Here is a 49,774-nt window from a genome sequence, read left to right on the forward strand (position 1 = left end):
CGAACGTCACGCTCGTGCCGCTTCCGCCCTATTCACCCCAGCTCAACCCGATGGAGCGGGTCTGGCTTTACCTGCGCGACCGGTTTCTCTCCCTGTGCCTTCTCGAGGACTACGACGCCATCGTCGACGCCTGCTGCACTGCCTAGAACGGCGTCGCCGAAGACGCCGAACGCATCCGGTCCCTCTGCCTCTACCCGTGGATCAGAAAGGTCATCAGTTAAGCGCGCTGGTATTAGATAGGATGACAGCATCATAGGGCGTGTGTCCCACTTTGTGTCACACCCGACCGCTCAGCCGCTTACCCTATGATTTAGAAAGAAATGGAGGCGAGTGCCGGAATCGAACCGGCGTGGACGGATTTGCAATCCGCTGCGTCACCACTCCGCCAACTCGCCAAGCCGTCGCAGCTTCTAAACTTCTCGGATTGAGACTGCAAGGGTTATCAAATGCCTGTTCTGTTCATTTCCGCGTCCCGATGAACAGCATGCGCGAATTACCTGCCGGCCCTCGCCTGCATGTTTTCGGCTCATGTCCCTCCACGCATGACCTCTGTCGCTGGCAGTTTCATCCACATCTCAAGTCGACCAACGACGCAGCAGGATCGCGCCCTCGTTTGAAGCCCGCCATGTCCGGCGCGACAGCTTAAATCGCCAGCGCCGTCACCGGCCACATCCGCTTCACCAATGGCGGCCTCCGGCCGAACGGTCAGGAGTTTATCGCCAGCAGCCCTTTCAGCCCGGTATTGTCGACCATGGCGTCCACCAGTAGGCGCTCCAGCCCGGCGTTCACGACTTCGAGATCCTTCAGCCGACTCCTCCACGTCTGGCGCGAGGCGTCCGACATGCCATGCTTGCAAAATAACTCCGCGGCCTTCGCCCCGGCCGCGTTCTCCTGCAGGATCTCGACAATCTGTTATTCCTTACAAAGTCATTTGCGCATCGTCTGTTCTTCTTTTCGCTTCGAACGCGACGAGAACAACCCTCCTTTTGAATGGCCCGGTTTTTGTGACCAGGTAAATTGGGGTCTTTCAACCCGCCGGTTCACATTGGTAGCCCTGTTACGATCATTCGTGGACTTGGAAAGGTGCCGTCAGGTCTCTTCCGAAAAGCGGCGTCCGGACCCGAGGCGTGAGGCAGGACGGATCTCAGACGGGGTTCTGGGCGCCGGCGAAGAACATGAGTTGGCCGTCGGCGTCGTAGATCGGCCTGATCCGCAGCCTGTTCATGAAGGTCGAGCCATCCTTGCGGTAGTTCAGGATGTCGATTGTGAAACGGGTCTGGGCGCGCAGGCCGTGTCGGATGGCCTGGACCGCGTCCTGGCTGGTTTCCGGGCCCTGCAGGAACCGGCAATTGCGGCCGGTCGCCTCTTCGGGAGTGTAGCCGGTCTGCGCCTCGAACTCCTCGCTTACGAAGATCATCGGGTTGTCGGGCAAGGAGGGATCGGAGAACACGACACTCATTTCGGTTTCATCCGCTTCGAGCAGATCCCTGAGGGCGCGTTCGTCCATGTTTCTTTTGCTTGACTGCATTTTGCTTTCCATCTGCGGGGTTTCGGGAACGACCGCGCCCTGGCTGCGCGCGGCGTTCGCATGATCGACCAACGAAGACGTGTAAATCAAATCGTGCGGCATTCCCAGCCCGATGACGCCTGGTTTCGTCCCGCCGACCGGCATTTCCATCGCGTTGGACAGGATGGGCATGGCGGCGCCCCGTCTCGATTGGTGCGTGGTGTCAGTTTCTCTTTGTGAGTGGGTGAGATAGTTGCTACAAACTCACGAAAAGAGCAGGACTGTTGAAGAAAGTGCCGATATTCAAGGGAACTATCGCAAGACCGGCCTTCAAGACTTGCGGTGTTGTTGTGGCGTCGCTTCTGCTTGCCGGATGTGCCGCGGACAGCGATCGGCTCGCCTCGGCCAATTCCGCGCCGTCGTCGTTGCGGCTGGCCGACAGTGCGGCGGCGCAGGGCGATCACGAGACGGCGGCGACGCTTTACCGGCGAGAGTTCACGGCGAACCCCGACTCGATCGATGCGCTGGTGGGGCTGGGGCAAAGCTACCGCAATCTAGGCCAGACCCGGCGCGGGGAGCAGGCATTGCGCGAGGCGCTGTCGCGGCGCGCAGACGATCCGGAGATCATGCTGGAACTGGCGCGCACGCAGTTGGCCGATGGGCGCGCCGAGGAGGCGTTGACGACGCTGCAGCGCGCGGAGGAAGAGGCGCCGCGTGACCTGCGCGTCATCACCGCGCGCGGGATCGCGTTGGATCAGCTTGGCCGCCATGCCGAGGCGCAGGTGGAATATCGCAAGGGCCTGAAGATCGACCCGACCGATTTCGCGCTGCTCAGCAATCTGGCGCTGTCGCGTGGCTTGTCGGGTGAACCCGGCGCCGGGATCGAGATCCTGAAGGAGTTGGTGCGTGACAGTCAGGCGACGGCCCGCACGCGCGGCAACCTTGCGCTGCTTTACGGTCTGGCCGGGCGCGAACGCGAGGCACGCGCAACGCTGTCCGTCGATCTGGACGACGCGAAGATCGAAGAGAACATCGCCTATTACCGCAATCTGCGCGAGATGCTCCAAGCGGGTCGCGCGATTGGAAGCGCCGCGGGCGGCCGCGACTGAGCCATGTTCCGGACGATCCTCCCAAGGCTTGGCGCCAATGCGAAAGACGCCGCCGCAATACGGCAGCGCCTTGTAAATTTTCGGGCGCACAAACGCCCGGCGCAGTGATCAGCCTTGGCGGGCCTTGAACTTGCGATGGGTCTTGTTGATCACGTAGACGCGGCCTTTGCGGCGCACGACACGACAATCGCGGTGCCGGTTCTTGAGCGAACGCAGCGAGTTACGAACCTTCATCGGTCGTCTCCTATCTGTGCGGCGCGGGCCAGCGCCTCGGGTTTCGGGCGTCCCGCGACACGCGCGCGACAGTGAATTCATGGTGGGCGATACTAGGTTCGAACTAGTGACCCCTTCGATGTCAACGAAGTGCTCTACCGCTGAGCTAATCGCCCCTGAATACCTTGTGCCGGCGGAACCCCGGATTCCGAGATCGACCGTGCCATGCGCAGGTGGAGCGCGTATAAAAGGAGTCGTGGAGGGGATCAAGGGCTTTTAGATGCAAGTTTTCGGTCTATTATATAGGTTAGAGGGGGACAGCGCATGCCGACAGCCGCCTACCACCTGACGCTGCCGGACCGGCGCACCACATCGGTTGTGTTCGCATCACCGCATAGCGGGCGGGCGTACTCGAATGCCTTCCTGCACCGCATCGCGCTGGACGAGCGATCCGTGCGGTCGTCGGAAGATGCGTTCGTCGACCAGATCTTCGCGTCGGCGCCCCAAGCCGGGGCACCTTTGATTTGCGCCGGCACGCCGCGCGCCTATGTCGATCTCAACCGCAGCGACGAGGAGCTCGATCCGGCGCTGATCGAGGGGGTGGCGCGACAGGCGCACAATCCGCGCATTGCCTCGGGGCTCGGCGTGATACCGCGGGTGGTTGCCAACGGGCGGGCGATCTATTCCGGCAAGCTGAGCCTGATCGAGGCGCGCAACCGAATCGATACCGTCTGGCGTCCCTATCATGCCGCGCTGCAGGCCGCCCTCGACGAGGCCCACATGATGTTCGGCGAGGCGATCTTGGTGGATTGTCATTCGATGCCGCACGAGGCGATGGATTCGGTCGCGCAGCGCGGGCTTCGCCGGCCCGAGATCGTGCTGGGCGACCGGTTCGGCGCCTCGGCCGATGCGGCGGTGGTGGACCGCATCGAGGCGGCGTTCATCCGCGCGGGGCTGGTCGTCACGCGCAACACGCCCTTTGCCGGGGCCTACATTACGCAGACCTACGGGCGCCCCGGGCGACGGCGGCATGCCGTGCAGGTCGAGATCGACCGTGCGCTTTACATGGACGAGCGGCTCGTGCGTCCGAACCGCAATTTCGAGCGGTTCCTCGACCTGATGCGCGGGGTGGTGCAAGAGATCACCGAGATCGGGCGCGCCGAGGCAATGCCGCTGGCGGCCGAATGATCCGCTGGTCTAGCGCAGCGCGCGCCCCTTGACGATCGCCGCGGCCCCGAAGCGCGCGCGGATGCGGTCGGTCGCGCGTTCCGCCTCGGCGCGTTGCGCCGCCTGCGGGTCGAGAAGATCGACAGACCGGTCGGCGCCCGCCTCGGGGACCAGATCCGACACCCCCACGCCGATCAGCCGGTAGGACGCCCCGCGTGGCACTTGGTCGAGCAGCGCGCGCGCACCGCGATAAAGCGTGTCGGTCATCTGCGTGGCGTCGCGCAGGCTATGGCGGCGGGTCAGCAGCGTGTGATCCGCGCGCTTGAGCTTCAGCGTGACCACCCGCCCGGCCAGCGCCTTGGCCTTGGCGCGGTCGGCCACCTTTTCCGACAGCCGCCAGATATGCCCGTCGAGCAGGTCGGCGTCGGCGGTATCTACTGAAAATGTCGTCTCGTTCGAGATCGACTTGACAGGGGCGTTGGCCGAGACGCGGCGCCGGTCCTGCCCACGCGCGAGATGCCACAGCCGGTCGCCCATGCCGCCGAAGCGTGCGCACAGATCGCGCCGCTCCCATCTCCGCAGATCGGCGAAGGTGTGGATACCGGCGGCGTTGAGCGCGCGCAGCGTTGACTGCCCCACGCCCCAGATCAGGCTGACGGGCCTGTCGTGCAGGAAGCCTGCGGTCTCGGCGGCGCCGATCACGGCGAATCCGTGCGGCTTGTCGAGGTCAGAGGCGATCTTGGCCAGAAACTTGTTGTGGCTCAGCCCGATGGAGCCGGTGAGCCCCAGTTCGTCACGCATGCGCCGCACCAGACGGGCCAGCATCACCGCCGGCGGCGCGCCGTGCAGCTTTGCGGTGCCCGAAAGATCGAGAAACGCCTCGTCGAGCGACAGCGGCTCGATCGCCGGGGTTAGGTCGCGCATCATGTCGCGAATGGCGCGCGAGGCCTCGGCATAGACCGCCATGCGCGGCGGCACGACCACGGCCTCGGGGCACAGCTTCAGCGCCTGGAACATCGGCATCGCCGAGCGCACGCCGCGGATGCGCGCGATGTAGCACGCGGTCGACACCACGCCGCGCCGCCCGCCGCCGATGATCACCGGCTTGTCGGCCAGATCGGGATTGTCGCGCTTCTCGACGCTGGCATAGAAGGCGTCGCAATCCATGTGCGCGATCGACAGGTCCCAAAGTTCCGGATGCGCCACGAGGCGCGGCCCGCTACAGGCGGGACAGCGGGTCCCTGCGTCGAATTGTGTCAGGCAGTCACGGCAAAGCGTTGGCATGGGGCGCGCGGTCCATCGCGGATGGGTGCATATTACAGCCGGATGATAGCGCTTGTCCATGCGCCGCGGACGTCGTAACGACATCCGCGAAGCGACAGCAAGGCCCGGCGCATGACCCATCAATTCGAGATCCGCGTATATTACGAGGATACCGACATGGGCGGGATCGTCTATCACGCCAATTATCTCAAGTTCATCGAGCGTGCCCGCAGCGCGTGGGTGCGCGATCTTGGCCTCGACCAGAACGCGATGCGCAGCCGCGACGGTTTGATCTTTGCCGTGCGGCGCATCGAGGCGGATTACCTGGGCCCGGCGCGTTTCGACGACACGCTCGCCGTCGAGACCCGCACGCTGCAGGTCACCGGCGCGCGCCTTGTGCTGGAACAGACGGTATCGCGCGCCGTGGAAAAACTCTTTCAGGCGACGGTCACGGTGGTGTGCCTGACAGAGGCCGGGCAGCCGGCGCGGCTTCCGGCGAACATCCGCCTGCGGCTTCACTGACCTGCCAACGCCATCTGGCGTCACGCCGCGGATCTGTTGGCGTTCGGCATGGAAATGGGATATTGTCAACGTAATAAGGTCGGCGAACCGGCCAGGCATAAAAAGAGCAGGCAGATGGAAGCAGAAACCCTGGCAATGGCACAGAAGATTGATTTCTCCATGTGGGCGCTTTTCGCGCAATCCACCTTCGTGGTGAAACTGGTGATCCTCGTCCTGATCGTGGCGTCTTTCTGGGCCTGGGCGATCATCATCCAGAAACACCTTTCGTTCCGCACCGCGCGCCGCGAAGCGGACGTGTTCGATCAGCGGTTCTGGTCGGGCGAACCTCTAGATGGTCTCTTCGAAGAGATCGGGCCAGAGCCCGAGGGCCGGTCCGAACGCGTCTTCGCGGCCGGAATGCTGGAATGGCGGCGCAGTCACCGCAGTGATGGCGCGCTCATCCCCGGCGCCACCTCGCGCATCGACCGCAGCATGGACGTGGCCATCGCGCGCGAGTCCCACAGCCTGCAGAACGGGTTGCAGGTGCTGGCGACGGTCGGGTCGACCTCGCCGTTCATCGGCCTTTTCGGCACCGTCTGGGGCATCATGCATGCCTTCATCAACATCGCCGAGCAGCAGAACACCAATCTCGCCGTCGTCGCCCCCGGCATCGCCGAGGCGCTTCTGGCGACGGGTCTGGGGCTTCTCGCCGCGATCCCGGCGGTGATCTTCTACAACAAGCTGAGCGCGGACAGCGACAAGATCGCCGCGGGGTACGAGGCCTTCGCCGACGAGTTCTCGACCATCCTCAGCCGCCAGTTGGACAGCTAGACCATGGGCGCACAGGTCGCAGGGAACTCGGGCGGCGCGGGGCGGCGCGGACGCAGGCGGCGGTGCGCGCGCCCGATGTCCGAGATCAACGTCACCCCCTTCGTGGACGTGATGCTGGTGCTGCTGATAATCTTCATGGTCGCGGCGCCGCTGATGGTCGTGGGCGTGCCCGTGGAGCTACCGCGGTCCGCCGCCAATTCGCTGCCGGGCCAGGACGAGGAACCACTGACCGTCACGATTACGGCCCAAGGCGTGGTGATGATCCAGACCACCGAGGTGCCGCGCGACACCCTGATCGCGCGCCTTCGGGCCATCGCGGCCGAGCGCGAAAGCCCGCGCGTCTTCCTGCGCGCGGACGGGGCGGTGCCCTATTCCGACGTGATGCAGGTCATGGGCGCGCTCAATCGCGGGGGCTTCGGCAATATCGGGCTGGTGACGGAGGCCGGCGGCCCGGATCTTGACGGGCAGGGCGGCTAGGGGCGACGCGTGAATACCGGGCAGATCATATCGGGGGCGGGTCATCTGGCCCTGATCGGCTGGGCCCTGATCGGCGGCAGTTTCCAGTCCGCGCCTCCGCCCTTCGAGGTGATGCAAGCGACCACCGTCTCGGAAGAGGACTTCGCTGCGATCATGGACCGCGCCGCCTCTCCCGAGGCCGTGGCGAATGTCGACACGCCGGAGCCGCCAGCGCAGGGCGAGGCCGCGCCGCAGGTGACTTCCGGGGCCGACACGCCCCCTGCGGCCGATACCCCGGATGCGAGCGCCGCCGCCCCCGCGGATGCCGCACCGGATGTGCCGCAGGCCACCCCGCCGGCGCAGGCCGAGGTCGCGGATACGCCGCCGGTGATGCAGACACCGCAAGACGATTTGGCGGCATTGGTCCCCGAGGTCTCGCAGCGTCCGCAACCGCGCTCGGCGCCGCGTGTCGCGCCCGAGCCGGCACCCGCGCCGGAGCCCGACGCGCGCATCGATGACGTGACGCAGCCCGAGGTGATGCCCGATGAAGGCGCCGACTCCCCGCAAGAGCCGTCCGAGGCCACGGCCCCGGAAGAGGCCGCGCCGGAAATCGTGACCGAGGCCGAAGAGCCCGCGCGCGCCGCACCACCCGCCTCGTTGCGTCCGCGGGCGCGGCCCGAAATGTCCGAGACCGTGGCGCGGGCTGACCCGGAACCACCGCCAGAGCCGCGGGCCGCGCAGCAACCCGAGCCCGAGCCTCCGACTTCCGACCGGGGCGCAATCGAAGACACGCTCGCAGCGATCCTTGGCGAGGGGCAGGATAGCTCCGAGCGCCCGAGCGGACCCCCGCTGACCGGCGGAGAACGCGACGCGCTGCGTGTCGCCGTACAGCGCTGCTGGAACGTGGGCAGCCTGAGCACCGAGGCGCTGCGCACCACGGTCGTGGTCGCCGTGAGCATGGACCAGAGCGGTCGGCCCGAGATCGGGTCGATCCGCATGGTCGGGTCGACGGGCGGTGGCGACGCTGCGGCGAAACAGGCCTTTGACGCCGCGCGCCGCGCGATCATCCGCTGCGGCAATGACGGCTTCGATCTGCCGGCCGAGAAATACGACCAGTGGCGCGACATAGAGATGACATTCAATCCCGAAAGCATGAGGATCAGATGATGCGGTACTTGATCGGCCTTCTCGCGGCGCTGACGCTTGGGGCGCTGCCCGCGCTTGCGCAAAACAGCGGCCCGCTGCGTATCGAGATCACCGAGGGGGTGATCGAGCCGATGCCCTTTGCCGCGCCGGACTTCGTCGCCGACAGCGCGGCCGCGCAGGAGGTCAGCCGCGACATCACCGGCGTGATCGCGGCGGATCTCAGCGGCACCGGGCTGTTCCGCGAGATCCCGCGCGACGCCCATGTCAGCCGCATCACCAGCTTTCAAAGCCCCGTGCAATACGCCGACTGGCGCGCGATCAACGCGCAGGTGCTGATCACCGGGTCGGTGCGGCTCGACGGGTCGGATCGGCTGGTGGTGCAGTTCCGCATCCATGACGTCTTTGCGGGACGGGAACTTGGTGACGGGCTGCAATTCGTGGGCACCCGCGCGGGTTGGCGCCGGATCGCGCACAAGGTGGCCGACCAGGTCTATTCACGCATCACCGGCGAGGGCGGCTATTTCGACAGCCGCGTCGTATACGTCGCCGAAAGCGGCCCCAAGGATCAGCGCGCCAAGCGGCTGGCGATCATGGATTACGACGGCGCCAACGTCCAGTACCTCACCGACAGTTCCAGCCTCGTCCTCGCGCCGCGCTTCTCGCCCACCGGCGACCGGGTGCTTTACACAAGCTACGAAAGCGGTTTCCCGCGGATCTACGTGCTTGACGTGGCCAGCGTGGGGCGACGGGCGCTGCCGACCCTCGACGGCAACATGAGCTTCGCGCCGCGATTCGCGCCCGACGGGCGCACCATCGTCTATTCGCTGAGCCAGGGCGGCAATACCGATCTTTACCGCATGGATGTCTCGGGCGGGCAAAGCGCGCGGCTGACCTCGGCGCCGTCGATCGAGACGGCCCCCAGCTACAGCCCCGATGGCCGGCAGATCGTGTTCGAGAGCGACCGCTCGGGCGCCCCGCAGCTATACATCATGTCCGCCGGCGGGGGCGAGGCGCGGCGGATCAGTTTCGGGCAGGGGCGTTACGGCACGCCCGTCTGGTCGCCGCGCGGCGATCTTATCGCCTTCACTAAGCAGTCGGGGGGACGCTTCCATATCGGCGTGATGCGCACCGATGGCAGCGAGGAACGATTGCTGACCGCGTCATTCCTCGACGAGTCGCCGACCTGGGCGCCGAACGGGCGGGTGATCATGTTCACCCGCGAGACCCGCGGCGCGCAAGGCGAGGCGCGGCTTTACTCGGTGGATATCTCGGGGCGCAATCTCAAGCAGGTCGAGACGCGCGGCGGCGCAAGCGATCCCTCCTGGGGACCGTTGCAGAGGTGAAGGCGGCGGTGCGCGCGTTTCCTCGGCGCGCGGGCTGTGGTAGAAGACCGAGGCAGGCATCCATCACAATGAACTGGGCAGGAAAAATGGGCTTTACGAGCAAGACAGTGATCCTTTGCGCGGGGCTGGCGCTCGCCGCGTGCAGCAATCCCGACAGGTTCGAGGGTCAGGCGGGCCTCGGCGCGGGCAATGGCGGTGCCGGCGGTGCGGGGATGTCCGGATCGGCGCAGGATCCGACGTCCGGGGCGTATTTCCAGCAAGCCATCGGCGATCGTGTCCTCTTTGCCGTCGATCAGTCGACGCTGAGCAACGAGGCGCAGGCCACGCTGGACCGGCAGGCGCAATGGCTGATCTCGAATCCCGAATACGACGCCATCATTGAAGGTCACGCCGACGAGCAGGGGACGCGCGAATACAACCTCGCGCTTGGCGCGCGGCGGGCGAACGCGGCGCAGGAATACCTCGTCAGCCGCGGTGTCGCCGGCAACCGGATCGAGGTGGTCAGCTATGGCAAGGAACGCCCGCTGGAGATCTGCAGCGAAGAAAGCTGTTACCGGCAGAACCGCCGTGCCGTGACCGTGCTGACCCCGCGTGCCGGTAGCTGACATCCGGGGAGGACCCATGCGCTATCTTCTCGCCTCGATTGCCCTCCTTGTCGCCCTCGCCCCGGGTGGGGCGGTGGCGCAGGACAACCAGACGCTGGCGGACATTCGCCAGGAACTTTCCGTGCTGTCGGTCGAACTCAAGAAACTGCGGCGCGAACTGAACACCACCGGCGGCGTCAGCGCGCCCTCGGGCGACGGGTCGATCCTCGACCGCGTGAACGCGATCGAAAGCGAGGTCCAGCGCCTGACGGGCAAGACCGAAGAGCTTGAGTTCCGCATCGAGCGCGTGGTCAGTGACGGCACCAACCGCCTCGGCGATCTGGAGTTCCGGCTGTGCGAGTTGGAGCCCGGCTGCGACATCTCGAATTTCGAGCCGGGCAGCACGCTTGGCGGGGTGGCCCCGCCGCAAAGCCCGAGCGCTTCCGTTGCCGTGCCAGACGAGGACGGCGGTGACGGCCCGCAGCTGGCCGTCGGCGAGCGCGACGATTTCGAGCGCGCGCAGGCCGCGCTCGAGGCCGGCGATCACGCGGCCGCGGCCGAGCAGTTCGCAGCCTTCCGAGAGGCCTATCCGGGTAGCCCGCTGAGCACGCGCGCGGGCCTTCTGCGCGGCGAGGCACTGGATGCCGCCGGCCGCACGGCCGATGCGGCGCGCGCCTATCTCGATGCGTTCAGCGCCGCGCCGAACACCGACGACGCCCCCGAGGCGCTCTTTCGGCTCGGCCGTGCGCTTGGGCAACTGGGCCAGACCGAGGATGCTTGCGTGACCCTCGGGCAGGTGGCCGAGCGGTATCCGAACGCCGATGCGGTGGCGTCGGCGCGGTCGGAAATGGCGCGGATCGGCTGTTCGTGACGGACACGGCCTTGACGGCTCTGGACACCATCAAGCGCCATTTCGCGCCCGATCCGCCCGCCACTCTCGGCGTCGCCGTCTCCGGCGGTGGCGATTCGATGGCGTTGTTGCACCTGTTGCACGCTTGGTGCCGATCGGGTGGCCCGCAACTGCGCGCCGCCACCGTTGATCATGGCCTGCGGCGCGATGCGGCCGACGAAGCCGCGGGCGTCTCGCAGCTTTGCGCCGACCTCGGCATCCCGCACGAGACGCTGGATTGGCAGGGCTGGGACGGGTCAGGCAATCTGCCCGACCACGCGCGTCGCGCCCGCTACGCTTTGCTTGCCGAGTGGGCGAGTGGTCACGGGACCGGCGATGTCACCCTCGGCCATACCGAGGATGATTTGGCCGAGACCTTCATCATGCGGCTGGCGCGCGGGGCAGGGGTCGATGGTTTGTCGGCGATGCGCGACCGGTGGCGCCACGGCCCCGTGACCTTTCACCGCCCCTTGCTCGAGGTCAGCCGCGTCGCCTTGCGCGACGTGCTGCGCGCGCAGGGCGTCGGATGGGTCGAGGATCCGACCAATCGCGACATGACGTATGAGCGCGCGCGGGTCCGCGACGGCCTTGGCGCGCTTGCGGCGGCGGGGCTCGACACGCCGATGCTCGCGCAGACAGCGCGGCGGCTGGCCGAGGCGCGCACGGCACTGGATACTGTCGCGCGCGCGGCCGCCGATGATATCGTGCGGTTCGAGGCCGGCGATATCTTGCTGGCACGCGCCCGCCTCGCCGCGCTGCCCGACGAGGTGGCGCGGCGGGTTCTGCAGGCGTGCCTGCGCTGGATCGCCGGGGCCGACTACCCGCCGCGCGGGGCGGCCATGACGCAGTTCCTCGGGGCCGCGCGCGCGGGCGAGGCTATGACGCTGCAGGGCTGTCTGTTGCACGCAGGCGCGACAACAACGCGCATCGGACGGGAATACGCCGCCGTCAGGGATCTGCGCGCTTCGGCAGGCGAGGTCTGGGATGGCCGCTGGCGGATCGAGGGCCCCGCGCCTGTAGGTGCCGAGATCGCCGCACTGGGTCCCGACGGGTTGAAATGCTGCCCCGATTGGCGCGAAAGCGGGCTGCCGCATGCCTCGGCGCTGGCCAGCCCGGCGCTTTGGCACGCGGGGCGACTGGTCGCCGCGCCGCTTGTCGGCTGGAACAATGGTCATGCGATTTCGCTGGTCCGCGACGAACGGTTCTTCTTCGACACGTCACAATTACGTTGAAGATCGCCCGGTGATGGCTATGTTTTGATATGCATCCCCGCGCTCATTGCCCGGGGTAGAGAATTTTGGGAGAAAACTGTTGGGCAACGCAAGAAACATCGCCTTCTGGCTCGTGCTGTTCCTGTTGATCCTCGCGCTGTTCAATCTGTTCAGCGGGTCGGGCAACACGCTGCAAAGCCGCTCGGTGCCGTATTCCGAGTTCGTGGCAGCGGTCGAGGACGGGTCGGTCAGCCGCGTGACCCTCGACGGGGAAACGGTACGCTACACCGGAACGGACGGAACCGAATACACGACGATCAAGCCGTCGGATGCGCAGGTCACGCAGAAACTGATCGATCAGGGCGTGCCGGTGAATGCAGAAAGCCAAGAGCAATCCGGCTTTCAGACATTCCTCGTGTCGCTTTTGCCGTTCCTGCTGTTGATCGGGGTCTGGATCTACTTCATGAACCGCATGCAGGGCGGTGGCAAAGGCGGTGCCATGGGCTTTGGCAAGTCCAAGGCCAAGATGCTGACCGAGAAATCCGGGCGTGTGACCTTTGACGAGGTCGCAGGTATCGACGAGGCCAAGGAGGAGCTTGAGGAGATCGTCGAGTTCCTGCGAAACCCGCAGAAGTTCAGCCGCCTCGGCGGACAGATCCCCAAGGGCGCGCTGCTCGTCGGACCTCCGGGGACCGGCAAGACGTTGCTGGCGCGCGCGATTGCCGGCGAGGCCGGCGTGCCGTTCTTCACCATTTCCGGCTCGGACTTCGTCGAGATGTTCGTCGGTGTCGGCGCGAGCCGTGTGCGTGACATGTTCGAGCAGGCCAAGAAGAATGCGCCCTGCATCGTCTTCATAGACGAGATCGACGCGGTCGGCCGGTCGCGTGGCGCCGGCTATGGCGGTGGCAACGACGAGCGGGAACAGACACTCAACCAGCTTCTGGTCGAGATGGACGGTTTCGAATCCAATGAGGGCGTGATCATCGTTGCCGCCACGAACCGTAAGGACGTGCTTGACCCCGCGTTGCTGCGGCCTGGGCGCTTCGACCGGCAGATCACCGTTCCGAATCCCGACATCAAGGGGCGCGAAAAGATACTCGGCGTGCATGCGCGCAAGACCCCGCTTGGCCCCGACGTTGATCTGCGACTGATCGCGCGCGGCACGCCTGGGTTCTCCGGGGCCGATCTGGCCAACCTCGTCAACGAGGCGGCCCTGATGGCGGCGCGTGTTGGCCGCCGGTTCCTGACGCTCATGGATTTCGAGAATGCCAAGGACAAGGTCATGATGGGGTCCGAGCGCCGCAGCATGGTTCTGACCGATGAGCAGAAGGAAAAGACCGCCTATCACGAGGCCGGCCACGCCATCGTCGGTCTGCACCTGCCGAAATGCGATCCCGTCTACAAGGCGACGATCATTCCCCGCGGCGGGGCGCTCGGCATGGTGGTCAGCCTGCCCGAGATTGACCGGCTGAATTGGCACCGCGCGGAATGTCAGCAAAAGCTGACCATGACGATGGCCGGCAAGGCGGCCGAGATCATGAGATATGGCGAGGATAACGTGTCCAACGGTCCGGCTGGCGACATCCAGCAGGCCAGCGGGCTGGCGCGCGCCATGGTCATGCGGTGGGGCATGTCCGACAAGGTCGGCAATGTCGATTACGAGCAGGCGCATGAAGGCTACATGGGCAACGCCGCCGGCGGGTTCTCGATCTCTGCGCATACCAAGGAGCTGATCGAGGCCGAGGTGAAACGCATGATCGACGACGCGTATCAGAACGCCTTGAAGATCCTCACCGAAAACCGCGGCGAGTGGGAACGGCTGGCCGAGGGTCTGCTCGAATACGAGACGTTGACCGGTGAAGAGATCCAGCGGGTGATCCGCGGCGATCCGCCCGACAAGCCTGACGACGACAGCGACAGCGCGGGCGAGAAATCCAAACCGTCGGTCACGGCGATCCCCAAGACCAAGCCCAAGCCGTCCTCAGGATCGAGCGACGGAGGGCTGGAGCCCGAGCCGTCGACGTGACGACGTCCCACACGATGACGGATTGGAATCCCGGAGCCTACGCAAGGTTCCGGGATCACCGTTTGCGCCCCGCACTGGATCTGCTGAATGGCGTCGGACAGATGGGCGCGGGCGACGTGGTCGACCTTGGCTGCGGTACCGGCGCGATGGCCGAGGCGCTTCGCCAGCGCGGCGCCGGGCGCCGTGTCGTCGGGGTCGATTCGAGCCCGGCCATGCTTGCAAAAGCACGTTCCGACGGCGGGTATGACGGCCTGCAACAGGCCGATATCGTCGACTGGCAACCGCGCGACACGCCCGGTCTCATCTATTCCAACGGCGCGCTGCACTGGGTCGGCAATCACGAGGCTGTCATGCCGCGGCTTGCCCGCATGCTCAGCAAGGGCGGCACGCTGGCCGTGCAGATGCCGCATCAGAACAAGGCGCCCTCGCACCGCGTCTGGTTGACGCTGGCCGAGGAGCGATTTCCCGGGCGTGTTGACAGGATGGGCACCCCCGGCGTGATGGCCCCTGTCCGGTACGAGGATCTTCTGGCCCCGATCGGCCAGTTGCGCCTGTGGGAGACGGATTATTACCAGCGTCTCACCGCCGAGCCGGGCAGCCACCCCGTGCGCCGCTATACCGAGAGCACCTATGCGCGCCCGGTTCTCGCCGCGCTCGATCCCGACGAGAAGGCGGACATCCTCCGCCGGTACGAAGAGGTCATGCATTCGGCCTATCCGGTGCGCGCCGACGGGACGGTGCTATTCCCGTTTCGCCGGATGTTCTTTACCCTGACGGTCTGAACGTGCGTGTCGTGGCCCTTCCGGGCGAGTGTTTGAGGCAAGATGAAACTGACGAGGGGACCATGCCGGCATTGATACCGACGGCATATGAGGGAAAGATCACGTGGATCGGGCGCGTGACGGATCGCGAAAAGAGCCTCGCGTCAGAGACCTTGCAGGAGGTCGCGGTCAGCTATGCCGGGATCGCCGGCGAGGCACATGGCGGGCTGACGCGCCCCTCTTGCAGCCGCGTCGTCGCGCAATACCCCAAGGGCACGGAGATCCGCAACGTGCGGCAATTCTCGATCCTCTCGGTCGAGGAACTTGCCGAGATTGCGACCACCATGGGCGTCGCCCGGATTGATCCGGCCTGGGTCGGGGCGTCGCTGGTGATCGAGGGAATCCCCGATTTCACGCATGTCCCGCCCGCCGCGCGCCTGCAGGGGCCCGACGGTGTGACGCTGGTCGTGGACATGGAAAACCGCCCCTGCCACTTGCCGGCCAAGGTGATCGACGATCACGCGGCGGGGTTCGGCCGGCGCTTCAAGCACGCCGCGCATGGGCGCCGCGGCGTGACCGCCTGGGTCGAGCGCGAGGGCGTGCTGCGCGTCGGTGACATGCTGCGCCTGCACATCCCAGACCAGCCGGCCTGGCGCGAATTGCCGCGCGTATACGCGCGGGGTCGCTGATTCCGTCGGCGCGATATGCGCCAATCAAAGCCGCAAACCTCTGCCATGGGGATACAAAACGGTCCTATGATGAGTTCCGAATGCGATATCGAGATCGCGAGCGCGGCCGTAAATGATTTTATCCCAGAGGCCCGCGAAGAACCTGGCATTTCGAGCGATCTCTTGCCGCCTTGCAATCATGATCATGCCCGGCCTGCCGTTGAAACAGAACTCCGCGACCATCAGAATAAACAAGGACGGGCGGATCGAGGGCCTTTTGCAGGGCGCGATCGGGGCCTTGGCTCTAATTAACCGGTTGAAGGGGTCGGCATTTGCCCCGAGAACAGTCACCAGAGTTTCGGTTCAAATCGTTGGAAAACAGGGGCAAAGCCATGACAGCAGAGATAATCGACGGCAAGGCGTTCGCGACGCGGATCCGCGGGCAGGTCACACAACATGTTGATCGGCTCAAGACCGGGCACGGAGTCACGCCCGGCCTTGCCGTGGTGCTGGTCGGCGAGGACCCGGCAAGCCAGGTCTACGTGCGCTCCAAGAACAAGCAGACGGTCGAGGTGGGGATGAATTCCTACGAGCACCGGCTTGATCGCGACACCGAGGAATCGACGCTGCTAGCGTTGATCGATCAACTCAACGCCGACCCCGCGGTGCACGGGATCCTGGTCCAGATGCCGTTGCCCGATCACATGGATTCCGCGAGTGTCATCAACGCGATAGACCCTGCGAAGGATGTCGACGGGTTCCATATCTCGAATGTCGGATTGCTGGCGACGGGGCAGAAGAGCATGGTCCCCTGCACGCCGCTTGGCTGCCTGATGATGCTGCGCGACACGCTGGGCAATCTGAGTGGCCTGGACGCCGTGGTGCTGGGACGCTCGAACATCGTCGGCAAGCCGATGGCGCAGCTTTTGCTGGGCGAAAGCTGCACGGTGACCATCGCGCACAGCCGCACCAGGGACCTCGCTGAGGTGGTCAAGCGGGCAGATATTGTGGTTGCCGCGGTCGGGCGGCCCGAAATGGTGCCCGGCGACTGGATCAAGCCGGGGGCGACGGTGATCGACGTGGGCATCAACCGGATGGAGCGCGACGGCAAGACCAGGCTGATCGGCGATGTCGATTTCCAGTCGGTTCAAGAGGTTGCGGGCGCCGTGACCCCGGTTCCGGGCGGCGTGGGACCGATGACCATCGCCTGTCTGCTGGCCAACACGGTGACCGCCTGTTGTCGCGCCAACGGGCTGCCCGAGCCCGAGGGGCTGACGGCCTGACCTGTACAGAAACGGCCGCGGTTTTTCACAAACGCGGCCATTGGCGTGCGGAGCCTGCAAGGATTTGGAAACCATTGCGTGCGATGTCTCCCCTGTCCGAGAAGAAGGCCCGCACATGTCCGACTTTACCACGCCCGCAACCAGCCCGCCGATCCCCGAGATCAGCATCGCGGAATTGTGCGCTCATCTGCGCGGCTATCTCGAGGAGGTGCGCCTCGGTGGCCAGCAGGTGATCGTCACGCGGCACGGGCGGCCGCTGGCGGGGATCGTCACCACGCTCGAGGCGCGCAGCCTGTGGCGCGTCGCGCATGAGCGCGAGGTCTATGCCGAGTGGCGCATGATGCGCCATCTCGACGAGGACCGCCGCCTGCGCATGGCCGTGATCCGCGAGGCGCAGGCGGATTGCCGGGCGGAGTACGAGAAGCGCGTGCGTAGCCGCTGACGCGTTTACAGAGGCGAAACCGCGCGTCAGGATCCGCGCATGGACATGCGAGGGGGATGGCATGGTGGCAAGAGCGGTCTGGTTGCTGAGCGGCGCAATGGCCCTGTCGATTTCGGGATGCGGACCGACGCCGGATATGCCGGCGCAGGGCGCGCGCATCCCGGCCGAGTTTCCACCCGCCGGGTACGCGGGGCGGCAATACGTGGACAGCAACGGCTGCGTGTTCATCCGCGCCGGACGGTCGGGCGCTGTGACATGGGTGCCGCGCGTGTCGCGCACCGGCACGCCGATCTGCGGCGCCGAACCGAGCCTGCCCCGCGGGGCGTAAGGGCCGCGCGGGTCGGGGTCAGCCCCGACGGCCGATCCGCCGCGCCATGTCGAGCATCCGGCAGGAAAAGCCCCATTCGTTGTCGTACCAGCCGAACACCCGCAGCAACCCGCCCGACGAGACCGAGCTTTGCGGCCCGCTGACGATCAGGCTTTCGGGGCGGCCGCGCAGGTCGGACGAGACCACCGGGTCGTCTGTCCAGCCCAGCCAGTGATGCCTGCGCGCCGCAGATTGCAGCATCTCGTTCACCGAGGCCACGCTGACCGGTTCTCGCGTCTGCACCGTCAGGTCGATGCAAGAGACGCTGGCCGTCGGCACCCGGATCGCGCGCGCCTCGATCCGGTCCTTCAGGGCCGGCAGCACGAGCCCGGTCTGGTGTTGCGCGCTGGTCGTGGTGGGCACCATGGAAAGCGCCGCCGCGCGGCTGCGTTCGAGCGCCTTGCGCGGCTTGTCGACCGTCGGCTGGCTGCCGGTATAGCAGTGCACCGTGGTCATCTGGCCGCTGACGATGCCGAAGGCGTCGTCGAGCAGCCGCGCCAGCGGCGCGAGGGCATTGGTGGTGCAGGAGGCGTTCGAAATGATCCGCTGACCGGCGAGATCGCCGTCATTGGCGCCGATCACCAGCGTGGTGTCCGCCTCGTCCGAGGGCCCCGACACGAGCACCGCGCGCGCCCCGGCCGCCAGCCCGCGCTCGGCGATCGCGCGGGTGCCGGCCATGCCGGTGCAATCGAGCACGACATCGACATCCCCGAGGTCGAGGGTGCTGAGATCCTCGGCGGCGTGAAACGGGATGGCGCGCTCGTCGACGGTCAGCACGCCTTCATCGACGGTCACATCGCCCGGCCAGGGCCCGAACACGCTGTCATACTGGAAGAGGTAGGCGCAGGTCGCCAGAGATTCGATCTCGTTGATCGCGACAAGCTCTATCCCGGCGCTGTCGCGCATCAGGATCCTCAGGAGCGTGCGGCCGATCCGGCCGAAGCCGTTGATGACGATGCGGACGGGATGGTTCGACATGCTGCGCTCCGGCCTCCGGGGTTCCGTGCCGCGCACTCTGCCTCAGGCGCCCGCGATTGGCCAGAGCAAGCGGCTTGCGGGCTGCGCGCGCCACCCCATATCACGCATGACAGCGTTGACAGGCACATGTGAGGACGAGGATGGGATATCTGCGCACCGCGATACTGATGGCCGCGATGACGGCGCTGTTCCTGGGGATCGGCGCGCTGCTGGCCGGCATCGGCGGCATGGTGATCGCACTGGTGATCGCGGTGGCGATGAACGCGTTCACCTGGTGGAATTCCGACAAGATGGTGCTGCGGATGCATGGCGCGCAGCCGGCCTCGGGGCGGATGGGCGACGATCTGCGCCGGATGGTGCATGACATGGCCGATCGCGCGGGCATGCCGCGCCCGAAGGTCTACGTGATCGACAACGCCCAGCCCAATGCCTTTGCCACCGGGCGCAACCCGCAGAATGCGGCCGTTGCCGCCACCAGCGGCCTGCTGCAAAGCCTGAGCCGCGAGGAAATCGCCGCCGTTATGGCGCATGAGCTGGCGCATATCCGCAACCACGACACGACGATCATGACGATCACCGCGACCTTCGCCGGGGCGATTTCCATGCTCGCCAATTTCGCGCTGTTCTTCGGCGGCAACCGCAACAATCCGCTCGGGCTGATCGGCACGCTGGCGCTGATGATCCTTGCGCCGCTGGGGGCGGCGCTGGTGCAGATGGCGATCAGCCGGGGGCGGGAATACGCCGCCGACCGTGCCGGGGCCGAGATCTGCGGCAACCCCTTGTGGCTGGCCTCGGCGCTGGAGAAGATCTCGGGGATGGCGGCGCGGATCGACAACGACACCGCAGAGCGCAACCCGGCGACGGCGCACATGTTCATCGTCAATCCGTTGCACGCGCACAAGCGCGATCGGCTGTTTTCCACCCACCCCGCCGCCGAGAACCGCATCCGCGCGCTGCGCGAGATGGCCGGCCGGTCCGCGCGGCCGGGTCCGTGGGCCTGAGCGGACGCGCATCGGGGCCGCGGTCCCGATCGCGTCGGGACGCTGCCAGACGGCGCGAATATCCGGATCGTTTCGCCGTCAGAAAGGCTGCGCCCCGGATTTTTTACGCGTTCTTAAAGAAGACCCCGTACATCTGAATCCATCGGTCCAGATCGCACCCTTGGTGCAATCATGACGCGTCGCGATGCCGGAATGACGGCAAACCAGATCCGAGGGATTCACATGACACGCCACCCCCGCAACGATGACAGAAATCAAACCGCCAGCGTCGAGGAGACGACGGCACGGGCCACCGTCGCCAGCGAGGCGGAGCGCCGCGCGCATGTCGGCAAATGGATCGCGCGCATGCAGAAGACCGGCGCGGCGATGCTGGGGACGGCGGTGCTTGTCCTGCCGGTCGTCGCCGGGGCGCAGACGGCGGGCGACGGCCTGGTCAACGCGGCCGGCATCGATGGGGTCCAGAAGGTCCAGGTGCTTGACGATGGCAGCGTGCGGCTGACCCTCGACAACGGGCGCATCATGAATGTCGCCGCCGATGACGTCGTGATCGGCGCCGCGGGCGAGGTTCAGGTCTCGGCGCAGGTGGCCGAGATCGTGGGCGACGCTGCGGCAAGCGGCGCCGGCGGCGGGGGCGGCGGAGCGGGCGGCGTGATCGCCGCCGGGGCCGCGGCCGGCGTCGCCGGGCTCGCGGGCGCCGGCGGCGGCGGTGGCGACGGCGGCGGGNGGCGGAGCGGGCGGCGTGATCGCCGCCGGGGCCGCGGCCGGCGTCGCCGGGCTCGCGGGCGCCGGCGGCGGCGGTGGCGACGGCGGCGGGTCGTCCGAACCCGCGCCGGTCGTGCTCAACGCCTCCGACGTCGCCGGTTCCAGCATGCTTTCGGACCTCTTCGGACGCAACCCGGATCCGGAGGCGGACCGGGTCACCGTGACGATCGGCTCGGGCGACGGTGCGGAAGAGGTCGAGGCGACACGCGACGGCGACGGCAACTGGTCGCTGCCCCCGGATTTCACAGCCCGCGACGGCGAGCTTTCGTTCAGCTTCACGGCGGAAAAGGACACGCTTGACGAGGAGGGCCAGCCGGTTCTCGACGATGACGAGAACCCCGTCAGCGAGGAGGTCGATTCCGGCTCGACCACGGTTGTCATCGACACCACCGCGCCGGATATCGGCATCGATGGCAACATTGCCGGGGACGACGTCCTCAATATCACGGAGCAGGGCGCGGGCATCACCATCACCGGCACGACAACGGCCGAAGACGGGCAGCAGGTCACCGTCACGCTGGCCGGAGAAATCTACACCGCCACCGTTAATGACGAGGCGTGGTCCGTGGAGATCCCGCCGGGCGATCTGGCGGCATTGCCGGATGGCCACGCGGTCACCGTCGAGGCGATGGTCGCGGATGCTGCAGGCAACCCTGCCGACACCCCGGCGACCGCCAGCTTCGTCATTGATGTCACCGCGCCGACACTCGCGATCGATCCCGTGTCCGGCGACGACCAGATCGGCCTCGCCGATCTGGAGGGCGATCTCGAGATCACCGGCATCACCGATGCCGAGGCGGGACAGGCGGTGACGCTGACGTTCGACGGACAAGAGTTTACCGGGGCGGTCGCCGCAGATGGTCATGGCGGACAGGTCTGGTCGGTCACCGTGCCGCAATCGGCCGTCGCAGCGGTCCAGACCGGGGCGGGTGCGGACGGGCTGGCGACTGTCGAAGTCAGCGCCACGGTCGCGGATGCGGCCGAGAATCCGGCGGAGCAGCCGGCGACAAAATCCCTTGCGGCCGATTTCAACGGCCCGTCGATCGGCATCGCGCCGATCACGGGCGACAATGTCATCAATGCCGATGAAAGCGAAACCGACGTCACGATCTCCGGCACGACGAACAATGTCGGCGGCGGGCAGGAGGTGACAGTCTTCGTGGATGGCATTAAGCTGACATCCGATACGGATACCGATGGCACATGGTCGGTCACGCTGCCGCAGGCCGATGCCCTTGGACTTGGCGACGCGGCCAGCGTTGCGGTCACCGCCGATGTGGTCGATTCCGACGGCGTGGTCGCGCCGCAGGCCGGCACGACGCTGACAACGGATTTCACGGCGCCCATGATCGCCATCGACACGCCGATCGCAGGCGATACGCTCAACATCGAGGAACGCGACGCCGGATTCGACATCACCGGCACGACCGATGCCGAGGACGGGCAGGCGGTCACCGTCACCGTGGCCGGTGAAACCTACAGCGCCTCGGCAACCGGCGGCGCGTGGTCGGTCACTGTCCCGTCGGGCGATCTTGCGGGATTGAGCGATGACGACACCGTCACCGTCGAGGCAACGATCGAGGATGCCGCGGGCAACCCGGCAGAGCCGGCGACGACCACGTTCGATACCGATTTCACGGCGCCGACCATCAGCGTGAGCGATCTTGCCGGGCTGACGGCCGGCGACGAACTGACCGCCGGCGATCTCGTGGACGCCTCGGGTGATCCGCTGACCGGTCCGCTGACGGTCAACGGCACCTCGGACGCCATCGGGCAAGAGGTGACCGTGACCATCGGTACGCTCGAAGCGACCAGCACTGTCTTGGATGATGGCTTCGGCAACGGAATCTGGAGCGTTGATATCGACGCCGAGCAGCTTGGCAACGAATTGTCGGGCCAGACCACCACGACCATCAGCGCGACAGTTGAGGACGCCGCGGGCAATTCCGGTACCGGAAGCCTCGACCTCGATGTCGATCTCACCTTGCCGGAGATCACTATCGACGCGCCCGCCGACGCGGCGGTGCTTGGTCTCGACGCATTCGAGGATGGACTGGATGTATCGGGCACGACCACCGGGGTGCCGGATGGCCAGGAGGTGACGATCGAGATTCGCGACAGCACCGACAGCGTTGTGGCCACCACCACAGCGACCGTCGCAAGCGACGCCTGGAGCGCCAGTTTCGACGCCACCGATATCGCCGGGCTCGGCGACGAGGCCGGGTTTACCCTGAATGCCAAGGTCAACGATGGTGACTTCCCTGTCGATGCGACCGCCGATATCGAGCTGAGCACCGATTTCGCGCCGGAAATCACGGTTGGAGAAATCGGCGAGGAGGGCGTACTGATCCTCGACGATATCGACCCGAACAACGTGTCGGTGTCCGGCACCACGCGCGGGGTCGAGGCCGGGCAGGCGGTGACCGTGACCCTTCGCGACGATGCGGGCGTCAGTATCTTTACCAGCAGTTCCGCCACGGTGCAGGGCGACGGAACTTGGACGCTCACCCTGCCTTCGGAAAGCGTCGACGATCTTTCTGCGGGGGAGGCCTATGACGCGCAGGCCGATGTCAGCAATCAAGACGGCCGCCCGGCGCCGCAGGCGCAGGAGCAGGTGGTCGCGTATGAGGCCGCGCAAACCTATCTGGTCGAGACGTCAGCCAGTGGGACTCAGGTCACGATGCAGATCATGCTCGACCCGAGGACCGAACTGCCAAATGACGGGGGGTTTGCCCTGGGAGAAACCCTGTCATTCGACCCCACCGAGATCACCTACCTTTCTGGTCCTGCGCCGATTGCCGTTTCTGGGGCTTTTCTTGTTGTGAATGAAGATAATGCAGCGACCGGAGACGTTGGATTCACCGCCGCCGGAATACTCCCGTCGGGCTTTGATCCAAGCGAAGACTTCCTGCTGCAATTCGCAATCGACCAACAAACCAATGACGCCGTCATCCAGCTTGATATCGTCTCGACCGAAGGCGGGAATTACAGCAGCCTGTTCGGCACCGCTGCCCCCGACAGCATCGCGGCGAACAACGTGGACACGCTGATCCGCGGGCGGGGCGGGGATGATGCCATCGACATGTCTGGCGCCGGGGTCAACACGGTGCAGATCGAAGCCGATCCCGCCGCGAACGGTTTTGACACCGTCACGGGGTTCAGCATCGGCGGGCCGCTGCCTGACCGGCTGGGCTTTGCCGGGCTGAACAACGCGGATCTGCGGGGCGATGGCAGCGAGTTTCATCTGCTCGCGGGCGGTGACGCTGTCGGGGCCAATACCGGGCTGATCGTGTTCACGACCGCGATGAACGACCTGAGCGAAGGGTCCGTACAAGCCGCCATTCAAGGGCTTTCGGGGCCGGCCGAAGGCGACGTGCTGTATTTCCTCGCCACGGATGGCAGCGATGCGCAGCTCTATGAAGTGCAAGTGCAGGATGGCGCCGACACCGTCACGGACCTTGCGCGTTTCGAGGGGCTCGGCGATCTGACATCGATGACGGACGCCAACATTCTCGGCTTCGACACAAGTTCGATGATCACGTGACGCGTCAATCGTCTTCTTCCGGGCACGGGGCGTCTTGCTGGTTCCTGCGGGGCCGAGCACCCCTCACCTGCAACAGCCCGACACGATCGGAGATGTCAAATGACCATCATGGGAGAGGGCAGTGAAGGACTCGCGCGCGGTATTGTGCCTGTGCGCCTGGATCGTCATGCTCGTCGTTTCTGGCGGCGCTTTTCGTCGTGGGAGTTTGCGCGCGCACACCGCCTCGTACCGATCGTACTCGGCGAGCACGAACATGTTGCGGCAACTTTGCCGATTGTTTTCGCGGCCGAAGGCGCGGGGCCCTGGCCCGTCGCCTTGACGCGTCTGGACGTGCAGGGCGCCTGCGCTCTGGTGTCTTCCGGCGGCCAGTGGCGCGGCAGCTACGTGCCGTCGATCCTGCGGGTGCATCCGTTCACGGCGCAGCGCGACGAGACCGACGATACCACGCTGCTTGTGGACGAGGCGAGCGGCCTTGTCACCGATACCGAGGAAGACGAGCCGTTCTTCGAGGGCAACGGTGAGCCAGCCGCGGGGTTACGCCAAGTCATGGCGTTTTTTCATGAACGGGGCGTTGCAGAGAACCGCACGCGCATCGCGATGTCGGAACTGTGCACACGCGCGCTATTGATACCCCTCCAGCCGCGCGACGTCCCGCCGCGGATGGATGTGCAGGGGCTGTTCGTCCCGGATCGCGCACGGATCGAGGCGCTGGGTCGCACCGACCTGGGCGTGCTCCACCGCTGCGGGGCCCTGGCCCTGGTGCAGGTGCAAGGGGTGTCGATGCATCATCTGCCGGTCCTCGCCGCGGCCGAGGCGCAGCTTGATCCAACGGCGCAGCAGGCCCCTTCGGACACCGGTGCCGGCACCGTCACGGCAGGCGGCGATACGCTTCTCTCCGGGTTCCTCGATGCGCTGGCGCAGTCCCGAGACCGCGATACCGATTTTGACACTCCCTCGGTAAATGAAATTGGCGAAGATATTAACCAATTCTACACGTCTCCGAGCGAGCATTGAAGGAAGCTGCGTCGAGGGCCACTGGCGCGCCACCTGGACGGCCAGATATGGGAAATACAGACCTGATGACATCCGCGCGCAGAGATATCGCCAGAGCGCTCCTGCCAAAATTGCGGCGCATGTCCGGGGCGATGCTGCTGGCCAGCGGGGCCGCGCTGGCACTTGCCGCCTGTGCGCCATCCCCCGACCTCGACGCGCTCGAGGCCAGCTTCGATGCGCCGCCGGAAGAGCGCGAACTGCGCGTCTCGACCCATGTCTCGCAAACTGGTTTCGGACGGACCGTGGCGCGCGCGGTCGCTGAAAATCCCAGGTTTTATGCGTCGAACGCCGATGTCCGCGCGGCGCGGGCCCGCGAGGATGGCGAGGCGGGCGGGTTTCTGCCGCGCGTTTCGCTCGGCGTGACCCTGGGCGGCGGTCTGATCGGCGGTGGCAACGCGATCAGCCCGATCCTGGAACTCATGCAGTTGATCTATGACGGCGGGGCGACGGCAAGCCGTCAGATCGCCGCGCGCGCCCGGGTTTTCGAAAGCCGCGGCGCGCGGCTCGAGGTTGCCGCAGCACTTTCCCTGGAGGCCGTCGAGGCGTGGCAGAACCTTGTTGCGGCGCGTGCGCAGGGCGATCTGTCCCGCGCGAACGAGGCCGCGCATCGCCGGCTGCTCGCACAGGTCCGCGAGAGATCGAATGCAGGTGCCGGCACGCAGTCCGACGTGCTGACCGCGCAGGCGCGGCTGGCGGACGCGGTCGCGCGCAGGGTGCAGGCCCAATCCGGGCTGGACCGGGCAGAGGCGGTATTCCGGGAGATCTTCGGTCATGGCCCCGGCAGGCTGGGCATGTTGCCGGATGCCCCGACGCTTGCGAACGTGCCCGACGGGTCGCTTATCGCGTCGAGCCCCCGTGTGCGCGCCTCCGATGCGTCGATAAAGGCCGCAGAGGCTGATCTGGCCACCACGCAAGCGGCGATCTTTCCGCAGGTAAACCTGCGCACCACCGGGCGCCGCGATGCGCGCGGTGGCGGCATCGACACGGATCTCGATCTGCTGCTCGAGTACGACAGCGGCGCGCCGGGGCAGAAGGCGGCGGCGATCCGCGAGTCCGAGGCCCGCCTTGCAGCCCTGCGCGCCGACCGCGACAGCCTTGCGCGCGAGATTCGCCGGGCGCTGGACATCGCCCGCTCCGATCAGCGCACCGGCCTTGCGCGGGTGCAGGCCGCGCGCGAGGCCGTCGCGGCCAACGAGGCGACGGTCGAGGCCGCGCGCGAGGAGTTCTCGATCGGGCGGCGCAGCCTGATCGGATTGCTCGACGCGCAACGCGACTTCTTCGAGGCCGGCGAAAGGCTGATCGTCGCGCGGCGCGAGCAGGCACTCAGCGGCTATGTCGTGCTCGCGCTGACCGGCGACATCCTCGATGCGTTCGCGATCAGCCTGCCGACGAAGGCCGACGCCGACGGCGCGCCCGCCGACCAGACCCCGGAGGAGGCCCCGGCATGACCGACGCGCGTGTTGTCAGATTCGATCCGGGCAGCGGATCCGGCGATGTCACGCAACTCGAAGCGTGCCTGTTGCACGTTGCCTCGACGCTCGACCGGCCGACGACCCTGGCCGCCCTGCATGCCGCGCAATCCGGTGCGCAAGGCAGCCTGACCGTCCGCGACGCCATCGTCGCCGCCGAGCGCGCGGGCCTTCAGGCGGCATTCGGCGCGCGCCGGCTGAAGGATTTCGACGGCACGCTCACGCCGGCGATCCTGCTGCTCGACGAGAGCCGCGCCGTGGTGCTTCACGAGGTCCTGCCCGGCGGCCGTCTCGCCATCTACGATCCCGACCTTGGCGAGGGGCTCGGCGAGGTGGCGTTCGACGCGATCCAGGCCGTTTACAGCGGCTACGCGATCCTGGTGCGGGCCGAGCACCGCGAGGATATCGCGGCGCAGGCCGGCGGACGGCAGGGCCACTGGTTCTGGTCGACCCTGGCGCAGAACAGGTGGGCCTACACGCAGGTGATCCTGGCCGCGGTCGTCGCGAATTTCCTCGGGCTTTCGACCTCGCTTTTCATCATGGTGGTCTATGACCGGGTGTTGCCGAACGAGGCGATCGAATCGCTGATCGCGCTGACCGCCGGTGTCGGGATCGCGCTGTTCTTCGACTTCCTGATCAAGAGTTTGCGCGCGGGCTTCATCGACCGCGCCGGTCAGCGCGCCGACATGGCGATGGGCCGGAGGATATTCGACCATTTGCTCGACATGCAGATGCGCGCCCGCAAGGGATCGACCGGGGCGCTTGCCAGCACCCTGCGCGAATTCGAGACGCTGCGCGAGTTCTTCACCTCCGCCACGCTGGTGGCGGTGGTGGATCTGCCGTTCATAATGCTGTTCATCGGTGTGATCTACCTGATCGGCGGGCCGTTGGCGCTGGTGCCGGCGATCGCGGTGCCGGTGGTGCTGATCGTCGGGATCGCGGTGCAACCGGTGCTGTCGCGGCTGGCAGAGAAGAGTTTTGCCGACGGCCAGTCGAAGCAGGGCGTGTTGGTGGAAACCCTCGCCGGGCTGGAGACGATCAAGGCCGCGGGTGCGCAGCGGCGGATGCGCGCCCGCTGGGAAGAGGCGATCGCGCGGCAATCGGATCATGGCCTGAAAAGTCGCGCGGTGACGCAGTTCGCGATCAACGCGACGGCTTTCACTCAGCAGGCGGCGCAGGTGATGATCGTGTTCTACGGCGTGTTCCTGATCACCGCGGGCGACGTCAGCATGGGCGCGCTGATCGCCAGTGTCATCCTGACCGGGCGCGCACTGGCGCCGCTGGCGCAACTGGCGCAGACGCTGACCCGGTACAACCAGGCGCGGACCTCGTATCGCAGCCTCGACACGCTGATGCGCGCCGAAAGCGAACGCCCAGACGGCAAGGGCTGGATCTCGCGGCCGCGCCTGACCGGCGAAATCGCCTTCGACGACGTCTCCTTCACCTATCCCGACCAGGGGATCGACGCGCTGTCGAACCTGTCCTTTACCATAAAACCGGGAGAGAAGGTGGCGATCCTCGGGCGGATCGGCTCGGGCAAGAGCACGGTCGCGCGCCTGATGCTCGGTCTTTACGAGCCGCGGGCGGGATCGGTGCGGATGGACGGCGTCGATATCCGCCAGATCGATCCCGGCGACCTGCGCCGCAATGTCGGGTCGGTGTTGCAGGATGTATGGCTGTTCACCGGCACCATCCGCGAGAACATCGCCATCGGAGCGGTGCGACCGCGCGACATCGAGATCCTCGAGGCGGCGCGCATCGCCGGCGTCGAGGGGTTCGTCAAGCGGCATCCGGCGGGCTACGACATGATGCTGGCCGAACGCGGCGAGGGTCTGTCGGGCGGGCAGAAACAGGCGATCGCGTTGGCCCGTGCGCTGGTGGGCCGGCCGCCGATCCTGCTGATGGACGAGCCGACCAGTGCAATGGATGTGCAGAACGAGGCCGAGGTGATCGCGCGGATGAAATCCGAACTGGCGGACCGCACGCTGGTGATCGTCACTCACCGGACCAGCCTGCTGGATCTCGTGGACCGGGTGATCGTGGTGGACCAGGGCAGGATCGTCGCCGACGGGCCCAAGAGCCTGCTCGACCGGCGCGGCCAGGCGCCCGCCGCCGGGGGGGGCGGTGTTGCACAGGGCGGAGGTGCCAGTGGCGCATGATCGCGACCTTGCGAAGCTGGCGCGCGAGATGCGCGGCGCCTCGCCCTTGCGAGGCTCGCTGCTGCTGGCGGTCATCCTGGTGTTCCTCGCGGCGGCCGCGGTCTGGGCGGCGCGGACGGAGCTAGACGATGTCACCCGTGCCGAGGGGCGCATCGTGCCCTCGCGCGATGTCCAGTTGATCCAGGCGACAGAGCCGGGCATCCTGCAGGCCCTGCATGTGTCCGAGGGCGAGATCGTGGATGAGGGCACCGTGCTGATGGAACTCGACGGCACCCAGATCTCGAGCGAACTGGACCAGGAGCAGCAGCGCGCCTACGGGCTGATCGCCCGTATCGAACGGCTGCAGGCGGAGATCGACGGCGCGGAACTGAGCTTTCGCGACACTCTGATCGAAAGGGCGCCGGACGTGGTGCGGTCGGAAACCGCGCTGTTTCACGGCCGGCAGGCGGAACTGGCCGACGAGATCGACATCCTCGAACGCCAGCGCAGCCAGCGCCGCCAAGAACTCGAGGAAGGCCGCGTCGATCTGCGGACCGCGCGCGACACGCTGCAGGTCCTCGCCGAGGAGCGCGCGATCATGCAGCCGCTGGTCGAGCGCGGGGTCGAGCCCGAGACGACGCTGCTGTCGCTGCGCCGTACCGAGGCGGAATGGCGCGGGCACGAGACGCGGGCCGGGGCGGCGCTTGCGCGGTTGCAGGCCGCGCTCGACGAGATCGACGATCAGGTGCGAGCCCGGCGTTCGCGCCAGCGCGCCGCGGCGCTGGCGGACCTGGCGCTGGCGACGGCGGAACTGGCGGCCTTGCGCCCGTCGCTGCCGGCCTTGCAGAGCCGCGCCGCGCGCGCGCGTCTGCGTGCGCCGGTGCGCGGCGTGGTCAACCGCATTCACCGGTCGACCCTCGGGGGCTTGGCGCGCGCGGGTGAGGACCTGATCGAGATCGTGCCACTGGACGACACGCTGCTGGTCGAGGCCTATGTGCGGCCGGCCGACATCGCCTTCATCTATCCCGGCCAGCCGGTGAAGGTGAAGATCACGGCCTATGACTTTGCCCGCTACGGCAGTCTGAACGGCGAGATCGTGCGCATAGGGGCCGATGCCGTCACCCGATCGGAGCGGGACGACGAGGAATTTTTCGTGGTCGAGATCCGGACCGAGGACAACATACTCGGGGCCGATGGCGTCGCGGTCGAGATCATGCCGGGCATGGTCACCCAGGTCGACATCCTGTCGGGGCATAAGACCGTTCTGGAATATCTCACGCAGCCCGTGATGCGGGTGAAGGAAAACGCGTTACGCGAGTGAGCGGCGTCACCGCGTGGCCGCGCACCCGTGCAGGCGCATCACACGGTGCAGGCATGCCGCCCGCGGGGCGGGAAGGCCCGCAGGCGCTGCGCGTGCGTCGTGGCCAGCAAACGCAACCGCGATGAGGTTAACCCGCGATGTCCATGTTTCCCAGCAGGATGGCGGTGAGCGACAGGTTGGCGCTGGCGGATCCGTCAAGATGCAGCTCGGGGTCGTACTGCACCGAGCGCACGGTGATGGCAGAAAGATCCGCGGCGTCGTCGATGAACACCCATTCGGGCGCCGCGTTGGGGGTGAGACCGACCGCGATGCGCAGCACGTCGAGGGCGTCTGCCGCGGTGACCTGCCCATTGCGGTCGATATCCGCGGCAATGAAATCGAGCGGCCCGGCCCCGGCATCCAGACCCACGGCCAGCCACAGGATATCGAGCGCGTCGGACGCGGTAATCGCGGGGTCGCCCGCGGTGTGGAAGCGTGTCAGCAGAAGCCGGCCCTCTGTCGAGGGCGGCAAGGTGAACCCGCCTTGCGCATCGCTTTGGGTGACAATCGGGGCCCCGTCCGTCGGAATGACGGTGACGGTGGTGTCCGCCACGCCGTTGCCGGCCCGATCGGCGATCCGCAGGCCGGTGTCGGCCTCAGGGTCCGACGGCAGGGGCGTGTCGCCGCTGCCGGGTCCCGGGCCGGTCGGCATCAGCATCCGGTCGGGTCCCTGCAAGCCCTTGGGAAATATCTCTGCCGCGGTCAGGCCCGCGCCGCCATCCGAGGCGACATGCACGCTGAAGTCCCGGTGGGACACCACCGCACCGTGGGCCGTCGTCGTCACCCCGAGCTGGGCTACGTCGCGCAGCATCGGCCAGTCCGACAGGTCCAGCCGGTCGATCCCGGGCTGGAAATCGGTGATCTGTACCAGCGCGTCCTGCATCCGGATGGCGAAAATGTCTGCGCCCGCCCCGCCGGTCAGAAAGGCGTTGTCGGGTGACGACACGAGCAGGTCATGCCCGGCGCCGCCCGTGGCCACCTGTCCCGAGACGCCCAGTTCGGCCAGCGGGACGATCACCGTGCCCAGCCCGGGGTCGCGTTGTGATCCGGCGGTCACCACGAGGGTGTCGTCGAGGACGACCGCCGACAGCGCCGTGATGTTGAAGATCCCGTCCCCCAGCCGATGCTCCAGCGTGTCGAGCCAGACCAGCCGGCCGTCCGGCGACAGCCGGAAGAGCGTCAGGCCGTGATCGCTGCCGCCGGCCACGATCAGCACCTCGTCGCCCCATTTCACGCTGGCCAGCGCCTGGACGCCGTCGAAACGGGTGTCGCGCGTGTCGATCACGTGATCTGTCGGCCGGAGGCCGCCGTCGGGCGTCACCTCCAGCACCGATAGCGACGCGCTGCCCGCGGCCGCGAGCACCGCCCAGTGGCCGAGATCGGTCTCGACGATCTCGAGCGCGGTGGGGGCCGCGATTCCCAGCCCCTGATCGGCGCCGTGGAGCGTGATCGGCGCGCCACCTGCGCGCGGCATCAGCGCGAGGTGGTCGTCCAGTGCGCTGACGGCCAGGACCTGCGCGCCCGCGCCCGCGCCGATCACCTCGAGCGCGACCGTCCCGGTCTGCCACGCACCGGCGGGCAGGGACACGGTGTCGCTGTGCAACGCCCAGGCCCGCAGGACCGTGTCGTTGCCCGCCGCGATTTCGGCCTGCACGGTCTGGTCATCCATGCTGATCCGCATGCCGATGCTGCCATCCGCGCCGATGCGGTAGCCGACGAGGTGATCCGGACCCGCGCCGACGAAGAGCACCGGACCGCCCGCGGTGTCCGCAAGCGCCAGCTTGCCGGTCAGCGCCGGTGTCACGATGTCGGAAAAGATCTTGCTATCGGTGAGGGTCAGGCCGCCGTCGGACGCCACGCGAAACGCCATGACGCCGCCGCTCGACCGGGTTGCGGCCAGAACGAATTGCCCTGCATCGGTGTGCAACACCTCTGTCGCCGTCACGCCATGCGCGAAGACGTCGCCGCCGGTCCAGGACCGGCCGCGTGAATGCAGCCACATGGCCCACCTCACCTATTCCACCACAGGCGAGGATGCGGCCGCGGGACGGCACCGATCAGGCCGGGAACATGACCAGATCGCGGCGTTCGACGATGTTTTGACTAAAATCCCGTGAGCGTCGGGGCGGGCGCGCTCAGCGGTCCTGACGGGGCACCGGAGTTGCCGGATCGGCCGTCTCTGCGCGGGATTGGTCTGCGTCGGTCTCGTAGCTGGCCCAGGGGCGGCTCGAGCCCGTGGGGGGCAGGTCCGACGGCTTGTGCAGGAGGTGCAGATGGGTCTTGGCGACGAAATGGCCGGTGATCGGCGCGGTGATGAACAGGAAGAGCGTGATCATCAGCTCGTGGAACGAGAACATGCCGAGCTCGAAGTAGAAATAAAGCATCGACGCGATCAGCACGCCGCCGACGCCGAGTGTGGTGGCTTTGGTGGGCGCATGCAGCCGCATCATCGGATCGCAAAGCTTGATCAGCCCCAGCGAACCGACCAGCCCGAAGATGCCGCCGATCACCAGAAAGACGGAAATGAAGATATCGACGATCATTGTGCTGCCCCTTATTCGATGATGTCGCCGCGCAGCAGGAAGCGCGTGTAGGACACGGTGGAGATGAAGCCGGTCATCGCGATGATCATCGACACCTCGAAATAGATCGCCGTACCCTTGAGGATCCCGAAAAGCGCCAAAAGCGCGATGGCGTTGATCACCATCGTGTCGAGCGCCACGATGCGGTCGCCGACGGTGGGTGCGAAGATGACGCGGTAGATGTTCATCAGCAGGCCGAGCCCGAAACAGGTGAAGGCGAAGGTCAGGGCATACGCGATCATTCGAAAATCTCCTTCAGCCGGGTCTCGTAGCGGGCCTTGATCTGGTCGCGTACGGCGTCCGGGTCGGGCGCGTCGAGGCAATGCACCAGCAGGCTGTGCCCGTCGGCCGAAAGATCGCTGGACACGGTGCCGGGCGTCATGGTGATGGTGCCGGCGAGAACGGTGATCGCCTCGGGGGTGCGCAGTTCCAGCGGGATGGCGATCCAGGCGGGGTGGGTGTTGGCGTTCGACTTGAACAGGATCACGTAGGCGACCTGCACATTGGCCACGCAGATGTCCCAGAGCACGATGGCGACGTATTCGGCGATGCGCAGCCCGCTGCGCAGCTTCGGGCGGTTCGGCCAGTAGGGCGAAGTGAGGATCGGGATGACCATCGCGAGGATCGTCCCCAGCAGGAGGTTGCCCAGGGTCACCGTGTTGACCAGCATCTGCCAGACCACGATCAGCAGCAGCGTGAGGAAGGGATGGGGCAGGATCGTGCGCAGCATCGTTCGTCCTTTCTCAGCCATCGCCCAGCACCGCGGCGATGTAGTTGCCAGGGGCATGGAGTTGCGCGGCCGTCGCCTCGACATAGCGCATGACGGGGCCGGCAAGGACGGCCAGCGCGATCACCGCGCCCAGCATGGCGCAGGCCGCGACCATCGGCATCGCGACCGTGCCGGACGGGGGCCGGGGGGCCGGTGCGTCGGGCGCGGGTTTCCAGAAGACCGCGCTGCCGGCCTGGGCGAAGCCCAACACCGCCACCAGCGACATGGCGAGCACCACCGACCAGATCAGCCAGACGGCCTCCATGTCCCGGACCGCGTCGAGGATCAGCAGCTTGCCGATGAAGCCCGACAGGGGCGGCATCCCCGCGGCGGCGATCGCCGCGCCGAAGAACAGCGCCGTGATCAGCCCGTGCTGGGCCATGCGTGGCCCCGGTATCAGCGCGTCGGTACCGCGGCGTTCGCGCACGAGGTCGACAACGATGAACAGCAGCGCCCCGGCGAGCGTGGAATGCAGCATGTAGTAGATCGCCGCCGCCGTCGTCGCCTCATTGAAGCCCGAAATGGCGATCAGCAGCGTGCCGAGCGATCCGATGGTGGCGAAAGCCGCAAGCCGCCCCAGCCCCGTCGCGCCCAAGATTCCGATCATGCCGACCGCCAGCGTGATCAGCGCGGCGTAAAGCAGCATCTGGTCGATCAGCCCCGCCGTGATCCCGAGATCCGGGCCGAAGACCAACGTGTACATGCGCAGGATGGCATAGGCGCCGACCTTGGTCATGATGGCGAACAGCGCCGCGACCGGGGCAGGGGCCGAGGCGTAGGTTTCCGGCAGCCAGAAATGCAGCGGCAGCAGCGCCGCCTTGATGGCGAAGACCAGGAACAGCAGCATCGCGCCGACGCGCAGCAGGGTGCTGTCCTCGGCCGGGATCTCGGCGGCGCGTTGCGCCATGTCGGCCATATTGAGGGTGCCGGTCACCGCGTAGAGCGTGCCGAGCGCGAAGAGAAACAGCGTCGAGCCGAGCAGGTTGTAGATCACGTATTGCACGCCGGCCTTCAGCCTGCGCCGCCCGCCGGCATGGATCATCAGACCGTAGGAGGCGATCAACAGCACCTCGAAGAACACGAAAAGGTTGAACGCGTCACCTGTCAGGAAGGCCCCGAAGATGCCCATCAGCTGGAACTGGTAGAGCGGGTGAAAGTTATGTCCGCGCTGGTCCCAGCCGGTGCCGATGGCGTAAAGCAGTACCAGCCCGGCCAGCACCGCCGTCAGCAGCACCATCAGCGCCGACAGCCGGTCGAGGACCAGCACGATGCCGAAGGGCGCGGGCCAGTTGCCAAGCTCGTAGAGGTCGATGGTGCCGCTTGCGGCCTGCACCGTCAGCCCGATGGTCACCGCCAGCACCGCCGCGACACCGGCCAGCGAGAACACCCGCTGAAGCCCGGGGTTCTGGCGCATCGACAGCGTCAGCACCGCGGCAAGGATCGCCGGCAGGACCACCGGCACGACAATCCAGTGGTTCATGTGCCGGTCTCCTCGTCATGGTCGTTGGCGGGGTCGATGTTCACGCGGTCCTCGCGCGCCGAAAGGTACGCGCCGAGCGCCAGCATCACCACCACCGCCGTCATCCCGAAGGAGATCACGATCGCCGTCAGCACCAGCGCCTGTGGCAGCGGATCGGCATATGTCTCGACCCCCTCGCGCAGCACCGGCGGCATGTCGAGCGTCAACCGCCCGGCGCCGAAGAGGAACAGGTTGACCGCGTAGGTCAGCAGCGAGATCCCGAGGATGACAGGAAAGCTGCGCAGCCGCAGCACGAGGTAGAGCCCTGCGGCGGTCAGCGCGCCGATCGCGGCGGCAAACAGAAGTTCCATGTCAGGGCCTCCCTGCGCTGGGGGTGTCGTCGCGGGCGGGGTTGATGTCCATCGCCGTCACGTTGACGGTCTCGCCGGTGCGGCGCGCCATCTTCGACAGGCTGTTCAGCGCCAGCATCACGGCCCCCAGCACGGTCAGGAACACGCCGACATCGAAGGCCATCGCGGTGGCCCATTCGAATTCCTCGATGGGCGGGAAATGCAGATAGCCGTAATCCGAGGTCAGGAACGGCCGACCGGCCAGCCATGACCCCACACCGGTGAGACTGGCCGTCAGCACGCCGATCCCGATGGTCGCGTGATAGGTGATGCGCTGCCGCGCCTCGGCCCAGGCAAAGCCCGAGGCCATGTATTGCATCAGGAAGGCGATGGCGACGATCAGCCCGGCGATGAACCCCCCGCCGGGCTCGTTATGGCCGCGCAGGAAGATGAAGGCGCCGACCATCAGCGCGATCGGCATCATCACGCGGGTGGCCACGACCATCATCAGCGGATGCCGGTCGCCGGCCTCGCCCTCGGGGTTGGTGTCGGGGCCCCAAGAGGCCAGCCAGCGGCCGGCCGGGCCGCGCAGCACCGTTTCCGTGAGCGCGTAGATCACCAGCGCCGCGATCCCCAGCACGATGATCTCGCCGTAAGTGTCGAAGCCGCGGAAATCCACGAGGATGACATTGACCACGTTGGTGCCGCCGCCGCCCTTGTAGGAATTGGCGAGATGGAAGGCCGAGATGCTTTCCTGCGCGAAATCGCGCACGAGGATCGCGTAGGTCAGCCCGGTGACCGCGACACCGCCCACCACGGCGATGCCCGCGTCGCGCAGGCGACGGGCCGCGCTGCTTTCGGGCGGCGTCTCGCGCGGCAGGAAATTGAGCGCGAGCAGCAGCAGGATGATCGTCACCACCTCGACCGAAAGCTGCGTCAGCGCGAGATCCGGCGCCGAGAAGTAGACGAAGCCGAGCGACACGAAGAGGCCGACGACCCCCAGAAGGATCAGCGCGAAGAACCGGTTGCGGTGAAAGACCGCCAGCCCGAGCGTGGCAAGCACCAGCAGGATCCAGCCGATCGCGGGCACCATGGTGATCGGCAGCATCTCGCGTGTCGCCGGCCGGGAGCCGCCGCCTGTCCAGGCAAACCAGCCCGCGCCGAGCACGAAGATCGCGAACACCGCGGCACTGCGGGTCAGCGCGCCGTTGTGAAGCCCGTCGGTGAAAGCGTTGGCGGCCCATGTCGCGGCCCTTGTGACCGCGTCGAACATCACCTTGGCCTCGGGGCGCGGGGTGGCATTCCACATCGCCTGGAACGGACGGTGCAGCGCCAGCACCGCCGCGCCGCCGAGCACTGCGGTCACCGACATCCACAGGGCCGGCGTGAAGCCGTGCCAGTGATAGATGTTCACGTAGGGATCCGATTGCGTGACGGCGGCGGAGGTCACCCGCACCAGCTCTCCGGCGAAGGTCATCGGCATGATCCCGATCAGCACCACCAGCACCGTCAGGAAGGCGGGTGCGGCCCACATGCCGAAACCGGGATCATGCGGATGCGCGGGATAATCGTGACGTTCGGGCCCGAGGAAGACATGCGCGATGTAGCGAAACGAATAGGCCACCGAGAAAAGCGCGCCAAGCGTCGCGACCGCGCCCATCATCCAATAGGGGCCGACCCACTGCGTATGCGCCACCTCTTCAAGCATCATCTCCTTGGACAGGAACCCGTTGAGCGGCGGGATCCCGGCCATCGACAGCGCCGCGACGGTGGCGATCGTGAAAGTGATCGGCATCAGGTGACGCAGCCCGCCCAGCCGCTTTATGTCGCGGGTATGCGCCTCGTGATCGACGATGCCCGCCGTCATGAAGAGCGCGGCCTTGAAGGTGGCGTGGTTGATGATGTGGAACACCGCGACCACCGCCGCCGCCTTGGTGCCCAGCCCCAGAAGCATGGTGATCAGCCCGAGGTGGCTGACCGTGGAGAAGGCCAGCAGCGCCTTCAGGTCGTCCTTGAACAGCGCGATCTTGGCGCCGATCAGCATGGTGATCAGCCCGGTCGAGGCGACGATCCAGAACCATTCCGGCGTGCCCGCCAGCACCGGCCAGAGCCGCGCCATCAGGAACAGCCCCGCCTTCACCATCGTCGCCGAGTGCAGGTAGGCCGAGACGGGCGTGGGGGCCGCCATCGCGTGCGGCAGCCAGAAATGGAACGGGAACTGTGCGGATTTCGTGAAACACCCGATCAGGATCAGGATCAGCGCCGGCAAGTACATCGGGCTGGCCTGGATCGCCTCTTTCTGCGTCAGGATCACGCTCAGGTCGTAGCTGCCGGCGATATTGCCGAGGATCAGCATGCCGGCGATCAGCGCCAGCCCGCCGCCGCCGGTCACGAACAGCGCCATCCGCGCGCCCTGCCGGCCTTCGGGCAGGTGTTTCCAGTAGCCGATAAGCAGGAAGGACGACAGCGATGTCAGCTCCCAGAAGACCAGCAGCAACAGGATGTTGTCCGACAGCACGATGCCGACCATCGCGCCCTGGAAAAGCAGCAGGTAGGTATAGAACTGCCCCATCGGATCGTCGGGCGACAGGTAGAACCGGGCGTAGATTATGATCAGCAGGCCGATGCCCAGGATCAGCCCCGCGAAAAGCAGGCCCAGCCCGTCGAGCATGAAATTGACGTTCAGGCCCAGCCCCGGCAGCCAGTCGAGCCCGAAGGTCAGCACCTCGCCGCGCATCACCGCGGGCGTGCAGACCAGCAGCAGCACCAGCGCAAGGATCGTCGGCAGAGCCGTGAAGGTCGCGCAGGTATTGCGGCCCGCCTGGATCATCAGCCCCGGAAGCAGCGCACCGAGGAACGGCAACGCCGCGATGATCGGCAAGAATGCTGCGGCACTGTCCATGCGTCTGCCCCCTGTTCGGTCGCCGTGGCCCCTTTTGCTGGTCGCGCCATCGGCCGGGCGCGTATCGGGCCATCGTGTTCAAACTTGTTTGACTATATTGATGCCCCGGGCCTCGGCAACCCGAATCCGCCGGATTTCGGCGATCCGGCGCGCGGGACCGCTCAGAGGCGCGGGGCGAATTCCCGCAGCACGGTCTCGTAGACGGCGCGTTTGAAGGGCACGATACGGGTTGTCAGCTCCGATGGCGGCAGCCAGCGCCACTGGGAAAACTCGGGGTGTTCGGTGTCGAGATCGATATCCGCGTCATCCCCGAGATAGCGCATCAGGAACCATTTCTGCTGCTGGCCGCGATATTTTCCCTTCCAGATCCGCGGCACGAGGTCGTGCGGCAGGTCGTAGCGCACCCAGTCGCGGGTCTCGGCCTCGACCCGGACCTTGCGCGGGGCGATGCCGGTTTCTTCCTCGAGCTCGCGCAGACCGGCGTCGCGCGGCGTCTCGCCGGGGTCGATTCCGCCTTGCGGCATCTGCCAAGCCGGGCCCTCGGTATCGATGCGCTGGCCGACGAAGACGTGGCCGTCGTGATTGACGAGCATCACGCCGACACATTTGCGGTATGGCAGGTTGGCAATCGCTTCAGGTGTCATGATCGGCCTCGATCTTTTGGTGTCGTGCTGGGCGGGGATCGGCGCGATCCTGCCGCGCGACCCACGAAAGATTCAACCCTCGGGGCCAGCAAACAATCATACCTCGCGCGGGCCGACCATGCCCATGATGTCGTAGGTCCGGCGCAGGATCGGTGCCGCGATGGCGCGCGCGCGGTCCGCGCCATCGCCGAGGATGCGGTCGATCTCGGTCACGTCCTGCATCAGCCGGGCCATCTCGGCCGAGATCGGGCCGAGCTGTTCGACCGCCAGATCGGCGAGCTGCGGCTTGAATTCCGAGAATGGCCGGCCGCCCCACTCCTGCATCACCGCGTCCACGCTCAGATCGGCGAGCGCGGCATAGATGTTCACGAGGTTGCGCGCCTCGGGGCGGTCCTTGAGCCCCTTGGCCTCTGAGGGCAGCGGCTCGGGGTCGGTCTTGGCGCGGCGGATCTTGCGCGCGATGGTGTCGGCATCGTCGGTCAGGTTGATGCGGCTCATGTCCGAGACGTCGGATTTCGACATCTTTTTCTCGCCGTCGCGCAGGCTCATGACGCGGGTGCCCGTCCCCTCGATCACCGGTTCGGGGACGGGGAAGAAATCCACCGCGAAATCGGTGTTGAACTTGATCGCGATGTTGCGGGTCAGCTCGATATGCTGCTTCTGGTCTTCGCCCACCGGCACATGCGTGGCGTGATAGGCGAGGATGTCGGCGGCCATCAGCGCGGGGTAGGCGAACAGCCCCAATGACGCGTTCTGCGCGTTCTTGCCGGCCTTGTCCTTGAACTGCGTCATCCGCTGCAGCCAGCCCATCCGCGCCACGCAGTTGAACACCCAGGCCAGCTGCGTGTGCTCGGCCACCTGGCTCTGGTTGAAGAGAATCGAGCGCGCGGGATCGAGCCCCGAGGCGAGAAACCCGGCGGCCAGCTCGCGCGTCGCGCGGCGCAGGTCTGCGGGGTCCTGCCAGACCGTGACGGCGTGCAGGTCGACCATGCAATACAGCGTCTCGACCCCGCGATCCTGCGCCTCGGCAAAGCGTTTCAGCGCGCCGAGGTAATTGCCAAGATGCAGGTTGCCCGAGGGCTGGATGCCCGAAAACACCCGCGGGGGGAAGGCCGCCCCGGTCATCTCGGTCATGTCGCGACTCCGTGGTGGATTTATCTGAACGTCTCGCTTACCCATGCCGCACTGCGCCGTCAAGGAGACCCCCAAGTGCAAGATCAGCCGCATGTCAGCCCGCTCAACCCGCTGCCGCATTTCGTCATCGTGCTGTTCCTGGTGATCGTCGGTGTCGAGGCGATGTTCCTGCTGGGCGCGCGCGGGATCATCGGCGGGCCGGGGGCCATCGGCTGGCGCGCGGGCGCGATCGAGGATTACGCGTTCAATGGCGATATCCTGCGCTGGATGCTTCAGAACGACGTCTGGCCGCTCGAGCATCTGCGCCGCGTGCTGACCTACGCCTTCGTGCATGCCAGCTTCACGCATGCGCTGTTCTCGGGCGTGCTGCTGCTGGCGATGGGGAAATTCGTGGGCGAGGTGTTCCGGCACTGGGCGGTGCTGACGGTTTTCCTGCTGAGCACGGCGGCCGGCGCGCTCGTCTACGGCCTCGTGGTGCGCGACAGCCAGTGGCTGATCGGCGCGTTTCCGGGCGTCTACGGCCTGATCGGCGCGTTCACCTACATCATCTGGCTGCGGCTGGGGCAGCTTGGCAGCAACCAGGCGCGGGCCTTCCTGCTGATCGGCGTGCTGATCGGGTTCCAACTGATTTTCGGGCTGCTCTTCGGGGGCGCCGCGACATGGGTCGCCGACGCCTCGGGCTTCGGCGCCGGGTTCCTGGCGTCCTTCGTGCTCGCGCCCGGTGGATTTGCCAGGTTGCGGGCGCGGATCCGGCACGACTGAGCCGCGCGCAATCCGGTCATTGGCCCTGCATCGCCTCTTGACTTTCGCGGCGCGGTGTCGCAAGGACGCGTTTCCCGTCATGGACCGCATGACGGGCTGATTGGATATTCACCCGTGACGGGTGCGCAGTTCGAGGTGACCCCGAGGGGTCGAAACACCCGACACGATGTCGGGGACCACAGGGCGCGGAGAGAAAAGGAAACGTCCATGTTCGCGGTTCTCAAGACCGGCGGCAAGCAGTACAAGGTGCAGTCGGGTGACATGCTCCGGGTCGAAAAGCTTGCGGCGGATGCCGGAGAGACAGTTCAATTCAACGATGTCCTGATGATCGGCGGCGATACGCCGGTGATCGGTGCGCCTTTCATCGACGGGGCGGCCGTGCAGGCCGAGGTCGTCGATCAGGTCAAGGGTGACAAGGTCATCAACTTCGTCAAGCGGCGCCGCAAGCACGGCTCGCAGCGCACGCGCGGGCACCGGCAGAAGCTGACGCTGGTGCGGGTCACCGAGATCCTCGAGAGCGGCGCGGACGCCTCGGGCGTCAAGGCCGCCATCGGCACCGTCACGGGCGGGGCGGCTGCACCGACGGATGCGGCACCGAAGGCCAAGTCGTCCAAACCCGCGGCCGCAGGCGGAGCGGACGACCTCAAGAAGCTGTCGGGCGTCGGGCCCGCGCTGGAAAAGAAGCTGCATGCCGCCGGCGTGACAAGCTTCGCGCAGATCGCGGCATGGACCGATGCGGATGTCGCCGAGATGGACGAGAAACTGTCGTTCAAGGGCCGGATCGAGCGGGAAGGCTGGATCGACCAGGCCAAAGACCTGACCAAGGGCTAAGGAGAGACGAGATGGCACACAAGAAAGCAGGCGGTTCCTCCCGCAACGGGCGCGACTCTGCGGGTCGTCGCCTTGGCGTCAAGAAATACGGCGGCGAGGCCGTGATCCCCGGCCACATCATCGTGCGTCAGCGCGGCAACAAGTTCTGGCCGGGTGCCGGCGTGGGGCAGGGCAAGGACCACACCCTTTTTGCAGTGACCGAGGGCGCCGTGAAATATCACAAGGGCCTCAAGGGCCGGACTTTCATTTCGGTCCTGCCAGTGGCGGAGGCCGCCGAGTAAGCCGTCCTTGCACAGGTCAATGACATGAGGGGGATCGGCGCCAAGGCCGGTCCCCCTCGTTGTTTCTGCGCGGTTTCATGGCCGGACCGGGAGTTCGCGGAGGTGTCACGAGACGGTGCGCAGCACGCCAAAGGTCTTGCGACGGGGCGGGGCATGCCCATGTCGATGAGACAGTGACACCGGATGTACGGGAGGAGGAGCACATGAAAATGGAAGCGATTATCGATCAACCCGTCATTGCCACGGAGCGTTTCGACCTGCGGCCGCTGCGGCGATCCGATGCCGGTCTGATCTCTTACAATGCGGGCGACGTGCGCGTGGCGCGCGAGACGTGCAACATTCCGCACCCGCTGCCGCCGGGCAGCACCGAGGCGCTGATCGCGCGCGCGCAGGCCGAGGACCGGTCAGAGGATATCTGGGCCATGGACGGCACCAAGTCCGGGCGGTCCGAGGTGATGGGCCTGCTGACGCTCAACCGCGTCGATATCGGCCGGTCCGAGATTTCCTACTGGGTGGCGCCCGCCTACTGGAATACCGGCATCGCCTCCGAGGCGGTCGAGGCGTTGCTCGCGGCCAATCCGCACGAGGCAAGCGCAATCTTCGCCTGTGTCTTTCAGGACAACGCGGCCTCGGCCCGGGTCTTGACGAATTGCGGTTTTCAGTATCTCGGGGATGCCGAAAGCCATTCGGTGGCGCGCGGCGCGACCGTCCCGACCTGGACCTACAGCAAGAAGATGACCTGAGGCGCGCGCCGCCTCTGCAAAAGGACGCCCGATGAAATTTCTCGATCTCGCAAAGGTTCATGTCCGCTCGGGCGCCGGCGGGGCGGGCTGTGTCAGCTTTCGCCGCGAGAAATACATCGAGTTCGGCGGCCCGGATGGCGGCGATGGCGGCAATGGCGGATCGGTCTGGGTCGAGGCGGTGGAGGGTCTCAATACGCTGATCGATTTTCGCTACCAGCAGCATTTCTTCGCGCAGGACGGCCAGCACGGCATGGGAAAGCAACGCACCGGCTTTACCGGTGACGACATCGTGCTGCGCGTGCCGGTTGGCACCGAGATCCTCGACGAAGACGAGGAAACCGTGATCGCCGACATGACCGAGCTGGGCCAGCGCGTGAAGCTCGCCCAGGGCGGAAATGGCGGCTGGGGCAACCTGCAGTTCAAGACCTCGACCAACCAGGCGCCGCGCCGTGCCAATGCCGGGCAGGCGGGCGTGGAACGCACCATATGGCTGCGGCTGAAGCTGATCGCCGATGTCGGGCTGCTTGGCCTGCCGAATGCGGGCAAGTCGACGTTTCTTGCCGCCACCTCGAACGCGCGGCCGAAGATCGCGGATTACCCGTTCACCACGCTGCACCCCAATCTGGGTGTCGTCGGTGTCGACGGGTCGGAATTTGTCGTCGCCGACATTCCCGGCCTCATCGACGGCGCGTCCGAGGGGCGGGGCCTGGGCGATCTGTTCCTTGGCCATGTCGAGCGGTGTGCGGCGCTTCTTCATCTGGTGGATGGCAGTTCGGGCGATATCGTTGCCGATCACGAGATCATCGTGCAGGAAATCGAGGCCTACGGCGAGGGGCTGGCGGCGAAGCCGCGCTTTACCGTGCTCAACAAGATCGACACGCTGGATGCCGAGGAACGGGATTTCCTGCGCGAGGAACTCGAGGCGGCTTGCGGCACGCCGGTGATGTTGATGTCCGGGGTCTCGGGCGAGGGCGTCACGGATGTGCTGCGCGCCCTGCGCGCCCGGATCGACGCCGATCACGCACAACAGAAAGCGGCAGAGGACGCTGACACGACGTGGCAACCGTGAGATCCGCGAAACGGCTTGTGATCAAGATCGGCTCGTCGCTGCTGGTGGATCCGGGCACCGGCGGGCTACGCGCCGAGTGGCTCGCCTCGCTTGCCGTGGACGTGGCGGATCTGCGCGCGCGCGGCACTGACGTGATCCTGGTGTCGTCGGGGTCCATCGCGCTGGGGCGCGGAGTGCTGGGGCTGCCGGCGACGGCGCTGACGCTGGAACAGAGCCAGGCCGCGGCCGCGGTCGGGCAGATCCGGCTGGCGCGGGCCTATGACGAGGCGCTCGCGCAGCGCGCGCTCGTGTCGGCGCAGGTGCTGGTGACGCTGGAGGACAGCGCCGACCGCCGCCGCTACCTCAATGCACGCGCCACGCTGGAGCAGCTTCTGCGGCTTGGCGCGGTGCCCATCGTCAACGAGAACGACACCGTCGCCACCGACGAGATCCGCTACGGCGACAATGACCGGATGGCGGCGCAGGTGGCGGTCACCGCGGGTGCCGATCAGCTGATCCTTCTGTCGGATGTGGATGGGTTCTACTCCGCAAATCCGGCCGAGGATGCGGGCGCGCACCGGTTCGACGTGATCGAGACGATCACGCCCGAGATCGAGGCGATGGCTGGCGATGCCGGGTCCGGCCTCAGCAAGGGCGGCATGAAGACCAAGCTGATGGCGGCGCGCACCGCGACCGCCGGCGGCTGCGACATGGCGATCACGCATGGCGCCGTCCTGCATCCCGTCCGCGCGCTGGAGGAGGGCGCACCGGCCACGTGGTTCCTGGCGCAGGGCGATCCGCAGCAGAAACGCAAGGCATGGATCGCCGCGATGAAGCCCAAGGGCCGGTTCACCGTCGATGCGGGTGCGGCCGGCGCGCTGACCCGCGGCAGCAGCCTGCTGCCCGCCGGCGTGGCGCAGGTCGCCGGCCGCTTCGGACGCGGCGATCCGGTCGAGATGGCCGACGAGACGGGCCATGTGCTGGGCCAAGGGCTGACCCGCTACGATTCGCAGGATGCCGAGCGGATCAGGCGCCTGCGTTCGGACCAGATCGAGGCGGCGCTGGGCTACCCGGCACGCGGGCCCTTGATCCATCGCGACGATATGGCAATCTGACGCAAGACGCCCGGGAGGCAGCGCCGATGAAGGATCAACTGGATATTTCCGCGCTGATGGCCGATATCGGCGCGCGCGCGCGGGCCGCGGCGTTCGAACTGGCCGTCGCCGACCCCGCAACCAAGCGCCGTGCGATCGAGGCCGCGGCCGAGGCCGTCTGGCAGGATCGCGCCGCGATCCTTGCCGCCAATGCCGAGGATCTCGCATTGGGCCGCGACAAGGGGCTGTCGGCGGCGATGCTGGACAGGCTGACGCTGGACGAGGACCGCGTCGCGGGGATGGTCGCCGGACTGCGCGCGGTGGCAGCCCAAGACGATCCTGTGGGCGAGGTTCTGGCGGATTGGGACCAGCCCTCGGGGCTGAACATCCGCAGGGTGCGCACGCCTTTGGGCGTGGTTGGCGTGATCTTTGAGTCGCGCCCAAACGTCACCGCCGATGCCGGCGCGCTGTGCCTGAAATCCGGCAACGCGGTAATCCTGCGCGGCGGGTCCGAAAGCTTTCATTCGTCGGCTGCGATCCATGACTGCCTGGTGCGGGGCCTGCGCGCGGCAGACCTGTCCGAGGATGCCATCCAGCGCGTGCCGACCCGCGACCGTGCCGCTGTGCAGGAGATGCTGACCATGACAGACACGATCGACGTGATCGTGCCGCGCGGCGGCAAGGGCCTTGTGGGGCTGGTGCAGCGCGAGGCGCGGGTGCCGGTCTTCGCCCATCTCGAGGGCATCGTGCATGTCTATATCGACAAGGCCGCCGATGCCGGGAAAGCCCTGCGCGTGGTTCTCGACGCAAAGACGCGGCGTACGGGCATCTGCGGCGCGGCCGAATGCCTGCTGGTTCACCGCGATGTCGCCGAGACGATTGGCCGAGACGTGATCGCGGCGCTGATCGGGGCGGGTGTCGAGGTGCGCGCGGAGGGGGTGCTGAGCGGGATTGCCGGAACGGTGCCCGCCGGCCCCGAGGATTGGGGGCGCGAATATCTCGACAGCATCATCGCCGCGAAGGTGGTCGAGGATATCGATGCGGCGATCGCCCATATCCGGCGTTACGGCTCGGATCACACCGACTGCATCCTGACCGAGGATGCGGCGGCGGCACGTCGGTTCTTCGCCCGGCTCGACAGTGCGATCCTGATGCACAACGCGTCCACGCAGTTCGCCGATGGCGGAGAGTTCGGCATGGGCGCCGAGATCGGCATCGCGACCGGCAAGATGCATGCGCGCGGGCCGGTGGGCGCGGCGCAGTTGACAAGCTTCAAGTACCTCGTCGTGGGCGACGGGACGACGCGTGGCTAGACCGTGACAGTGAACGCGTCCGGGTCGGCCCGCGTCGTGAGCGCGAGCCCCTGCGCATCGAGGCAGTGGCGCAGCATGTGAAAATGCGCCTGGCGCGGATCGGGGTCCGGCAGGGCGGCCGCGCCGGTGACCCCGGCCCAGAGGGCGTGATCGGGCACCGGCGGCGTGCCCTGCGCGGTGATCCGCGCCCCGGTCGCGTCGCCCGCGACGACCAGGCGCCCGCCACGCGGCACGGCCTGTTCAGCGCAAAGACAGGCGAGCATCACGATCTGCGCGCGCGCCCGCGGCTGTGCATCCGCAAGCTGCCAGTCCAGCGTCAGGCGCGGCTTGCCCGCGTAGTGGCCCGCCGCGATCTCGTGCAGGGTCGCCGCCCCGAGGCTTTCGCCGGTGCCCGTCCGCCCGAAGGCGAGGCGCGAAAGATCCAGCGTTGCCATCGCCCCGCGCAGGCTGTCTTGCACCAGCGCCAGTTCCTCGCTGTCGCCCATGCCCGAAAGCGTGAGCAATTCCAGACCGTTGGCGACGGCGCCAAGGGGGCTTGCCAGATCGTGACAGATGCGCGAGCCTATCATCAACTCGAGCGCGGGGTCGGCCTGCGGCATGGTTTCGGGTCTCCAGACTGGGGGTGGCATGACGGACATGAATTCGATCTTGGAGCCCGGGATGCTGGTGGAACACCCGGACCGGCCAGACTGGGGCGTCGGACAGGTGCAATCCAATATCGGCGGGCGTATTACGGTCAACTTTCGCGAAGAGGGCAAGGTGGTGATCGACGGCGGACGGGTAGAGCTTCTGCCCGTCATTGATCCCTGAGCGAGGTTATCAAATCGTTAAGATCCGCCAACCCCATGACGTGCGCGGCGTTGCACTTTGCGCGGGCGTTGCCTAGAACCGCGCCAAGCGCAGTCCCGAGCGCAGAGACGAGGCCGATGACCGCCGCCGCCCCCCAGTTCCGTGTCAAGCTTGCCGAGACCGAATCAGAGCTGCGCGACGCGCAAGGCCTGCGCTACGAGGTGTTCGTCGCCGAGCTTGGCAGCGACGGGCCGATGGTCGATCACGCGGCCCGGCTGGAGCGAGACCGCTTCGACGCCTTCTTCGACCATCTGTTGCTTGTCGATGACGCGCGCGGTGCCGCGGTCGTGGGGGTCTACCGCCTGCTGCGCGGCGATCAGGCGCAAGCGGCCGGTCAGTTCTATTCCGAGGACGAGTACGACCTCGCGCCGCTGCACCGATCCGGGCGTACGTTGATGGAGCTTGGCCGGTCCTGCCTCGCCAGGCCCTATCGCGGCGGGCCGGGCATGTATCACCTTTGGCAAGGGGTGGCCGATTACGTGGCGACGCACGGGATCGAGATCCTGTTCGGCGTCGCCAGCTTTCACGGCACCGATCATGCGACGATTGCCGCGCCGCTGTCGCTGCTGCATCACCGCTATCTCGCGCCGCCGGACATGCGGGTGCGTGCGCGGCCCGCGCAGTTCCAGCGGATGGACCTGGTCGCCGAGGACGCGCTCGACCCTCGATGCGCGATGCGGCAGGTGCCGCCGCTCATCAAGGCTTATCTGCGGCTTGGCGGCTACGTGGGCGAGGGGGCCTATGTGGACCGCCTGTTCAACACCACCGATGTCTGCCTGATCATGGACACCGCGCGGCTGACAGCAAGGCACAGGTCCATCTATGCCAAGGGCGCGCGGCGTTGAGCGTCACCTGGCGCTCGACCGAGCCGCCGCCGGTCGTCCGGCGCAGCCCCGGCCACGCGCCGCGGGCGCTGCTGCGCGGCGGTGCGCTGATCGCGGTGATCTTCGCGGGGGTTCTGGCGACGCTGCCGCTGCGCGCGGTCGAGCGTCCGCTTTACGGTGTCGGGCGGCCGTGGTCGCCGCGGATCACGCAATGGGTGTGTCGCGGGGGGTTCCGGATCCTCGGGCTGCGCCACCGCACCCAGGGCACGCCGATGACGGGGCCGGGCGCGGTGGTGTCCAACCATGTCTCGTGGCTCGACATCTTCGCGCTCAACGCCCGCAGCCGGGTCTATTTCGTCGCCAAGTCCGAGGTGGCCCGCTGGCCCGGGATCGGCGCGCTCGCGCGGCTTGTCGGCACGGTGTTCATCACCCGCGACGCGCGCGACGCCCGGGCGCAGACCGCGCTCTTCGCAAAGCGGCTTGGCGCCGGGCACAGGCTGCTGTTCTTCCCCGAGGGCAGCTCGACCGACGGAATGCGGGTTCTGTCATTCAAGTCAACGCTTTTTCAGGCGTTCTTCGACGTTCCTGGAGTGCAGGCGATGCAGGTGCAGCCGGTCACCGTCGTGTATCGCGCGCCCGACGATCAGGACCCGCGCTTTTACGGCTGGTGGGGCGACATGAGCTTTGGCGCTCACGTGTGGCAGGTTTTGGGCGCGTCGCGGCAGGGCGAGGTGCGGGTCGTCTACCACGCGCCGCTCGACGTGGCCGAGTTCGGTGATCGCAAGACGCTCGCCGTGGCGGCCTGTCAGCGCGTTCGCGCGGGCATGCCCGAGGCGCCGCGTCAGGGCGGCTGAGCCGCCCCCGCCCGGCGTTTTCCCCTCGCATCGCCACGCTTGGTTTGCTATCCCGGCCCGAGGGTGATCATCACGGCACCCCGATGCGGGTGTGGCGGAATTGGTAGACGCACCAGATTTAGGTTCTGGCGCCGCAAGGCGTGGGGGTTCAAATCCCTCCACCCGCACCACTCTAACCCTTTGAGATCAAACAAACCCCTTGCAAACAAAGGCTTTTGGCCATTCTGTCGTTACAACCTTGGTTACAAACGGTGATTGGCATGGCAGGCAAGATCAGGAATATGGTGAACCGCAGTGGGCGCTACCATGCCCGGCTGGTAGTGCCGAAAGACCTTCGTGGAATCGTCGGCAAGACCGAGCTTCGCAGCCCTCTGGGCGGTGACTACCGGCAGGCGGTCAAACTCTTGCCCGGTGCGGTGGCACAGCTTCAACACCAGATCGCCATTGCCGAACAGAAGGCCGGGGCAGGGCGTCCGCAGACCGCTCCAGCCCGGTATCCTCTGGCACCAGACCAGATCGCCATGTGCCATTACATGCAGCGGCTGGCCTTCGATGATGAGCTACGCAATGACCCACGCTGGCCATCGGTGGGCATTGATGACCTCCTGGTGCAGCAACTGCGCGAGGCGATTGCAGGCAAGGCAAGTGATGCCCAGCTAGCTGATCTGGTCGGCGCGCAAATCGAGCGTTTCCGCGCTGCTGGCAATCTGGATGCAGCACCCGGCAGCAATGAATGGCGCACCATCGCCCGTGCCCTTTGCAGTGCAGAGCTAGAGGCGCTGGAACGGGTGGCAGAGCGCGACGAGGGCGATTTCACCGGCACCCCTAGCGCCCCGATCATCAAGAACGCCCAGCCCCCTGATGCTGCCCCTGCGCCGGTCAGTCTCAAGCGCCTGTGGGCCGACTATGTGCAGAGCCGCGTACAGGCCGGTTTCATGCGCGACGGTGGCAAGCGCGCGCGTCCTGTGATCGAGAACCTGCGCAAGTTCTTGAAACATGACGACGCTCGAAGGGTGACGAAAAAAGACCTGCTGGGGTGGCGTGATCATCTGATGACCGATCTATCGGCCAAGAGCGTGAGCGACATTTACCTGTCCGCCGTGAGATCGCTTTTCGCATGGGCCGCAGAGAATGACCGCCTGCCCGAGAACGTCGCGGCGACGGTGAGACGTAAGCGCCAGCTGGGCCCCACGGGCTTTTCAGCTTGACGTCTGGAAGTTCCAAGGGAGGAGTTCGTCGATCCGGTTTTTCGGATGGCCGGCG

At 66.7% G+C, this 49,774-nt stretch carries 49 protein-coding genes and 3 tRNA genes; 35 read left to right on the top strand and 17 right to left on the bottom strand.

Annotated features, from left to right (window positions below; genetic code table 11):
• The first annotated feature begins 14 nt into the window (after positions 1-14).
• Complete coding sequence (locus V8324_RS22425) at positions 15-146, top strand: transposase (RefSeq protein ID WP_442970538.1); 132 nt, start codon at positions 15-17, stop codon at positions 144-146.
• A 175-nt stretch (positions 147-321) separates the two neighbouring features.
• On the opposite strand, the gene V8324_RS13315 is transcribed toward V8324_RS22425, so the two are convergent.
• The 3 genes from V8324_RS13315 to V8324_RS13325 form a co-directional block, all read right to left on the bottom strand.
• Positions 322-395: transfer RNA gene (locus V8324_RS13315), tRNA-Cys, on the bottom strand.
• Between the two features lie 310 nt (positions 396-705).
• On the bottom strand, positions 706-843 hold the full coding sequence (locus V8324_RS13320; RefSeq protein ID WP_336420420.1) for a hypothetical protein: 138 nt from the start codon (positions 841-843) through the stop codon (positions 706-708).
• A 301-nt stretch (positions 844-1,144) separates the two neighbouring features.
• Positions 1,145-1,699, bottom strand: a complete 555-nt coding sequence (locus V8324_RS13325; RefSeq protein WP_336420421.1) for a PAS domain-containing protein — start codon at positions 1,697-1,699, stop codon at positions 1,145-1,147.
• Positions 1,700-1,857: 158 nt separating this feature from the next.
• Here V8324_RS13325 and V8324_RS13330 point away from each other — a divergent pair, with 158 nt between their 5' ends.
• Positions 1,858-2,616, top strand: a complete 759-nt coding sequence (locus V8324_RS13330; RefSeq protein WP_336420422.1) for a tetratricopeptide repeat protein — start codon at positions 1,858-1,860, stop codon at positions 2,614-2,616.
• A gap of 108 nt (positions 2,617-2,724) precedes the next feature.
• Here the strand turns inward: V8324_RS13330 and ykgO are convergent, their stop codons facing one another.
• Together ykgO and V8324_RS13340 are read right to left on the bottom strand one after the other, a co-directional pair.
• Complete coding sequence (gene ykgO, locus V8324_RS13335; RefSeq protein WP_092695232.1) at positions 2,725-2,850, bottom strand: type B 50S ribosomal protein L36; 126 nt, start codon at positions 2,848-2,850, stop codon at positions 2,725-2,727.
• Between the two features lie 80 nt (positions 2,851-2,930).
• Positions 2,931-3,005: transfer RNA gene (locus V8324_RS13340), tRNA-Val, on the bottom strand.
• A gap of 148 nt (positions 3,006-3,153) precedes the next feature.
• Between V8324_RS13340 and V8324_RS13345 the strand changes: the two genes are divergently transcribed.
• Positions 3,154-4,017, top strand: coding sequence for an N-formylglutamate amidohydrolase (locus V8324_RS13345; protein WP_336420423.1), 864 nt, complete (start codon positions 3,154-3,156; stop codon positions 4,015-4,017).
• Positions 4,018-4,026: 9 nt separating this feature from the next.
• On the opposite strand, the gene V8324_RS13350 is transcribed toward V8324_RS13345, so the two are convergent.
• Entirely contained in the window at positions 4,027-5,280 is a 1,254-nt protein-coding gene (locus V8324_RS13350; protein ID WP_336420424.1) for a DNA polymerase IV, read from the bottom strand.
• A gap of 111 nt (positions 5,281-5,391) precedes the next feature.
• Here V8324_RS13350 and ybgC point away from each other — a divergent pair, with 111 nt between their 5' ends.
• The 14 genes from ybgC to V8324_RS13420 all read left to right on the top strand — a co-directional run bounded on the left by ybgC (position 5,392) and on the right by V8324_RS13420 (position 17,728).
• On the top strand, positions 5,392-5,781 hold the full coding sequence (ybgC, locus tag V8324_RS13355) for a tol-pal system-associated acyl-CoA thioesterase (RefSeq protein ID WP_336420425.1): 390 nt from the start codon (positions 5,392-5,394) through the stop codon (positions 5,779-5,781).
• A gap of 114 nt (positions 5,782-5,895) precedes the next feature.
• Positions 5,896-6,591, top strand: a complete 696-nt coding sequence (gene tolQ / locus V8324_RS13360; protein ID WP_336420426.1) for a protein TolQ — start codon at positions 5,896-5,898, stop codon at positions 6,589-6,591.
• Between the two features lie 3 nt (positions 6,592-6,594).
• On the top strand, positions 6,595-7,068 hold the full coding sequence (gene tolR / locus V8324_RS13365) for a protein TolR (RefSeq protein ID WP_336420427.1): 474 nt from the start codon (positions 6,595-6,597) through the stop codon (positions 7,066-7,068).
• A 9-nt stretch (positions 7,069-7,077) separates the two neighbouring features.
• On the top strand, positions 7,078-8,214 hold the full coding sequence (locus V8324_RS13370; RefSeq protein WP_336420428.1) for an energy transducer TonB: 1,137 nt from the start codon (positions 7,078-7,080) through the stop codon (positions 8,212-8,214).
• Positions 8,211-9,536, top strand: a complete 1,326-nt coding sequence (gene tolB / locus V8324_RS13375) for a Tol-Pal system beta propeller repeat protein TolB (protein WP_336420429.1) — start codon at positions 8,211-8,213, stop codon at positions 9,534-9,536. The genes V8324_RS13370 and tolB overlap by 4 nt, the downstream gene beginning before the upstream one ends.
• 86 nt (positions 9,537-9,622) lie before the next feature.
• Positions 9,623-10,141 carry a peptidoglycan-associated lipoprotein Pal gene (pal, locus tag V8324_RS13380; protein ID WP_336420430.1) on the top strand — a complete coding sequence of 173 codons (519 nt, stop codon included), beginning with the start codon at positions 9,623-9,625 and terminating at the stop codon, positions 10,139-10,141.
• Between the two features lie 16 nt (positions 10,142-10,157).
• On the top strand, positions 10,158-10,991 hold the full coding sequence (ybgF, locus tag V8324_RS13385; protein WP_336420431.1) for a tol-pal system protein YbgF: 834 nt from the start codon (positions 10,158-10,160) through the stop codon (positions 10,989-10,991).
• 11 nt (positions 10,992-11,002) lie between these two features.
• Positions 11,003-12,241 (top strand): tRNA lysidine(34) synthetase TilS, encoded by a 1,239-nt coding sequence (gene tilS / locus V8324_RS13390; protein ID WP_336420432.1) that lies wholly within the window; start codon positions 11,003-11,005, stop codon positions 12,239-12,241.
• 79 nt (positions 12,242-12,320) lie between these two features.
• The gene (gene ftsH / locus V8324_RS13395) at positions 12,321-14,246 is read left to right on the top strand and encodes an ATP-dependent zinc metalloprotease FtsH (RefSeq protein ID WP_336420433.1); all 1,926 of its coding nucleotides are present in this window, start codon (positions 12,321-12,323) and stop codon (positions 14,244-14,246) included.
• Between the two features lie 62 nt (positions 14,247-14,308).
• Positions 14,309-15,028: a methyltransferase domain-containing protein gene (locus V8324_RS13400; RefSeq protein ID WP_442970536.1), complete on the top strand. Its 720-nt coding sequence runs from the start codon at positions 14,309-14,311 to the stop codon at positions 15,026-15,028.
• 62 nt (positions 15,029-15,090) lie between these two features.
• Entirely contained in the window at positions 15,091-15,696 is a 606-nt protein-coding gene (locus V8324_RS13405; protein ID WP_336420435.1) for an MOSC domain-containing protein, read from the top strand.
• A gap of 371 nt (positions 15,697-16,067) precedes the next feature.
• Positions 16,068-16,958, top strand: a complete 891-nt coding sequence (gene folD / locus V8324_RS13410; protein ID WP_336420436.1) for a bifunctional methylenetetrahydrofolate dehydrogenase/methenyltetrahydrofolate cyclohydrolase FolD — start codon at positions 16,068-16,070, stop codon at positions 16,956-16,958.
• 115 nt (positions 16,959-17,073) lie between these two features.
• The gene (locus tag V8324_RS13415; protein ID WP_336420437.1) at positions 17,074-17,400 is read left to right on the top strand and encodes a type II toxin-antitoxin system Phd/YefM family antitoxin; all 327 of its coding nucleotides are present in this window, start codon (positions 17,074-17,076) and stop codon (positions 17,398-17,400) included.
• 61 nt (positions 17,401-17,461) lie between these two features.
• Positions 17,462-17,728, top strand: a complete 267-nt coding sequence (locus V8324_RS13420) for a hypothetical protein (RefSeq protein ID WP_336420438.1) — start codon at positions 17,462-17,464, stop codon at positions 17,726-17,728.
• Between the two features lie 18 nt (positions 17,729-17,746).
• Here V8324_RS13420 and V8324_RS13425 read toward each other — a convergent pair whose 3' ends face one another.
• A complete protein-coding gene (locus V8324_RS13425) occupies positions 17,747-18,745 on the bottom strand; it encodes a type I glyceraldehyde-3-phosphate dehydrogenase (RefSeq protein WP_336420439.1) in 999 nt (332 codons plus the stop codon).
• Positions 18,746-18,885: 140 nt separating this feature from the next.
• Between V8324_RS13425 and htpX the strand changes: the two genes are divergently transcribed.
• From htpX to V8324_RS13455, 6 genes are all read left to right on the top strand, one after another.
• The gene (gene htpX, locus V8324_RS13430) at positions 18,886-19,746 is read left to right on the top strand and encodes a zinc metalloprotease HtpX (RefSeq protein ID WP_336420440.1); all 861 of its coding nucleotides are present in this window, start codon (positions 18,886-18,888) and stop codon (positions 19,744-19,746) included.
• An 868-nt stretch (positions 19,747-20,614) separates the two neighbouring features.
• Positions 20,615-24,052: an Ig-like domain-containing protein gene (locus V8324_RS13435; RefSeq protein WP_336420441.1), complete on the top strand. Its 3,438-nt coding sequence runs from the start codon at positions 20,615-20,617 to the stop codon at positions 24,050-24,052.
• A 99-nt stretch (positions 24,053-24,151) separates the two neighbouring features.
• Positions 24,152-25,066: a SapC family protein gene (locus V8324_RS13440; protein ID WP_336420442.1), complete on the top strand. Its 915-nt coding sequence runs from the start codon at positions 24,152-24,154 to the stop codon at positions 25,064-25,066.
• 47 nt (positions 25,067-25,113) lie between these two features.
• The gene (locus tag V8324_RS13445) at positions 25,114-26,553 is read left to right on the top strand and encodes a TolC family protein (protein ID WP_336420443.1); all 1,440 of its coding nucleotides are present in this window, start codon (positions 25,114-25,116) and stop codon (positions 26,551-26,553) included.
• Positions 26,550-28,733, top strand: coding sequence for a type I secretion system permease/ATPase (locus V8324_RS13450; protein WP_336420444.1), 2,184 nt, complete (start codon positions 26,550-26,552; stop codon positions 28,731-28,733). The genes V8324_RS13445 and V8324_RS13450 overlap by 4 nt, the downstream gene beginning before the upstream one ends.
• Positions 28,723-30,033, top strand: a complete 1,311-nt coding sequence (locus V8324_RS13455) for an HlyD family type I secretion periplasmic adaptor subunit (RefSeq protein ID WP_336420445.1) — start codon at positions 28,723-28,725, stop codon at positions 30,031-30,033. The genes V8324_RS13450 and V8324_RS13455 overlap by 11 nt, the downstream gene beginning before the upstream one ends.
• Before the next feature lie 127 nt (positions 30,034-30,160).
• Here V8324_RS13455 and V8324_RS13460 read toward each other — a convergent pair whose 3' ends face one another.
• The 9 genes from V8324_RS13460 to trpS all read right to left on the bottom strand — a co-directional run bounded on the left by V8324_RS13460 (position 30,161) and on the right by trpS (position 39,903).
• Positions 30,161-32,074, bottom strand: a complete 1,914-nt coding sequence (locus V8324_RS13460; RefSeq protein WP_336420446.1) for a M10 family metallopeptidase C-terminal domain-containing protein — start codon at positions 32,072-32,074, stop codon at positions 30,161-30,163.
• A 133-nt stretch (positions 32,075-32,207) separates the two neighbouring features.
• On the bottom strand, positions 32,208-32,615 hold the full coding sequence (locus tag V8324_RS13465) for a Na+/H+ antiporter subunit G (RefSeq protein ID WP_336420447.1): 408 nt from the start codon (positions 32,613-32,615) through the stop codon (positions 32,208-32,210).
• Positions 32,616-32,626: 11 nt separating this feature from the next.
• On the bottom strand, positions 32,627-32,896 hold the full coding sequence (locus V8324_RS13470) for a K+/H+ antiporter subunit F (RefSeq protein ID WP_336420448.1): 270 nt from the start codon (positions 32,894-32,896) through the stop codon (positions 32,627-32,629).
• A complete protein-coding gene (locus V8324_RS13475) occupies positions 32,893-33,384 on the bottom strand; it encodes a Na+/H+ antiporter subunit E (RefSeq protein WP_336420449.1) in 492 nt (163 codons plus the stop codon). The genes V8324_RS13470 and V8324_RS13475 overlap by 4 nt, the downstream gene beginning before the upstream one ends.
• 13 nt (positions 33,385-33,397) lie before the next feature.
• A complete protein-coding gene (locus V8324_RS13480) occupies positions 33,398-34,903 on the bottom strand; it encodes a monovalent cation/H+ antiporter subunit D (RefSeq protein ID WP_336420450.1) in 1,506 nt (501 codons plus the stop codon).
• On the bottom strand, positions 34,900-35,253 hold the full coding sequence (locus V8324_RS13485) for a Na+/H+ antiporter subunit C (RefSeq protein ID WP_336420451.1): 354 nt from the start codon (positions 35,251-35,253) through the stop codon (positions 34,900-34,902). The genes V8324_RS13480 and V8324_RS13485 overlap by 4 nt, the downstream gene beginning before the upstream one ends.
• Position 35,254: 1 nt before the next feature.
• Positions 35,255-38,134 (bottom strand): monovalent cation/H+ antiporter subunit A, encoded by a 2,880-nt coding sequence (locus tag V8324_RS13490; protein ID WP_336420452.1) that lies wholly within the window; start codon positions 38,132-38,134, stop codon positions 35,255-35,257.
• Positions 38,135-38,295: 161 nt separating this feature from the next.
• Positions 38,296-38,778: an RNA pyrophosphohydrolase gene (locus V8324_RS13495; RefSeq protein ID WP_336420453.1), complete on the bottom strand. Its 483-nt coding sequence runs from the start codon at positions 38,776-38,778 to the stop codon at positions 38,296-38,298.
• Between the two features lie 96 nt (positions 38,779-38,874).
• On the bottom strand, positions 38,875-39,903 hold the full coding sequence (gene trpS, locus V8324_RS13500) for a tryptophan--tRNA ligase (protein ID WP_336420466.1): 1,029 nt from the start codon (positions 39,901-39,903) through the stop codon (positions 38,875-38,877).
• Positions 39,904-39,987: 84 nt separating this feature from the next.
• On the opposite strand from trpS, the gene V8324_RS13505 reads away from it, so the two are divergent.
• The 7 genes from V8324_RS13505 (at position 39,988) to V8324_RS13535 (ending at position 45,984) form a co-directional block, all read left to right on the top strand.
• The gene (locus V8324_RS13505; protein ID WP_336420454.1) at positions 39,988-40,674 is read left to right on the top strand and encodes a rhomboid family intramembrane serine protease; all 687 of its coding nucleotides are present in this window, start codon (positions 39,988-39,990) and stop codon (positions 40,672-40,674) included.
• Positions 40,675-40,881: 207 nt separating this feature from the next.
• Positions 40,882-41,505, top strand: a complete 624-nt coding sequence (locus V8324_RS13510) for a 50S ribosomal protein L21 (protein ID WP_336420455.1) — start codon at positions 40,882-40,884, stop codon at positions 41,503-41,505.
• 11 nt (positions 41,506-41,516) lie between these two features.
• Entirely contained in the window at positions 41,517-41,786 is a 270-nt protein-coding gene (gene rpmA / locus V8324_RS13515; protein WP_336420456.1) for a 50S ribosomal protein L27, read from the top strand.
• A gap of 203 nt (positions 41,787-41,989) precedes the next feature.
• Complete coding sequence (locus V8324_RS13520) at positions 41,990-42,529, top strand: GNAT family N-acetyltransferase (protein ID WP_336420457.1); 540 nt, start codon at positions 41,990-41,992, stop codon at positions 42,527-42,529.
• Between the two features lie 31 nt (positions 42,530-42,560).
• On the top strand, positions 42,561-43,598 hold the full coding sequence (gene obgE / locus V8324_RS13525) for a GTPase ObgE (RefSeq protein ID WP_336420458.1): 1,038 nt from the start codon (positions 42,561-42,563) through the stop codon (positions 43,596-43,598).
• A complete protein-coding gene (proB, locus tag V8324_RS13530) occupies positions 43,586-44,692 on the top strand; it encodes a glutamate 5-kinase (RefSeq protein ID WP_336420459.1) in 1,107 nt (368 codons plus the stop codon). The genes obgE and proB overlap by 13 nt, the downstream gene beginning before the upstream one ends.
• A gap of 26 nt (positions 44,693-44,718) precedes the next feature.
• The gene (locus V8324_RS13535; protein WP_336420460.1) at positions 44,719-45,984 is read left to right on the top strand and encodes a glutamate-5-semialdehyde dehydrogenase; all 1,266 of its coding nucleotides are present in this window, start codon (positions 44,719-44,721) and stop codon (positions 45,982-45,984) included.
• Here V8324_RS13535 and V8324_RS13540 read toward each other — a convergent pair.
• On the bottom strand, positions 45,981-46,583 hold the full coding sequence (locus tag V8324_RS13540; RefSeq protein ID WP_336420461.1) for a histidine phosphotransferase family protein: 603 nt from the start codon (positions 46,581-46,583) through the stop codon (positions 45,981-45,983). The genes V8324_RS13535 and V8324_RS13540 overlap by 4 nt on opposite strands.
• A gap of 28 nt (positions 46,584-46,611) precedes the next feature.
• Between V8324_RS13540 and V8324_RS13545 the strand changes: the two genes are divergently transcribed.
• From V8324_RS13545 to V8324_RS13565, 5 genes are all read left to right on the top strand, one after another.
• On the top strand, positions 46,612-46,794 hold the full coding sequence (locus V8324_RS13545) for a DUF3553 domain-containing protein (protein ID WP_336420462.1): 183 nt from the start codon (positions 46,612-46,614) through the stop codon (positions 46,792-46,794).
• Between the two features lie 116 nt (positions 46,795-46,910).
• Positions 46,911-47,678: a GNAT family N-acetyltransferase gene (locus tag V8324_RS13550; protein WP_336420463.1), complete on the top strand. Its 768-nt coding sequence runs from the start codon at positions 46,911-46,913 to the stop codon at positions 47,676-47,678.
• Positions 47,675-48,511: a lysophospholipid acyltransferase family protein gene (locus V8324_RS13555; protein WP_336420464.1), complete on the top strand. Its 837-nt coding sequence runs from the start codon at positions 47,675-47,677 to the stop codon at positions 48,509-48,511. The genes V8324_RS13550 and V8324_RS13555 overlap by 4 nt, the downstream gene beginning before the upstream one ends.
• A gap of 85 nt (positions 48,512-48,596) precedes the next feature.
• A tRNA-Leu gene (locus V8324_RS13560) sits at positions 48,597-48,681 on the top strand.
• A 90-nt stretch (positions 48,682-48,771) separates the two neighbouring features.
• Positions 48,772-49,719, top strand: coding sequence for a DUF6538 domain-containing protein (locus tag V8324_RS13565; protein WP_336420465.1), 948 nt, complete (start codon positions 48,772-48,774; stop codon positions 49,717-49,719).
• The last annotated feature ends 55 nt before the right edge of the window (positions 49,720-49,774 follow it).

This window comes from Roseovarius sp. D22-M7, assembly GCF_037083785.1.
Taxonomy (GTDB): Bacteria; Pseudomonadota; Alphaproteobacteria; order Rhodobacterales; family Rhodobacteraceae; genus Roseovarius.

Excerpts from the sequence above, each read along its gene's own strand:
- V8324_RS13320 (WP_336420420.1), bottom strand. The coding sequence starts at position 843 with ATGTCGGACGCCTCGCGCCAGACGTGGAGGAGTCGGCTGAAGGATCTC.
- V8324_RS13325 (WP_336420421.1), bottom strand. The coding sequence starts at position 1,699 with ATGCCCATCCTGTCCAACGCGATGGAAATGCCGGTCGGCGGGACGAAA.
- ykgO (WP_092695232.1), bottom strand. The coding sequence starts at position 2,850 with ATGAAGGTTCGTAACTCGCTGCGTTCGCTCAAGAACCGGCACCGCGAT.
- V8324_RS13345 (WP_336420423.1), top strand. The coding sequence starts at position 3,154 with ATGCCGACAGCCGCCTACCACCTGACGCTGCCGGACCGGCGCACCACA.
- V8324_RS13350 (WP_336420424.1), bottom strand. The coding sequence starts at position 5,280 with ATGCCAACGCTTTGCCGTGACTGCCTGACACAATTCGACGCAGGGACC.
- ybgC (WP_336420425.1), top strand. The coding sequence starts at position 5,392 with ATGACCCATCAATTCGAGATCCGCGTATATTACGAGGATACCGACATG.
- tolQ (WP_336420426.1), top strand. The coding sequence starts at position 5,896 with ATGGAAGCAGAAACCCTGGCAATGGCACAGAAGATTGATTTCTCCATG.
- tolR (WP_336420427.1), top strand. The coding sequence starts at position 6,595 with ATGGGCGCACAGGTCGCAGGGAACTCGGGCGGCGCGGGGCGGCGCGGA.
- tolB (WP_336420429.1), top strand. The coding sequence starts at position 8,211 with ATGATGCGGTACTTGATCGGCCTTCTCGCGGCGCTGACGCTTGGGGCG.
- pal (WP_336420430.1), top strand. The coding sequence starts at position 9,623 with ATGGGCTTTACGAGCAAGACAGTGATCCTTTGCGCGGGGCTGGCGCTC.
- ybgF (WP_336420431.1), top strand. The coding sequence starts at position 10,158 with ATGCGCTATCTTCTCGCCTCGATTGCCCTCCTTGTCGCCCTCGCCCCG.
- V8324_RS13405 (WP_336420435.1), top strand. The coding sequence starts at position 15,091 with ATGCCGGCATTGATACCGACGGCATATGAGGGAAAGATCACGTGGATC.
- folD (WP_336420436.1), top strand. The coding sequence starts at position 16,068 with ATGACAGCAGAGATAATCGACGGCAAGGCGTTCGCGACGCGGATCCGC.
- V8324_RS13415 (WP_336420437.1), top strand. The coding sequence starts at position 17,074 with ATGTCCGACTTTACCACGCCCGCAACCAGCCCGCCGATCCCCGAGATC.
- V8324_RS13420 (WP_336420438.1), top strand. The coding sequence starts at position 17,462 with ATGGTGGCAAGAGCGGTCTGGTTGCTGAGCGGCGCAATGGCCCTGTCG.
- V8324_RS13425 (WP_336420439.1), bottom strand. The coding sequence starts at position 18,745 with ATGTCGAACCATCCCGTCCGCATCGTCATCAACGGCTTCGGCCGGATC.
- htpX (WP_336420440.1), top strand. The coding sequence starts at position 18,886 with ATGGGATATCTGCGCACCGCGATACTGATGGCCGCGATGACGGCGCTG.
- V8324_RS13435 (WP_336420441.1), top strand. The coding sequence starts at position 20,615 with ATGCTTTCGGACCTCTTCGGACGCAACCCGGATCCGGAGGCGGACCGG.
- V8324_RS13440 (WP_336420442.1), top strand. The coding sequence starts at position 24,152 with ATGACCATCATGGGAGAGGGCAGTGAAGGACTCGCGCGCGGTATTGTG.
- V8324_RS13445 (WP_336420443.1), top strand. The coding sequence starts at position 25,114 with ATGGGAAATACAGACCTGATGACATCCGCGCGCAGAGATATCGCCAGA.
- V8324_RS13450 (WP_336420444.1), top strand. The coding sequence starts at position 26,550 with ATGACCGACGCGCGTGTTGTCAGATTCGATCCGGGCAGCGGATCCGGC.
- V8324_RS13460 (WP_336420446.1), bottom strand. The coding sequence starts at position 32,074 with ATGTGGCTGCATTCACGCGGCCGGTCCTGGACCGGCGGCGACGTCTTC.
- V8324_RS13465 (WP_336420447.1), bottom strand. The coding sequence starts at position 32,615 with ATGATCGTCGATATCTTCATTTCCGTCTTTCTGGTGATCGGCGGCATC.
- V8324_RS13470 (WP_336420448.1), bottom strand. The coding sequence starts at position 32,896 with ATGATCGCGTATGCCCTGACCTTCGCCTTCACCTGTTTCGGGCTCGGC.
- V8324_RS13475 (WP_336420449.1), bottom strand. The coding sequence starts at position 33,384 with ATGCTGCGCACGATCCTGCCCCATCCCTTCCTCACGCTGCTGCTGATC.
- V8324_RS13480 (WP_336420450.1), bottom strand. The coding sequence starts at position 34,903 with ATGAACCACTGGATTGTCGTGCCGGTGGTCCTGCCGGCGATCCTTGCC.
- V8324_RS13485 (WP_336420451.1), bottom strand. The coding sequence starts at position 35,253 with ATGGAACTTCTGTTTGCCGCCGCGATCGGCGCGCTGACCGCCGCAGGG.
- V8324_RS13490 (WP_336420452.1), bottom strand. The coding sequence starts at position 38,134 with ATGGACAGTGCCGCAGCATTCTTGCCGATCATCGCGGCGTTGCCGTTC.
- V8324_RS13495 (WP_336420453.1), bottom strand. The coding sequence starts at position 38,778 with ATGACACCTGAAGCGATTGCCAACCTGCCATACCGCAAATGTGTCGGC.
- trpS (WP_336420466.1), bottom strand. The coding sequence starts at position 39,903 with ATGACCGGGGCGGCCTTCCCCCCGCGGGTGTTTTCGGGCATCCAGCCC.
- V8324_RS13510 (WP_336420455.1), top strand. The coding sequence starts at position 40,882 with ATGTTCGCGGTTCTCAAGACCGGCGGCAAGCAGTACAAGGTGCAGTCG.
- rpmA (WP_336420456.1), top strand. The coding sequence starts at position 41,517 with ATGGCACACAAGAAAGCAGGCGGTTCCTCCCGCAACGGGCGCGACTCT.
- V8324_RS13520 (WP_336420457.1), top strand. The coding sequence starts at position 41,990 with ATGAAAATGGAAGCGATTATCGATCAACCCGTCATTGCCACGGAGCGT.
- obgE (WP_336420458.1), top strand. The coding sequence starts at position 42,561 with ATGAAATTTCTCGATCTCGCAAAGGTTCATGTCCGCTCGGGCGCCGGC.
- V8324_RS13535 (WP_336420460.1), top strand. The coding sequence starts at position 44,719 with ATGAAGGATCAACTGGATATTTCCGCGCTGATGGCCGATATCGGCGCG.
- V8324_RS13540 (WP_336420461.1), bottom strand. The coding sequence starts at position 46,583 with ATGCCGCAGGCCGACCCCGCGCTCGAGTTGATGATAGGCTCGCGCATC.
- V8324_RS13545 (WP_336420462.1), top strand. The coding sequence starts at position 46,612 with ATGACGGACATGAATTCGATCTTGGAGCCCGGGATGCTGGTGGAACAC.
- V8324_RS13550 (WP_336420463.1), top strand. The coding sequence starts at position 46,911 with ATGACCGCCGCCGCCCCCCAGTTCCGTGTCAAGCTTGCCGAGACCGAA.
- V8324_RS13565 (WP_336420465.1), top strand. The coding sequence starts at position 48,772 with ATGGCAGGCAAGATCAGGAATATGGTGAACCGCAGTGGGCGCTACCAT.